The 55,133-nt window shown below is 63.9% G+C and carries 59 protein-coding genes and 3 tRNA genes (2 of these 62 only partly in view); 10 read left to right on the top strand and 52 right to left on the bottom strand.

Going from position 1 to position 55,133, the window contains the following annotated elements:
- The 30 genes from secY to ACOYJQ_RS04170 all read right to left on the bottom strand — a co-directional run.
- Nucleotides 1-1,086, bottom strand: partial view of a preprotein translocase subunit SecY gene (gene secY, locus ACOYJQ_RS04315; protein ID WP_433456691.1) — the 5' portion only. It extends 252 nt beyond the left edge of the window; only the first 1,086 of its 1,338 coding nucleotides appear in the window; it begins with the start codon at nucleotides 1,084-1,086; the stop codon falls past the left edge of the window.
- Between the two features lie 113 nt (nucleotides 1,087-1,199).
- Nucleotides 1,200-1,694 (bottom strand): 50S ribosomal protein L15, encoded by a 495-nt coding sequence (gene rplO / locus ACOYJQ_RS04310; protein ID WP_433456690.1) that lies wholly within the window; start codon nucleotides 1,692-1,694, stop codon nucleotides 1,200-1,202.
- A gap of 10 nt (nucleotides 1,695-1,704) precedes the next feature.
- A complete protein-coding gene (gene rpmD / locus ACOYJQ_RS04305) occupies nucleotides 1,705-1,938 on the bottom strand; it encodes a 50S ribosomal protein L30 (RefSeq protein ID WP_433456689.1) in 234 nt (77 codons plus the stop codon).
- A gap of 11 nt (nucleotides 1,939-1,949) precedes the next feature.
- The gene (rpsE, locus tag ACOYJQ_RS04300; protein ID WP_433456688.1) at nucleotides 1,950-2,519 is read right to left on the bottom strand and encodes a 30S ribosomal protein S5; all 570 of its coding nucleotides are present in this window, start codon (nucleotides 2,517-2,519) and stop codon (nucleotides 1,950-1,952) included.
- A gap of 86 nt (nucleotides 2,520-2,605) precedes the next feature.
- Entirely contained in the window at nucleotides 2,606-2,968 is a 363-nt protein-coding gene (gene rplR / locus ACOYJQ_RS04295) for a 50S ribosomal protein L18 (RefSeq protein ID WP_433456687.1), read from the bottom strand.
- Nucleotides 2,969-2,980: 12 nt separating this feature from the next.
- Nucleotides 2,981-3,514 carry a 50S ribosomal protein L6 gene (rplF, locus tag ACOYJQ_RS04290; RefSeq protein ID WP_433456686.1) on the bottom strand — a complete coding sequence of 178 codons (534 nt, stop codon included), beginning with the start codon at nucleotides 3,512-3,514 and terminating at the stop codon, nucleotides 2,981-2,983.
- A 60-nt stretch (nucleotides 3,515-3,574) separates the two neighbouring features.
- Nucleotides 3,575-3,973, bottom strand: coding sequence for a 30S ribosomal protein S8 (rpsH, locus tag ACOYJQ_RS04285; RefSeq protein ID WP_433456685.1), 399 nt, complete (start codon nucleotides 3,971-3,973; stop codon nucleotides 3,575-3,577).
- Nucleotides 3,974-3,986: 13 nt separating this feature from the next.
- A complete protein-coding gene (gene rpsN / locus ACOYJQ_RS04280) occupies nucleotides 3,987-4,292 on the bottom strand; it encodes a 30S ribosomal protein S14 (RefSeq protein ID WP_433456684.1) in 306 nt (101 codons plus the stop codon).
- 42 nt (nucleotides 4,293-4,334) lie between these two features.
- On the bottom strand, nucleotides 4,335-4,913 hold the full coding sequence (gene rplE, locus ACOYJQ_RS04275) for a 50S ribosomal protein L5 (RefSeq protein WP_433456683.1): 579 nt from the start codon (nucleotides 4,911-4,913) through the stop codon (nucleotides 4,335-4,337).
- Nucleotides 4,906-5,223, bottom strand: coding sequence for a 50S ribosomal protein L24 (gene rplX, locus ACOYJQ_RS04270; protein ID WP_433456682.1), 318 nt, complete (start codon nucleotides 5,221-5,223; stop codon nucleotides 4,906-4,908). The genes rplE and rplX overlap by 8 nt, the downstream gene beginning before the upstream one ends.
- Entirely contained in the window at nucleotides 5,223-5,591 is a 369-nt protein-coding gene (rplN, locus tag ACOYJQ_RS04265) for a 50S ribosomal protein L14 (RefSeq protein WP_166949854.1), read from the bottom strand. The genes rplX and rplN overlap by 1 nt, the downstream gene beginning before the upstream one ends.
- Before the next feature lie 104 nt (nucleotides 5,592-5,695).
- Nucleotides 5,696-5,947: a 30S ribosomal protein S17 gene (rpsQ, locus tag ACOYJQ_RS04260; RefSeq protein WP_433456681.1), complete on the bottom strand. Its 252-nt coding sequence runs from the start codon at nucleotides 5,945-5,947 to the stop codon at nucleotides 5,696-5,698.
- 9 nt (nucleotides 5,948-5,956) lie between these two features.
- Nucleotides 5,957-6,172 carry a 50S ribosomal protein L29 gene (gene rpmC, locus ACOYJQ_RS04255; protein ID WP_433456680.1) on the bottom strand — a complete coding sequence of 72 codons (216 nt, stop codon included), beginning with the start codon at nucleotides 6,170-6,172 and terminating at the stop codon, nucleotides 5,957-5,959.
- An 11-nt stretch (nucleotides 6,173-6,183) separates the two neighbouring features.
- Nucleotides 6,184-6,597 carry a 50S ribosomal protein L16 gene (gene rplP / locus ACOYJQ_RS04250; RefSeq protein WP_433456679.1) on the bottom strand — a complete coding sequence of 138 codons (414 nt, stop codon included), beginning with the start codon at nucleotides 6,595-6,597 and terminating at the stop codon, nucleotides 6,184-6,186.
- A 19-nt stretch (nucleotides 6,598-6,616) separates the two neighbouring features.
- Nucleotides 6,617-7,327 carry a 30S ribosomal protein S3 gene (rpsC, locus tag ACOYJQ_RS04245; protein ID WP_433456678.1) on the bottom strand — a complete coding sequence of 237 codons (711 nt, stop codon included), beginning with the start codon at nucleotides 7,325-7,327 and terminating at the stop codon, nucleotides 6,617-6,619.
- Between the two features lie 10 nt (nucleotides 7,328-7,337).
- Nucleotides 7,338-7,718, bottom strand: coding sequence for a 50S ribosomal protein L22 (gene rplV, locus ACOYJQ_RS04240; RefSeq protein WP_433456677.1), 381 nt, complete (start codon nucleotides 7,716-7,718; stop codon nucleotides 7,338-7,340).
- Between the two features lie 4 nt (nucleotides 7,719-7,722).
- On the bottom strand, nucleotides 7,723-8,001 hold the full coding sequence (gene rpsS / locus ACOYJQ_RS04235) for a 30S ribosomal protein S19 (protein WP_166949841.1): 279 nt from the start codon (nucleotides 7,999-8,001) through the stop codon (nucleotides 7,723-7,725).
- 10 nt (nucleotides 8,002-8,011) lie between these two features.
- A complete protein-coding gene (gene rplB, locus ACOYJQ_RS04230) occupies nucleotides 8,012-8,851 on the bottom strand; it encodes a 50S ribosomal protein L2 (protein WP_433456676.1) in 840 nt (279 codons plus the stop codon).
- Between the two features lie 21 nt (nucleotides 8,852-8,872).
- Nucleotides 8,873-9,169 (bottom strand): 50S ribosomal protein L23, encoded by a 297-nt coding sequence (locus ACOYJQ_RS04225; protein ID WP_433456675.1) that lies wholly within the window; start codon nucleotides 9,167-9,169, stop codon nucleotides 8,873-8,875.
- Complete coding sequence (gene rplD, locus ACOYJQ_RS04220; protein WP_433456674.1) at nucleotides 9,166-9,786, bottom strand: 50S ribosomal protein L4; 621 nt, start codon at nucleotides 9,784-9,786, stop codon at nucleotides 9,166-9,168. Before rplD ends, ACOYJQ_RS04225 begins: the two co-directional genes overlap by 4 nt.
- Nucleotides 9,783-10,502: a 50S ribosomal protein L3 gene (rplC, locus tag ACOYJQ_RS04215; RefSeq protein ID WP_433456673.1), complete on the bottom strand. Its 720-nt coding sequence runs from the start codon at nucleotides 10,500-10,502 to the stop codon at nucleotides 9,783-9,785. The genes rplD and rplC overlap by 4 nt, the downstream gene beginning before the upstream one ends.
- Before the next feature lie 49 nt (nucleotides 10,503-10,551).
- Entirely contained in the window at nucleotides 10,552-10,860 is a 309-nt protein-coding gene (gene rpsJ, locus ACOYJQ_RS04210; protein ID WP_166949830.1) for a 30S ribosomal protein S10, read from the bottom strand.
- 151 nt (nucleotides 10,861-11,011) lie between these two features.
- On the bottom strand, nucleotides 11,012-12,202 hold the full coding sequence (gene tuf / locus ACOYJQ_RS04205; RefSeq protein WP_433456669.1) for an elongation factor Tu: 1,191 nt from the start codon (nucleotides 12,200-12,202) through the stop codon (nucleotides 11,012-11,014).
- 73 nt (nucleotides 12,203-12,275) lie between these two features.
- Entirely contained in the window at nucleotides 12,276-14,345 is a 2,070-nt protein-coding gene (gene fusA / locus ACOYJQ_RS04200) for an elongation factor G (RefSeq protein WP_433456672.1), read from the bottom strand.
- 27 nt (nucleotides 14,346-14,372) lie between these two features.
- The gene (gene rpsG, locus ACOYJQ_RS04195) at nucleotides 14,373-14,843 is read right to left on the bottom strand and encodes a 30S ribosomal protein S7 (RefSeq protein WP_433456671.1); all 471 of its coding nucleotides are present in this window, start codon (nucleotides 14,841-14,843) and stop codon (nucleotides 14,373-14,375) included.
- A gap of 96 nt (nucleotides 14,844-14,939) precedes the next feature.
- Nucleotides 14,940-15,311, bottom strand: a complete 372-nt coding sequence (gene rpsL / locus ACOYJQ_RS04190) for a 30S ribosomal protein S12 (protein WP_433456670.1) — start codon at nucleotides 15,309-15,311, stop codon at nucleotides 14,940-14,942.
- Between the two features lie 502 nt (nucleotides 15,312-15,813).
- Nucleotides 15,814-15,889: transfer RNA gene (locus ACOYJQ_RS04185), tRNA-Trp, on the bottom strand.
- 114 nt (nucleotides 15,890-16,003) lie between these two features.
- Nucleotides 16,004-17,194: an elongation factor Tu gene (gene tuf, locus ACOYJQ_RS04180; RefSeq protein WP_433456669.1), complete on the bottom strand. Its 1,191-nt coding sequence runs from the start codon at nucleotides 17,192-17,194 to the stop codon at nucleotides 16,004-16,006.
- A 176-nt stretch (nucleotides 17,195-17,370) separates the two neighbouring features.
- Nucleotides 17,371-17,444: transfer RNA gene (locus ACOYJQ_RS04175), tRNA-Gly, on the bottom strand.
- Nucleotides 17,445-17,465: 21 nt separating this feature from the next.
- Nucleotides 17,466-17,550, bottom strand: a tRNA-Tyr gene (locus ACOYJQ_RS04170).
- A gap of 185 nt (nucleotides 17,551-17,735) precedes the next feature.
- Between ACOYJQ_RS04170 and rlmB the strand changes: the two genes are divergently transcribed.
- The gene (rlmB, locus tag ACOYJQ_RS04165) at nucleotides 17,736-18,563 is read left to right on the top strand and encodes a 23S rRNA (guanosine(2251)-2'-O)-methyltransferase RlmB (RefSeq protein WP_433456668.1); all 828 of its coding nucleotides are present in this window, start codon (nucleotides 17,736-17,738) and stop codon (nucleotides 18,561-18,563) included.
- A gap of 329 nt (nucleotides 18,564-18,892) precedes the next feature.
- Nucleotides 18,893-20,575: an MFS transporter gene (locus ACOYJQ_RS04160; RefSeq protein ID WP_433456667.1), complete on the top strand. Its 1,683-nt coding sequence runs from the start codon at nucleotides 18,893-18,895 to the stop codon at nucleotides 20,573-20,575.
- A 190-nt stretch (nucleotides 20,576-20,765) separates the two neighbouring features.
- Here ACOYJQ_RS04160 and ACOYJQ_RS04155 read toward each other — a convergent pair whose 3' ends face one another.
- Nucleotides 20,766-21,866, bottom strand: a complete 1,101-nt coding sequence (locus tag ACOYJQ_RS04155; protein ID WP_433456666.1) for an anhydro-N-acetylmuramic acid kinase — start codon at nucleotides 21,864-21,866, stop codon at nucleotides 20,766-20,768.
- On the opposite strand from ACOYJQ_RS04155, the gene ACOYJQ_RS04150 reads away from it, so the two are divergent.
- From ACOYJQ_RS04150 to ACOYJQ_RS04140, 3 genes are all read left to right on the top strand, one after another.
- Complete coding sequence (locus ACOYJQ_RS04150; RefSeq protein ID WP_433456665.1) at nucleotides 21,856-22,194, top strand: hypothetical protein; 339 nt, start codon at nucleotides 21,856-21,858, stop codon at nucleotides 22,192-22,194. The two genes, ACOYJQ_RS04155 and ACOYJQ_RS04150, sit on opposite strands and share 11 nt — an antisense overlap.
- Nucleotides 22,191-23,450, top strand: a complete 1,260-nt coding sequence (gene tyrS, locus ACOYJQ_RS04145) for a tyrosine--tRNA ligase (RefSeq protein ID WP_433456664.1) — start codon at nucleotides 22,191-22,193, stop codon at nucleotides 23,448-23,450. The genes ACOYJQ_RS04150 and tyrS overlap by 4 nt, the downstream gene beginning before the upstream one ends.
- A gap of 65 nt (nucleotides 23,451-23,515) precedes the next feature.
- Entirely contained in the window at nucleotides 23,516-23,881 is a 366-nt protein-coding gene (locus ACOYJQ_RS04140) for a PRC-barrel domain-containing protein (RefSeq protein ID WP_433456663.1), read from the top strand.
- A gap of 41 nt (nucleotides 23,882-23,922) precedes the next feature.
- On the opposite strand, the gene ACOYJQ_RS04135 is transcribed toward ACOYJQ_RS04140, so the two are convergent.
- On the bottom strand, nucleotides 23,923-24,375 hold the full coding sequence (locus tag ACOYJQ_RS04135) for a DNA polymerase III subunit chi (protein ID WP_433456662.1): 453 nt from the start codon (nucleotides 24,373-24,375) through the stop codon (nucleotides 23,923-23,925).
- Nucleotides 24,375-25,877, bottom strand: a complete 1,503-nt coding sequence (locus ACOYJQ_RS04130) for a leucyl aminopeptidase (protein ID WP_433456661.1) — start codon at nucleotides 25,875-25,877, stop codon at nucleotides 24,375-24,377. The genes ACOYJQ_RS04135 and ACOYJQ_RS04130 overlap by 1 nt, the downstream gene beginning before the upstream one ends.
- A 234-nt stretch (nucleotides 25,878-26,111) precedes the next feature.
- Between ACOYJQ_RS04130 and lptF the strand changes: the two genes are divergently transcribed.
- The 4 genes from lptF (at nucleotide 26,112) to rsmA (ending at nucleotide 31,914) form a co-directional block, all read left to right on the top strand.
- The gene (gene lptF / locus ACOYJQ_RS04125; RefSeq protein ID WP_433456660.1) at nucleotides 26,112-27,260 is read left to right on the top strand and encodes an LPS export ABC transporter permease LptF; all 1,149 of its coding nucleotides are present in this window, start codon (nucleotides 26,112-26,114) and stop codon (nucleotides 27,258-27,260) included.
- Nucleotides 27,260-28,345, top strand: coding sequence for an LPS export ABC transporter permease LptG (gene lptG / locus ACOYJQ_RS04120; RefSeq protein ID WP_433456659.1), 1,086 nt, complete (start codon nucleotides 27,260-27,262; stop codon nucleotides 28,343-28,345). Before lptF ends, lptG begins: the two co-directional genes overlap by 1 nt.
- 178 nt (nucleotides 28,346-28,523) lie before the next feature.
- A complete protein-coding gene (locus ACOYJQ_RS04115) occupies nucleotides 28,524-31,025 on the top strand; it encodes an LPS-assembly protein LptD (RefSeq protein ID WP_433456658.1) in 2,502 nt (833 codons plus the stop codon).
- 19 nt (nucleotides 31,026-31,044) lie between these two features.
- Nucleotides 31,045-31,914, top strand: a complete 870-nt coding sequence (gene rsmA, locus ACOYJQ_RS04110) for a 16S rRNA (adenine(1518)-N(6)/adenine(1519)-N(6))-dimethyltransferase RsmA (RefSeq protein ID WP_433456657.1) — start codon at nucleotides 31,045-31,047, stop codon at nucleotides 31,912-31,914.
- Between the two features lie 4 nt (nucleotides 31,915-31,918).
- Here the strand turns inward: rsmA and gmk are convergent, their stop codons facing one another.
- From gmk to ACOYJQ_RS04015, 19 genes are all read right to left on the bottom strand, one after another.
- Complete coding sequence (gmk, locus tag ACOYJQ_RS04105; RefSeq protein ID WP_433456656.1) at nucleotides 31,919-32,524, bottom strand: guanylate kinase; 606 nt, start codon at nucleotides 32,522-32,524, stop codon at nucleotides 31,919-31,921.
- Nucleotides 32,525-32,714: 190 nt separating this feature from the next.
- On the bottom strand, nucleotides 32,715-34,076 hold the full coding sequence (mltG, locus tag ACOYJQ_RS04100; RefSeq protein WP_433456655.1) for an endolytic transglycosylase MltG: 1,362 nt from the start codon (nucleotides 34,074-34,076) through the stop codon (nucleotides 32,715-32,717).
- A gap of 124 nt (nucleotides 34,077-34,200) precedes the next feature.
- Nucleotides 34,201-35,466, bottom strand: a complete 1,266-nt coding sequence (gene fabF / locus ACOYJQ_RS04095) for a beta-ketoacyl-ACP synthase II (RefSeq protein ID WP_433456654.1) — start codon at nucleotides 35,464-35,466, stop codon at nucleotides 34,201-34,203.
- 82 nt (nucleotides 35,467-35,548) lie between these two features.
- Nucleotides 35,549-35,788 (bottom strand): acyl carrier protein, encoded by a 240-nt coding sequence (locus tag ACOYJQ_RS04090; RefSeq protein WP_433456653.1) that lies wholly within the window; start codon nucleotides 35,786-35,788, stop codon nucleotides 35,549-35,551.
- A gap of 489 nt (nucleotides 35,789-36,277) precedes the next feature.
- Nucleotides 36,278-37,015 (bottom strand): 3-oxoacyl-[acyl-carrier-protein] reductase, encoded by a 738-nt coding sequence (fabG, locus tag ACOYJQ_RS04085; RefSeq protein WP_433456652.1) that lies wholly within the window; start codon nucleotides 37,013-37,015, stop codon nucleotides 36,278-36,280.
- Nucleotides 37,016-37,027: 12 nt separating this feature from the next.
- Nucleotides 37,028-37,981 (bottom strand): ACP S-malonyltransferase, encoded by a 954-nt coding sequence (gene fabD, locus ACOYJQ_RS04080; RefSeq protein ID WP_433456651.1) that lies wholly within the window; start codon nucleotides 37,979-37,981, stop codon nucleotides 37,028-37,030.
- A gap of 207 nt (nucleotides 37,982-38,188) precedes the next feature.
- On the bottom strand, nucleotides 38,189-40,843 hold the full coding sequence (alaS, locus tag ACOYJQ_RS04075) for an alanine--tRNA ligase (protein ID WP_433456650.1): 2,655 nt from the start codon (nucleotides 40,841-40,843) through the stop codon (nucleotides 38,189-38,191).
- Between the two features lie 279 nt (nucleotides 40,844-41,122).
- A complete protein-coding gene (recA, locus tag ACOYJQ_RS04070) occupies nucleotides 41,123-42,208 on the bottom strand; it encodes a recombinase RecA (protein WP_433456648.1) in 1,086 nt (361 codons plus the stop codon).
- 206 nt (nucleotides 42,209-42,414) lie between these two features.
- On the bottom strand, nucleotides 42,415-44,328 hold the full coding sequence (gene cysN / locus ACOYJQ_RS04065) for a sulfate adenylyltransferase subunit CysN (RefSeq protein WP_433457178.1): 1,914 nt from the start codon (nucleotides 44,326-44,328) through the stop codon (nucleotides 42,415-42,417).
- Between the two features lie 26 nt (nucleotides 44,329-44,354).
- Nucleotides 44,355-45,311, bottom strand: a complete 957-nt coding sequence (gene cysD / locus ACOYJQ_RS04060) for a sulfate adenylyltransferase subunit CysD (protein ID WP_433456646.1) — start codon at nucleotides 45,309-45,311, stop codon at nucleotides 44,355-44,357.
- A gap of 93 nt (nucleotides 45,312-45,404) precedes the next feature.
- On the bottom strand, nucleotides 45,405-45,926 hold the full coding sequence (locus ACOYJQ_RS04055) for a DUF934 domain-containing protein (RefSeq protein WP_433456644.1): 522 nt from the start codon (nucleotides 45,924-45,926) through the stop codon (nucleotides 45,405-45,407).
- Complete coding sequence (locus ACOYJQ_RS04050) at nucleotides 45,926-46,678, bottom strand: phosphoadenylyl-sulfate reductase (protein ID WP_433456642.1); 753 nt, start codon at nucleotides 46,676-46,678, stop codon at nucleotides 45,926-45,928. The genes ACOYJQ_RS04055 and ACOYJQ_RS04050 overlap by 1 nt, the downstream gene beginning before the upstream one ends.
- Nucleotides 46,653-48,326, bottom strand: a complete 1,674-nt coding sequence (locus tag ACOYJQ_RS04045) for a nitrite/sulfite reductase (RefSeq protein WP_433456640.1) — start codon at nucleotides 48,324-48,326, stop codon at nucleotides 46,653-46,655. Before ACOYJQ_RS04045 ends, ACOYJQ_RS04050 begins: the two co-directional genes overlap by 26 nt.
- Nucleotides 48,327-48,342: 16 nt before the next feature.
- Complete coding sequence (locus ACOYJQ_RS04040; protein WP_433456638.1) at nucleotides 48,343-48,672, bottom strand: DUF2849 domain-containing protein; 330 nt, start codon at nucleotides 48,670-48,672, stop codon at nucleotides 48,343-48,345.
- A 5-nt stretch (nucleotides 48,673-48,677) separates the two neighbouring features.
- Nucleotides 48,678-50,111, bottom strand: a complete 1,434-nt coding sequence (gene cysG / locus ACOYJQ_RS04035) for a siroheme synthase CysG (RefSeq protein WP_433456636.1) — start codon at nucleotides 50,109-50,111, stop codon at nucleotides 48,678-48,680.
- A 340-nt stretch (nucleotides 50,112-50,451) separates the two neighbouring features.
- Nucleotides 50,452-51,483, bottom strand: a complete 1,032-nt coding sequence (locus tag ACOYJQ_RS04030) for a sulfate/molybdate ABC transporter ATP-binding protein (protein WP_433457177.1) — start codon at nucleotides 51,481-51,483, stop codon at nucleotides 50,452-50,454.
- 31 nt (nucleotides 51,484-51,514) lie between these two features.
- Nucleotides 51,515-52,393, bottom strand: a complete 879-nt coding sequence (gene cysW / locus ACOYJQ_RS04025) for a sulfate ABC transporter permease subunit CysW (protein ID WP_433456634.1) — start codon at nucleotides 52,391-52,393, stop codon at nucleotides 51,515-51,517.
- A complete protein-coding gene (gene cysT / locus ACOYJQ_RS04020) occupies nucleotides 52,386-53,252 on the bottom strand; it encodes a sulfate ABC transporter permease subunit CysT (RefSeq protein WP_433456632.1) in 867 nt (288 codons plus the stop codon). The genes cysW and cysT overlap by 8 nt, the downstream gene beginning before the upstream one ends.
- 145 nt (nucleotides 53,253-53,397) lie before the next feature.
- Nucleotides 53,398-54,444 (bottom strand): sulfate ABC transporter substrate-binding protein, encoded by a 1,047-nt coding sequence (locus ACOYJQ_RS04015; protein ID WP_433456630.1) that lies wholly within the window; start codon nucleotides 54,442-54,444, stop codon nucleotides 53,398-53,400.
- Between the two features lie 651 nt (nucleotides 54,445-55,095).
- Here ACOYJQ_RS04015 and ACOYJQ_RS04010 point away from each other — a divergent pair.
- Nucleotides 55,096-55,133, top strand: partial view of a hypothetical protein gene (locus tag ACOYJQ_RS04010; RefSeq protein ID WP_433456628.1) — the 5' end (the start) only. Its footprint extends 202 nt past the window's final position; 38 of the gene's 240 nt are visible here — the first part of the coding sequence; its start codon is at nucleotides 55,096-55,098; the stop codon falls past the right edge of the window.

The raw sequence follows: 55,133 nt of genomic DNA, 5'->3' as shown, positions 1-55,133 counted from the left end.
GCGCTCGCCGGGACGGATGCCGGGAATGAAGCCGCCGTGCTTCTTGAGATTATCGGCGGTTTCGGCCGGATTGAAAACGATCGCCGTATAGAAAAACGCGAAAAACACGATGAGGGCGACGTAGAGCACCATATAGGCGGGCCGGCCGTGGGCCAGATAGGACGCCAGCGTGCCCAGCACGCCCGTGTCGCCGCCCGCCTGCGAGAAGCTCGCGATGGTCGTCGGCAGCAGCAGCAGCGAGGATGCGAAGATCGGCGGAATCACGCCTGCCGTGTTGAGCTTGAGCGGCAGGAACGATGTCTGCCCCTCGTAAAGCCGGTTGCCGACCTGGCGCTTGGGGTAGTTGATCAGCAGGCGCCGCTGGGCGCGTTCCATGAACACGATGAACGCGATGACGGCGATCGCCATCACGATCACGCCGAGAATGATGCCCGTCGACAAGGCCCCTTGCCGCCCGAGTTCGAGCGTGCCGCCGATGGCGCTCGGCAGCTCCGCCACGATGCCGGCGAAAATGATCAGGGACGTGCCGTTGCCGATGCCCCGCGAGGTAATCTGTTCGCCGAGCCACATCAGGAACATCGTGCCGCCGACGAGGGTGATCACCGTCGAGATACGGAAGAAGAGCCCCGGATCGAGCACGAGGCCGCCGGAACTCTCAAGACCGAAAGCGATGCCCCATGCCTGAAACAGGGCGAGCACGACCGTCAGATAGCGCGTGTACTGATTGATGATCTTGCGGCCGGCCTCGCCTTCCTTCTTCAGTGCCTCCAGCGAGGGAAGCACGCTGGTCAGCAACTGGATGATGATCGAGGCCGAGATATACGGCATGATATTGAGCGCGAAGATCGCCATACGGCCGACCGCGCCGCCCGAAAACATGTTGAACAGGCCGAGCACGCCGCCCTGCGTCTGCTGGAAGATGTCGGTCAGCGCCTGCGGATTGATTCCCGGCAAGGGAATGTACGTGCCGAGACGATAGACGATGAGCGCCCCGAGCGTGAACCAGATGCGCTTCTTGAGTTCCTCGGCCTTCGTGAAGGCACCGAAATTGAGATTTGCCGCAAGCTGTTCAGCTGCCGATGCCATGGCTGTCAAATCCTCGGGTACAATATCCGCACAGGCCCATCACACGACAATGGCGACAGCCGAAGATCGCTCTCCGTGTCGCCACCGCCACGCTCTCACATATAGGCGCGATTCTACGCGTCCGCCACCTCGGAAGGCGCGCTGTCGGCGGCTAAAATCGTGACCGAGCCGCCAGCCTTCTCGATCGCGGCGAGCGCCGGCTTCGATGCCCCGGCAACCGCGAACGATACCTTGGCCTTCAACTCGCCCTGCCCCAGGATCCGCACGCCGTCGCGCAGCTTGCTGACGATCCCGGCCTCGAGCAGCACCTCGTTGGTGATGACCTGCGCCGCATCCAGCTTGCCGGCCTCGATGGCGTCCTGAATCCGGCCGACATTCACTTCGTTGAAGTGCAGCGCGAAGATGTTGTTGAAGCCGCGCTTCGGCAGACGCCGATGGATGGGCATCTGCCCACCTTCGAAGCCCTTGATCGCAACGCCGGAACGGGACTTCTGGCCCTTGACGCCGCGTCCGCCGGTCTTGCCCTTGCCGGAGCCGATGCCCCGACCGACACGCGTGCGTTCCTTCGCCGCGCCGGGATTGTCGGAAATTTCGTTAAGCTTGACCATTGCGCCCTCCTCACTTCCCGCCCTGGGAAGGGTTGCCGTTTTCGGAAGCGTCCGAAACGACGCGCACGAGGTGCTTGACCTTGGCGATCATACCGCGCACTGCCGGAGTGTCTTCCAGCTCGGAACGACGGCGGATCTTGTTCAGCCCGAGGCCGATCAGCGTCTGGCGCTGGTCGGCGGGGCGGCGGATCGGGCTGCCCGTCTGCTCGACGATCAGCGTCTTGCCGGATTTCTCATTCGTCATGATCCACCCCCTTACGCGTCGGCGTTGAGCACTTCGCCCTCGACCGCGTCACGACGACGCGACTGAAGGGTCGAGACCTTGAGACCGCGGCGAGCGGCGACGGCGCGTGGGCTGTCCTCGCGCTTGAGGGCGTCGAAGGTCGCGCGGACGAGGTTATAGGGATTGGATGAGCCGATGGACTTGGCCACCACGTCGGCGACACCCAGCGTCTCGAACACGGCGCGCATCGGGCCGCCGGCGATGATGCCGGTGCCGGGCGGTGCGGCCCGCAGGATCACGCGGCCCGCGCCCCAGCGGCCGGCGACATCGTGATGCAGCGTGCGGCCTTCCTTGAGCGGCACACGGACCAAAGCGCGCTTCGCGGATTCGGTCGCCTTGCGGATCGCTTCCGGCACTTCGCGGGCCTTGCCGTGACCGAAGCCGACGCGTCCCTTCTGATCGCCGATGACGACGAGCGCGGCGAAGCCGAAGCGGCGACCGCCTTTCACCACCTTGGCGACACGATTGATGTGGACGAGCTTGTCCGTGAATTCGCTGTCGCGCTCTTCACGGTCCCGCTGCTGTTGACGTTCTCTTGCCATAACAGTCTCACTGACGCGGGGCGGCGGTCCCCGCTCGCATGTTCAAAACAATCCGCCGACGACTTCCATACGACCCGAGGGGCCGATCAGAAGTCGAGACCGCCTTCACGCGCCGCATCCGCGAGCGCCTTGATGCGACCGTGATAGATGAACGCGCCGCGATCGAACACCACCTGGGTGACGCCCGCCGCAATCGCGCGCTCGGCAATGAGCTTGCCGACGACCTTCGCCGCTTCGATATCGGCGCCGGTCTTGAGCTTCTCGCGCAGATCCTTTTCGAGCGTCGACGCGTGGGCCAGCGTGCGGCCATGCGCGTCGTCGATGATCTGCGCGTAGATCTGCTTGGAGGTACGGTGAACCGACAGGCGCGTCCTACCGTTCGCCGCCGCACGGAGCGCGCGACGGACTCGCGCCTTGCGGCGATCCGTGGAACTGATATATCCAGCCATCGCTGCGCTTCCTTACTTCTTCTTGCCTTCCTTGCGGAAGATGAACTCGTTGGCGTATTTCACACCCTTGCCCTTGTAGGGCTCGGGGCGGCGATACTCGCGGATCTCCGCCGCCGTCTGGCCGACAACCTGAGCGTCGATGCCGCTGATGACGATTTCAGTCGGCTTGGGCGTCACGATCGCGATACCGGCCGGGATCGGGAAATCGACGTCATGGCTGAACCCGAGCGACAGCTTCAGGATCTTGCCCTGCACGGCCGCCTTGTAGCCGACGCCGTTGATCTCGAGCTTCTTCTCGAAGCCCTGCGTCACGCCCTGCACCAGATTCGCGACCTGCGACCGCGACATCCCCCACAGCGAACGCGCCTTCTTCGAATCGTCGCGCGGGTCGACCTTGATCGCCCCGTCCTTCAGTTCGACGTGAACCTCATCGGGAACGACGAAGGACAGCTCGCCCTTCGCGCCCTTCACCTTGACAGCCTGACCGCTCACGGTTGCCGTCACACCCGCCGGAACAGTCACCGGCTTCTTACCAATACGAGACATAATGGCCTCCCGTGGCTCCCACTGACAATGCCTGACAAATAATCCGAAACCCGAAGGGCATCAGAACACCTGGCAGAGCACCTCGCCTCCCACGTTGGCCTCACGTGCCGCATGGTCAGCCATGACCCCCTTCGGCGTCGAGAGAATAACGATGCCGAGACCATCGGCGACGCGGGGAAGCTTGTCGACCGACGCATAGACGCGGCGGCCGGGCTTCGAGACGCGCTGGATGGAGCGGATGACGGGCTCGCCGTCGAAATACTTCAGTTCCACCTCGAACTCGGTACGGCCGTTGCCGTACTCCGTCGACGTGAAGCCGCGAATGTAACCTTCGGCCTGGAGGACCTCAAGCACGCGCGCCCGGAGCTTGGAGCCGGGCGTGCTCACCTTGCCGCGCCGACGCAGCTGTGCATTGCGGATGCGGGTGAGCAGATCGCCAACCGGATCGTTGATCGCCATTCCAACCGCCTCCTTACCAGCTCGACTTCACAAGGCCGGGAACGAGGCCCTGCGACCCCAGTTCGCGAAGCGCCACGCGCGACATGCGCAGCTTGCGGTAATACGCCCGCGGACGCCCCGTCACCTCGCAGCGGTTGCGCACCCGCGTGGGATTGGCGTTGCGCGGCAGCTCGGCCAGCTTGAGGCGCGCCTCGAAACGCTCCTCGATCGGCAGCGCCTCGTCATTGGCGATGGCGAGCAGCGCCTCGCGCTTGGCGGCATAGCGCTTCACCAGCGCGATGCGGCGCTTGTTCTTCTCGATTGAACTCTTCTTTGCCATATGTCTTGATCTCCGGTGTCCGCGTATGAGAGCAGACCGCTCTCACTGCCGGAACGGGAAGTTGAAGTGCTTGAGCAACGCGCGGGCTTCGTCGTCCGTGCGCGCGGTCGTCACCACGATGATGTCCATGCCCCACGGCTGATCGACCTTGTCGTAATCGATCTCGGGGAACACGAGATGTTCCTTCAGGCCCATCGCGTAATTGCCGCGGCCGTCGAACGACTTGGCGTTCAGGCCGCGGAAGTCGCGCACGCGCGGCAGCGCCACCGTGACGAGGCGATCGAGGAACTCGTACATGCGCGCCTTGCGCAGCGTCACCTTGGCGCCGATCGGCATGTTCTCGCGCAGCTTGAACGTCGCGATGGCCTTGCGGGCGCGGGTGATGACCGGCCGCTGGCCGGAGATCAGCCCGAGATCCGTCGCGGCGACAGAAGCCTTCTTGGAATCGTTGACCGATTCGCCGACGCCCATGTTGATGACGACCTTCTCGATGACCGGCACCTGCATCGGGTTCTTGTAGCCGAATTCCTCGATCAGCTTCGCGCGCACCACTTCGTCGTAATGCTTGCGCAGGCGCGGAACATAGGTCGCGCCCAGATCATCCTTCGCTGCCTCAGACATCGATCACATCCCCCGAACGCTTGGCAAAGCGAACCTTGCGCCCGTCTTCCAGAATCCTGAACCCGACCCGCGTCGGCTGACCGTCCTTCGGATCGGCGACCGCGAGGTTAGACAGATGAAGCGGCGCCTCCTTGGAGATGATGCCGCCTTCGCTGCTCGCCGACTGGCGCGTGTGGCGCTTGACGATGTTCACGCCGCGCACGAGCGCCCGCCCCTCGTCGGGGATGACGCGCAGCACTTCGCCCGAGCGGCCCTTGTCGCGGCCGGCGAGCACGACGACCTTGTCGCCCTTCCTGATCTTCGCGGCCATCACAACACCTCGGGAGCGAGCGAAATGATCTTCATGTGGTTCTTGGCGCGCAGCTCGCGCGGAACCGGCCCAAAGATACGCGTGCCGACCGGCTCTTTCTGATTGTTGATCAGCACGGCCGCATTGTTGTCGAAGCGGATGACCGATCCGTCGGCGCGGCGGATATCTTTCGCCGTGCGCACGACGACCGCCTTCATCACGTCGCCCTTCTTCACGCGTCCGCGCGGAATCGCTTCCTTCACGGAGACGACGATGATGTCGCCGACGCCCGCATACTTGCGCTTCGCGCCACCCAGTACCTTGATGCACATGACGCGACGCGCGCCGGAATTATCCGCGACGTCGAGGTTGGTCTGCATCTGGATCATGGCACAGATCCTTTCTGTGTCTCAGACGGTTTCCCCAAAAGACCGGACGTCCACGGGACTACGCCTGACGGGGATCTTGCGGTCCCCTCGCCTTGTTGATGAAATTACGCTTCCGAAGCGCTCTGCTCATCGCGCAGAACGATCCAGGACTTCAGCCGCGACAAGGGGCGGGTCTCTTCGATCCACACCGTATCGCCGACCTTGAACGCATTCGCCTCGTCATGGGCGTGATAGTTCTTCGTGCGGCGGACGGTCTTCTTCAGCAGCGGATGCGTGAAACGACGCTCCACCTTGACGACAACCGTCTTGTCCTGCTTGTCGCTGACGACAACGCCCTGCAAAATACGTTTCGGCATAATGCCTCCTCAAGCCTTGCCCGCACCGGCGAGCTTCGCCTGCTGGAACGTCTTCACACGCGCGATGTCGCGCCGCACTTCCTTCACGCGCCCCGTGTTCTCGAGCTGCCCCGTGGCACGCTGAAAACGCAGGTTGAACTGCTCCTTCTTGAGCTTCACAAGCTCGTCCTGGAGCTGGTCCACCGACATCGCCTTGATGTCCGAGAGCCTCTGCTTCGTCGTCATACCGCCCTCCCTCACTCGGCGATGCGCTGAATGAACCGCGTCTTGATCGGGAGCTTGGCGGCGCCGAGACGGAGCGCCTCGCGGGCGATCTCCTCATTGACACCGGCCAGCTCGAACATGATGCGGCCCGGCTTCACACGGCACGCCCAATAATCGGGCGAGCCCTTACCTTTACCCATGCGCACTTCCGCCGGCTTGTCCGAAACCGGAACGTCCGGGAAAATGCGAATCCACACACGCCCCTGACGCTTCATCTGGCGCGTGATGGCACGGCGGGCGGCCTCGATCTGGCGGGCCGTAATGCGTTCCGGCTCGACGGCCTTGAGACCGAACTCACCGAAGTTCAGTTCCGTGCCGCCCTTGGCCTCGCCATGGATGCGACCCTTGAACTGCTTGCGAAACTTCGTCCTCTTGGGCTGAAGCATTTATCCTAACTCCCGCTCCTCAAGCCGCGGAATCGCGACGTCCGTGAGAGCGCTGTCCGCTACCCTCTTCCGCCAGCCGCTTGTCCTGAGCCGAGGGATCGTGTTCCAGGATCTCGCCCTTGAAGATCCAGACCTTGATTCCGCACGTACCGTATGTCGTGAAGGCGGTGGCTGTACCATAATCGATATCGGCGCGCAAGGTGTGCAGCGGTACGCGGCCTTCGCGGTACCACTCCAGACGCGCGATCTCGGCACCGCCCAGACGCCCCGAGCAGTTGATACGAATGCCTTCCGCGCCCAGACGGATGGCCGACTGCACCGCGCGCTTCATGGCGCGACGAAATGCCACACGGCGTTCGAGCTGCTGCGCGATCGAGTCGGCGACGAGCGTCGCATCGGTCTCGGGCTTGCGCACCTCGACGATGTTGATGCTCACTTCCGCGCTCGTCAGGCCGGCGACGGTCTTGCGCAGCTTCTCGATATCCGCGCCCTTCTTGCCGATGACGACACCCGGCCGCGCCGAATAGATCGTCACCCGCGCCTTGCGGTGCGGCCGCTCGATCACGATGCGCGACACGGCCGCCTGCTTGAGCTGCTTCATCAGCGCCTTGCGGATCGCGAGATCCTCATGCAGCAGCTTGCCATACTCGCCCTTGCCGGCGAACCAGCGGGAGTCCCACGTCCGGTTGATACCGAGACGCAGGCCAACCGGATTGACCTTCTGACCCATCGTCTCCTCCTCAAGCCTCAGCGGCGACTTCGCGCACCACGATCGTGAGGTGCGAGAACGGCTTTTCGATGCGGGCGCCGCGACCGCGGGCACGCGCGTGGAACCGCTTCATGACGAGCCCCTTGCCCACGAAGGCCTCCGCGACGATGAGATCGTCGACGTCGAGCTCGTGGTTGTTCTCGGCATTGGCGATGGCGCTCTCGAGCGCCTTGCGGACGTCGACAGCGATACGCTTGCGGCTGAACTCAAGATCGGCCAACGCCCTCTCCACCCGCTTGCCACGGATGAGCTGCGCGACCAGGTTGAGCTTCTGGGGCGAGACGCGCAGGTTGCGCGCCACGGCCTTCGCCTCGTTGTCCTTCAGCGCGCGGGGAGCAGATGCCTTACCCATCGGCTTATCTCCTCTTCGCTTTCTTGTCGGCCGCGTGCCCGTGGAAGGTGCGCGTCGGCGAGAACTCGCCGAACTTGTGACCGACCATTTCCTCGCTCACCGCAACCGGGATGTGCTTCTGACCGTTGTAGACGCCGAACGTCAGCCCAACGAAGTGCGGCAGGATCGTGGAGCGACGGCTCCAGATCTTGATCACTTCCGAACGGCCTGAAGCACGCGCGGCCTCGGCCTTCTTGAGGACGTAGCCGTCAACGAACGGACCTTTCCAAGTAGAACGTGCCATCGCGCGCCCCTTACCTCTTCTTCTTCGTGTGACGGCTGGACACAATGAAGGTATCCGTCCGCTTGTTGGAACGGGTCTTCTTGCCCTTCGTCGGCTTGCCCCAGGGCGTCACCGGATGCCGGCCGCCCGAGGTGCGTCCCTCGCCGCCGCCGTGCGGATGGTCGATCGGGTTCATCGTCACGCCGCGGTTGTGCGGACGACGGCCCAGCCAACGCGAACGCCCGGCCTTGCCCTTGTTCGTGTTCGAATGGTCGGGATTCGAGACCGCACCGACGGTCGCGAAGCACTGGCCATGAACGAGGCGCTGTTCGCCGGAGTTGAGACGCAGGATCACGTAACCCTGGTCGCGACCGACGATCTGCGCATAGGCGCCTGCGGAACGCGCGATGGTGCCGCCCTTGCCGATCTTCAGCTCGACGTTGTGCACGATCGTGCCGACCGGAATGCTCGCCAGCGGCAATGCATTGCCCGGCTTGATATCGGCCTGCTCGCCCGACGTCACCGAATCACCGGCGTTCAGACGCTGCGGCGCCAGGATGTAGGACTTGCCGCCATCCGGGAAAGCCAACAGCGCGATGAAGGCGCTGCGATTCGGATCGTATTCGATGCGCTCGACCGTCGCGATCTCGCCAAGCCGCTCGCGGCGCTTGAAGTCGACGATGCGATACGAACGCTTGTGGCCGCCGCCACGGAAGCGCACCGTGATGCGCCCGTTGTTGTTGCGTCCGCCCTTGCGGGACAGACCTTCGGTCAACGCCTTTTCAGGGGCGCCGCGATGCAACCCCGTCCGGTCGACGATCACCAGCTGACGCTGGCTCGGCGTAACCGGTTTGAAGTGCTTCAAAGCCATCGGTTCACTCCTTCACCAGCTTCACAGGCCCGTCGTCACATCGATGTTATGACCCTCTGCGAGAGTCACAACAGCCTTCTTGACGTCGGACCGCTGACCCAGCACGCCCTTGAAGCGCTTCGTCTTGCCCTTGGTCACGAGCGTGTTCACGCTCTCGACCTTGACATCGAACAGCTTCTCGACGGCCGTCTTGATCTGCGGCTTCGTCGCCGTTTTGGCGACCTTGAATACGACCTTGTTCTGCTCCGAAAGGTTGGTCGCCTTTTCGGTGATGACAGGGCCGACGATCACATCATAGTGGCGCGGGTCAATGGTCATTTGAATCGCGCCTCCAGCGCGTCCACGGCGGCCTTCGTCAGAACAAGCGTGTCCCGCCGCAGGATGTCATAGACGTTGATGCCTTGCACCGGCAGGACATCCACATTCGGAATATTGCGGGCGGCGAGACGGAAGTTCGTATCGATTTCCGTTCCGCCGATCACGAGAGCATTCGACAGGCCGAGCTTGCCGAACTGTTCCTTCAACGCCTTCGTCTTCGGGTCCGCCGTGCGGGCATCGTCAAGAACGACCAGCGTCTGCGCGCGGGCCTTGGCCGACAGCGCGTGCTTCAGCGCAAGCTGACGCACCTTCTTGGGCAGATCATGCGCGTGGCTGCGCACGACCGGACCAAAGGCCTTGCCGCCGCCGCGGTACTGGGGAGCGCGGGCAGAGCCATGACGCGCGCCGCCGGTGCCTTTCTGGCGGTAGACCTTCTTGCCCGTGCGAGCGATTTCCGAGCGACCGAGCGACTTGTGCGTGCCTGCCTGCCGTGCGGCAAGCTGCCAACGCACATAACGCTGGATAAGATCGGCGCGCGGTTCGAGGCCGAAAATCGCTTCATCGAGCTCGATCGCGCCGGCAATACCGCCGTCGAGCGTTGTCACATCGAGCTTCATTCCGCGGTCTCCTGCACTTCCGCAGCGGCTGCCTCGACCTTGCGCTCGCGGAAGCTGCCCGGCAGTGGCGCTTCCTTGGGAAGCGCGCGCTTGACAGAATCGCGAACCGTAATCCAGCCGCCGGCAACACCCGGCACCGAGCCTTCCACCAGGATGAGCCCGCGCTCCACGTCCGTCTGCACAACGCGCAGATTCTGCGTGGTCACGCGCTCGACACCGAGGTGGCCCGGCATCTTCTTGTTCTTGAACGTCTTGCCGGGGTCCTGACGGCCGCCTGTCGAACCGATCGAACGGTGCGAGATCGAGACGCCGTGCGTCGCCCGCAAACCGCCGAAGTTCCAGCGCTTCATGCCGCCCGCGAATCCCTTACCGGTGCTCACACCCGTCACGTCCACGAACTGGCCGGGAACGAAGTGGTCGACCGTGATTTCCGCGCCGACCGGGATCTCCTGACCCGGATCGATGCGGAATTCCGCAAGCTTCTTTTTCGGCTCGACCTGGGCGATGGCGTAATGGCCGCGCTCAGCCTTCGAGACGTTCTTGACCTTGGCGAGACCGACGCCGACCTGCAGCGCGGTGTAGCCGTTCTTTTCGACGGTCCTGTGCGCGACAACCTGACAGTTGTCCACCTTCAGAACAGTCACCGGGATATGCTCGCCCGCATCAGTAAAAATGCGAGTCATCCCGACCTTTTGTGCGATGACGCCGGAGCGCATGAGCATATCCTCCAGGGCGTTCCTGAGCCTGACCTTCCCAAAGGGAAAGTCAGAGCCTGATTTCCACGTCAACACCGGCAGCAAGGTCGAGCTTCATCAAAGCATCGACCGTCTGCGGTGTGGGTTCAACAATGTCGAGAACGCGCAGATGAGTGCGCATCTCGAACTGCTCGCGCGACTTCTTGTCGATGTGCGGCGAGCGGTTAACGGTAAACTTCTTGATACGCGTCGGCAGCGGGATCGGACCCCGCACCTTCGCACCCGTCCGCTTCGCGGTCGAAACGATCTCGAGCGTGGACGCATCCAGCACACGATGATCGAACGCCTTCAGGCGGATGCGGATATTCTGACCAGTCATGACAGAAACCCCAGGCCGATCCCGGCGATAGCATCAAACCGGAAAGTGTACTCACTTTCAGGAAATTCGATGCATTAACAAAAGGATAGAGCCGCGAACGGCTCTACTGACGGATGCTGATCCCTGAGGATCGGCATCCGCAACTGACAACTCACTCGATGATTTCGGCGACGACGCCTGCGCCGACGGTACGGCCGCCTTCGCGGATAGCGAAGCGCAGCTTTTCCTCCATCGCGATCGGGACGATCAGGTGAACTTCCATGGAGATGTTATCTCCCGGCATCACCATTTCCGTTCCTTCCGGCAGGTGGACGATACCCGTCACGTCCGTCGTGCGGAAATAAAACTGCGGCCGGTAGTTCCCGAAAAACGGCGTATGACGGCCGCCCTCTTCCTTCGTCAGGATGTAGGCCTCGGCCTTGAACTTCGTGTGCGGCTTAACGGAACCCGGCTTCGCCAGAACCTGACCGCGCTCGACGTCCTCGCGCTTCGTGCCGCGAAGCAGCGCGCCGATGTTGTCGCCTGCCTGACCCTGATCGAGAAGCTTGCGGAACATTTCAACGCCCGTCACGGTCGTCTTCACCGTCGGACGGATGCCCACGATCTCCACTTCCTCGCCGACCTTCACGATCCCGCGCTCCACGCGGCCCGTCACCACCGTGCCGCGGCCCGAGATCGAGAAAACGTCCTCGACAGGCATCAGGAACGGCTGGTCAACCGGACGCTCGGGCTGCGGGATGTAGGCGTCGACGGCCTCCATCAGCTTCAGCACAGCGTCGTGTCCGATCTCGCGGTTCGAGTCCTCGAGCGCGGCGAGAGCAGAGCCCTTCACGACAGGGATGTCGTCGCCGGGGAACTCGTACTTCGACAGAAGCTCGCGGATCTCGAGCTCCACCAGTTCGAGAAGCTCGGGGTCGTCCACCTGGTCGACCTTGTTCATGAACACCACCAGCGCCGGCACGCCGACCTGGCGCGCAAGCAGGATGTGCTCGCGCGTCTGCGGCATCGGGCCGTCCGCCGACGACACCACCAGAATCGCGCCGTCCATCTGCGCGGCGCCCGTGATCATGTTCTTCACGTAGTCCGCGTGGCCGGGGCAATCGACGTGCGCGTAGTGCCGGTTCGCCGTCTCGTACTCGACGTGCGACGTCGAGATCGTGATACCGCGCGCCTTCTCTTCAGGCGCCTTGTCGATCTGGTCGTACGCCGTGAACGAAGCGCCGCCAGCCTCCGCAAGAACCTTCGTGATCGCTGCAGTCAGCGACGTCTTGCCGTGGTCAACGTGGCCGATCGTACCGATGTTACAATGCGGCTTCGTCCGCTCAAACTTTTCCTTCGCCATCTCGCGGCTCCCTCACAACTATTCGACCTGACGTCGAACGAATTCCTGAATAATGAAGCTATGGACCAAACGCTTACGCGTATTTGGCCTGAACCTCCTGAGCAACCGCCGACGGGACCTGCTCATAATGGTCGAACTGCATCGTATAGGTCGCGCGCCCCTGGCTCATGGACCGCAGCGTGTTCACGTAGCCGAACATGTTGGCGAGCGGCACCATCGCGTCGACCACCACCGCGTTGCCGCGCATGTCCTGACCCTGGATCTGGCCGCGGCGGGAGTTGAGATCGCCGATGACCGAACCCGTGTAGTCTTCGGGCGTCACCACTTCCACCTTCATGACCGGCTCGAGCAGCACGGAGCCGCCCTTCTGCAGGGCCTCGCGCAGTCCGGCGCGCGCCGCGATCTCGAAGGCCAGCGCCGACGAGTCGACTTCGTGGAACGCGCCGTCGATGAGTTCGATCTTCAGATCGACGACGGGGAAGCCGGCGAGGATACCCGCGCCCAGAACGCTTTCCAGCCCCTTTTCAACGCCGGGGATATATTCCTTCGGCACCGCACCGCCGACGATCTTCGACTCGAACGAGTAACCCGCGCCCGGCTCGGCCGGCTCCACCACAAGCTTGACGCGCGCGAACTGACCCGTGCCGCCCGTCTGCTTCTTGTGCGTGTAGTCCACCTCGACCTTCTTCGAGATGCGCTCGCGATAAGCCACCTGCGGCGCGCCGACATTCGCGTCGACCTTGTAGGTGCGGCGCAGGATGTCGACCTTGATGTCGAGGTGCAGTTCGCCCATTCCCTTGAGAATGGTCTGACCCGACTCGCTGTCCGTCGACACGCGGAAGGAAGGATCTTCGGCCGCGAGCTTGGAAAGCGCGATGCCGAGCCTCTCCTGATCCGCCTTGGACTTCGGCTCGATGGCGATCTCGATGACCGGCTCCGGGAACTCCATGCGCTCCAGGATCACGGGCTTCAGCGTGTCGCACAGCGTGTCACCGGTACGAACCTCCTTGAGGCCGGCCAGCGCCACGATGTCGCCCGCATACGCTTCCTTGATGTCTTCGCGATTGTTCGCGTGCATCAGCAGCATGCGGCCGATGCGCTCCTTCTTGTCGCGCGTCGAGTTGAGCACGGAATCGCCCGCCTTCAGCACGCCCGAATAGATGCGCGAGAAGGTGATCGTGCCGACGAACGGGTCGTCCATGATCTTGAACGCCAGCACCGACAGCGGTTCCTCGTCCGACGGCTTGCGCTCGGTCGGCTCTTCGGTCTTGAAGTCGATGCCCTTGATCGCGCCACGGTCGATCGGCGACGGCAGGTAGCTCACCACGGCGTCGAGCAGCGGATGGACGCCACGGTTCTTGAACGCCGAGCCGCACAGCACGGGATGGAAGGCGCGCGCCTGCACGGCCTTGCGCACGAGGGTGCGCAGGGTCTCGTCGTCGGGCTCGTTGCCCTCCAGATAGGCCGCCATGGCGTCATCGTCGAGATCGACCGCCGCCTCGACCAGCTTGGTGCGGTACTCGGCCGCCAGTTCCTTGAGGTCGGCAGGAATTTCCTGCTCCTCGAAGTTACCCTGCGCATCCGGGTAGATGATCGCCTTCTGGGTGATCAGATCAACCACGCCGACGAAATCGTTCTCGGCGCCGATCGGAATCTGCAACAGCACGGGCTTGCCCGCCACGCGATCAATGATCGAATCGACGCACTTGAACAGATCGGAACCAACCTTGTCCATCTTGTTGACGAACACGATACGCGGCACGTCGTACTTGTCGGCCTGACGCCAGACGGTTTCCGTCTGCGGCTCCACGCCCTGGCTGCCGTCCAGCACGCACACCGCACCGTCGAGCACGCGCAGCGAACGCTCCACCTCGATGGTGAAGTCGACGTGGCCGGGCGTGTCGATGATGTTCAGCCGGTGCCCTTTCCAGAAGCAGGTCGTCGCGGCCGACGTGATCGTGATGCCGCGCTCCTGCTCCTGGTCCATCCAGTCCATCGTCGCCGCACCCTCGTGCGTCTCACCGATCTTGTGGTTCTTACCGGTGAAGAACAGGATGCGCTCGGTCGTCGTCGTCTTGCCGGCGTCGATATGCGCCATGATTCCGAAGTTGCGGTAATCGGCGATTGCGTGCGTGCGGGACATGGTGGTGGCTCCGTTAGACCCGTTTCGTTACCAGCGGTAGTGCGAGAAGGCGCGGTTGGCCTCCGCCATGCGATGCGTGTCTTCACGCTTCTTGACGGCGTTGCCACGGTTGCTCGAAGCATCGATCAGCTCGGCGGAGAGACGCTCCACCATCGTGCGGTCGTTGCGCGCGCGCGCCGCCTGGATCAGCCAGCGGATCGCCAGCGCCTGGCGCCGCTCCGTGCGAACCTCGACGGGCACCTGATAGGTAGCGCCGCCGACGCGACGCGAGCGAACCTCGATCGCCGGCGAAACATTCTCAAGCGCCTGCTTGAAAACGGCCAGCGGCTCGGTCTTCAGCTTCTGCTCGACGACATCGAACGCGCCATAGACGATCGTCTCGGCTGCGGACTTCTTGCCGTCACGCATGATGGAATTCATGAACTTGGTCAAGACGACATCGCCGAACTTCGCGTCCGGGATGATCTCTCTTTTTTCCGCGCTATGGCGACGGGACATCGGCTTTCGCTCCGCCTCACTTTAGATGAACAACCGGGCCGCGACGCGGCGGCACGGACTAACCTGGAACACTCCCGATCAAAGAGACACCGTCTCTTACTTCGGACGCTTCGCACCATACTTCGAACGGCGCTGCTTGCGGTTCTTGACGCCCTGCGTGTCGAGCACGCCGCGCAGAATATGGTAGCGCACACCGGGCAAGTCCTTCACACGGCCGCCGCGGATCATCACGACGGAGTGCTCCTGAAGGTTGTGGCCTTCGCCGGGAATATATCCGATCACCTCGAAGCCGTTGGTCAGGCGCACCTTGGCCACCTTGCGGAGAGCCGAGTTGGGCTTCTTCGGCGTCGTCGTGTAAACGCGCGTGCACACGCCCCGCTTCTGCGGGCAGGAATCGAGGGCGGGAACCTTGTTCCGGCTTTTCTGCGCCGTCCGCGGCTTGCGGATCAACTGGCTGATCGTCGGCATACTCTTCTTCTCTCGCTTTCAACCGCAGGACGGTCGGCAACCGCCCCTATCGTCGGCCGCTGGCCGCTTTTCCAGAACCCGGTGCATCAAGGAACCCTAAAGCCCCGAACAGCCGGAAATCGTTACATCGCCCAACCGCGGCGACAGACAGAAAACGCGCAATCGTGCCTGAAGCCATCTCGGCTTCAAGCACTTGCACAGGCAGAGGACCGAACTTGCGCCCGGTCATGCTCCAGATCTGACAATCAAGCCATACTTGCGGCCAGTCGGTGCTGAAAACGGCAACGTTTAGGTTTCGCTCATCAAGGCTTGGCGCCTCGAACCTGAACACCTACGGCTTACCGAAAGTTGGACTTCTTTACATTCAGATTCGCCGCCCGTCAAGGGCTGCGGCCGTTTCGGGGCGGAAATCTTACAGTTCCGTGAAAACGAAATCGCCCGGCCATGCCCTCGAAACGGGCGGCGCCGGGCACTGATATTCGGTATCGTCATTCCCGCCGCATGGCAGGAGTGGAGGGACTCGAACCCCCAACCCCCGGTTTTGGAGACCGGTGCTCTGCCAGTTGAGCTACACTCCTATGCGGCGCGCCGTGAGAATCGGCGCATCGAAAGCGGCGAAACCGCCGCTTTCTTCTATCGTATCCTGCCGGCAAGCGCATCAACCAAAATGCGCTCGCAGCCGGATTGATCCATTACTCGATGATTTCGGCGACGACGCCTGCGCCGACGGTACGGCCGCCTTCGCGGATAGCGAAGCGCAGCTTTTCCTCCATCGCGATCGGGACGATCAGGTGAACTTCCATGGAGATGTTATCTCCCGGCATCACCATTTCCGTTCCTTCCGGCAGGTGGACGATACCCGTCACGTCCGTCGTGCGGAAATAAAACTGCGGCCGGTAGTTCCCGAAAAACGGCGTATGACGGCCGCCCTCTTCCTTCGTCAGGATGTAGGCCTCGGCCTTGAACTTCGTGTGCGGCTTAACGGAACCCGGCTTCGCCAGAACCTGACCGCGCTCGACGTCCTCGCGCTTCGTGCCGCGAAGCAGCGCGCCGATGTTGTCGCCTGCCTGACCCTGATCGAGAAGCTTGCGGAACATTTCAACGCCCGTCACGGTCGTCTTCACCGTCGGACGGATGCCCACGATCTCCACTTCCTCGCCGACCTTCACGATCCCGCGCTCCACGCGGCCCGTCACCACCGTGCCGCGGCCCGAGATCGAGAAAACGTCCTCGACAGGCATCAGGAACGGCTGGTCAACCGGACGCTCGGGCTGCGGGATGTAGGCGTCGACGGCCTCCATCAGCTTCAGCACAGCGTCGTGTCCGATCTCGCGGTTCGAGTCCTCGAGCGCGGCGAGAGCAGAGCCCTTCACGACAGGGATGTCGTCGCCGGGGAACTCGTACTTCGACAGAAGCTCGCGGATCTCGAGCTCCACCAGTTCGAGAAGCTCGGGGTCGTCCACCTGGTCGACCTTGTTCATGAACACCACCAGCGCCGGCACGCCGACCTGGCGCGCAAGCAGGATGTGCTCGCGCGTCTGCGGCATCGGGCCGTCCGCCGACGACACCACCAGAATCGCGCCGTCCATCTGCGCGGCGCCCGTGATCATGTTCTTCACGTAGTCCGCGTGGCCGGGGCAATCGACGTGCGCGTAGTGCCGGTTCGCCGTCTCGTACTCGACGTGCGACGTCGAGATCGTGATACCGCGCGCCTTCTCTTCAGGCGCCTTGTCGATCTGGTCGTACGCCGTGAACGAAGCGCCGCCAGCCTCCGCAAGAACCTTCGTGATCGCTGCAGTCAGCGACGTCTTGCCGTGGTCAACGTGGCCGATCGTACCGATGTTACAATGCGGCTTCGTCCGCTCAAACTTTTCCTTCGCCATCGACGTCGCTCTCTCGTCACATCCTGAAACGACTTCCGCCTCTCGCCGAAACGGACAGTCCGGGACGCTGCGCCTAGCCCTGCCTCATCGCCGGTGCAGCGCCGTTTCCCTGTTACCTTTACCCAAACCGACAGCCCGCGTCACCTCTATCGGTGAAACGGCCCATATACGCTGTATGGAGCGGGTGAAGGGAATCGAACCCTCGTCATCAGCTTGGAAGGCTGTTGCTCTACCATTGAGCTACACCCGCACGATACAGTCCCGGAACGGATGGTGGAGGAGGTTGGATTCGAACCAACGTAGGCGTAGCCAACGGATTTACAGTCCGTCCCCTTTAACCACTCGGGCACTCCTCCAGCCCATTCCGGCAGACCGCCATTCCCGAGCGCCGCCCGGAAACACCGCCGGGGCGGCCCCCACGTCGGCGGAAGCAGCGGGGCGGTTCTTAGGGCGATGCGCTCCCCCCTGTCAACACCTAATGCGATCTGGCAAAGCGATGTTACACATGCAACGTATGCTTTTCCACCAGGAGGCCGCGCGCATGAACGAAAAAAGCTCCCAGAAACAACGCCGAAACCCTTCTCGCGACGCGCGCGCCGACGGCCGGCCGCCGCGGCCGGCAAACCCGCGCAAACCCTTCCGCACGCTTGAAAACGAAGCGGAGGACGGCGCCCTGCTCTATGGCTGGCATGCGGTTTCGGAGGCGCTCGCCAATCCCGCGCGCCGTTTTCGCTCCCTGCTCGTCACCGAAAACGCCGCCCGGCGCCTTTCCGAGGTTTTCCACAGCCTTCCCGTGACGCCGACCGTCGTCAGGCCGTCGGAAATCGACCGGCGCGTCGGCGCGGACGCGGTGCATCAGGGCTTGCTGCTTCACGCCGAATCGCTGCCGACGCTCACCGTCGAGGATCTCGCCCCGGATTCGCTCATCGTGGTGCTGGACCAGATCACCGATCCCCACAATGTCGGCGCCATCGTGCGCACGGCGAGCGCCTTCGGCGTCGACGCCGTTCTCACCACGGCCCGACACAGCCCGGTCGCGACCGGCGTGCTGGCGAAATCGGCCTCGGGCGGGCTCGAACACGTGCCGTTCGTGGTGGCGCGCAATCTGGCCGGCGCCCTCCAGACGCTTTCCGAACGCGGCTACCTGTGCGTCGGCCTCGATTCGGAAGGCGCGGAACCGCTCGCCGACGTTCCCTTGCGCCGCCCGCTGGCGCTGGTGCTCGGCGCGGAGGGCAAGGGCCTGCGCCAGCTCACCCGCGAGCGCTGCAACGTGCTCGCGCGCCTCGACATGCCGGGCAAGATCAGGAGCCTCAACGTGTCCAACGCCGCCGCCATCGCCCTTTACGCCGCGACGTCCCGGCTTGAATAATTTTTCCGCATGGAAAAACGATGACGTGAACGAAAGCCGAAGCAAGGCCCGCGAATCTTCAGCGGCATCGGCACGCCATGGCGCAACGCATGCCGCACCGCATCTACGACTTTCGTCCAACGACTAATTATCTAGCAGCATCGGTTTCTTTTGCAACTATCATGGGGTGCGTTAATTGCGCGCAGTCCCGGCGGATCTTCGATGCACCGGCGTGGGCGATTGACGGAGGTCTCCGGTCGAGCCGCGCAAGACGGCCGCCGGCGGTCGGGCCGGGGGTGTGGGAGCGCCTTCCGGTTTTCACTCGGGAAACGCAAAGAAGGACCACTTCCATGAGCTTCGCCAGCACGACGGGCGGAGCAGCGCCGAAGGCTGCTCCGATGACACGGGAAGAGCGCAAGGTGATCATCGCCTCCTCGCTCGGCACCGTTTTCGAATGGTATGATTTCTATCTCTACGGGTCATTGTCCGCGATCATCGCGGCGCAATTCTTTTCCGGCGTCAATCCGACCGCCGGCTTCATCTTCGCCCTGCTCGCCTTCGCGGCGGGCTTTGCCGTGCGCCCCTTCGGCTCGCTGTTCTTCGGCCGCCTCGGCGATCTCGTCGGCCGCAAGTACACGTTCCTCATCACCATCATCATCATGGGCCTGTCGACCTTCATCGTCGGCCTGCTGCCCAGTTACACCTCGATCGGCATCGCGGCCCCGGTCATTCTGATCGTCCTGCGTCTGCTGCAAGGGCTCGCGCTCGGCGGCGAATACGGCGGCGCGGCGACCTACGTGGCCGAACATGCGCCGCGGGGCCGGCGCGGCTTCTACACGAGCTTCATCCAGACCACGGCGACGATGGGCCTCTTCCTCTCGCTTCTCGTGATTCTCGGCGTGCGCACCTGGCTCGGCGAGGAAGCTTTCGCGGCCTGGGGCTGGCGCATTCCCTTCCTGATCTCCATCGTGCTCCTGGCGATTTCGGTATGGATTCGCACCCAGCTCGAGGAATCGCCTTCCTTCAAGAAGATGAAGAGCGAGGGCACGGGCTCCAAGGCGCCGCTGTCGGAAGCCTTCGGCACCTGGCGAAACGCGAAGATCGGCCTCTATGCGCTGTTCGGCAGCACCGCCGGGCAGGCCGTGGTGTGGTATACGGGCCAGTTCTATGCGTTGTTCTTCCTGACGCAGACGCTGAAGGTCGATTCGGCCACCGCCAATATCCAGATCGCGATCGCGCTGCTGTTCGCGACGCCGTTCTTCGTGGTGTTCGGCTGGCTTTCCGACAAGGTGGGCCGCAAGCCGATCATCCTTGGCGGCTGCCTGCTCGCCGCGGTGCTCTACTTCCCGCTGTTCAACGCGCTCACCCGCGCCGCGAATCCCGATCTCGCCGCCGCGCAGGCCACCTCCCCGGTGACGGTGCTGGCCGATCCGCGCGAATGCTCGTTCCAGTTCAATCCGGTCGGCACGGCGCAGTTCACCTCCTCCTGCGACATCGCCAAGAGCTTCCTCGCGCGCAACTCGGTGAACTACGAGAATGTCGCCGCGCCCACGGGCACCATCGCTTCCATCCGCGTCGGCGAGCGCACGTTCGCTTCCTTCGACACCCGCGCGCTGTCGGCGGAGGAGCGCACGGCGCGCACGGCGCAGTTCCAGGCCGAACTCACCGCCGCCATCCGCGAGGCGGGATATCCGGCGAAGGCCGACCCCAACCGGATGAACTACCCCCTCACCGTCGCCATCCTGTTCGTGCTCGTGTTGCTGGTGACGATGGTCTACGGCCCCATCGCCGCGCAGCTCGTGGAGCTGTTCCCGACGCGCATCCGCTATTCGGGCATGTCGCTGCCCTATCACATCGGCAACGGCTGGTTCGGCGGCTTCCTGCCGCCCACCATCTTCGCCATGGTGGCGGCGACGGGCAACATCTACTACGGCCTCTGGTATCCGATCGCCATTGCGCTGATGACGCTGGTCATCGGCCTGCTTTTCGTGCCGGAGACCTACAAGCGCGATATCGATACGTTCGATACCTAGAGCAGCTTGCGTTCAAATCGATCCATCGAATTGAACACCAGTTGCGATAAAAATATGGAATTGAGAGCGGAACGGCGATTCAACCTGATCGCATCCCGCTCTCAATGGTTCCGTTCAATCGGAACGCGCTCCGGCCGGATAGCACGACGCCCGAATCTTCCGCCTTCGGTTGAAAGGCGGAAGATTCCATCTATCGCTTCAATCGCGCCATCGCGCCCGTGTCGGGCGGCGTCGCCAGCACGCCGCCCGACACGGGCGCCGTGACGCCGGTCGTCGTCGGCAGGGTCAGCGGCAGCTTGCGCAGGCTGCGCGCCGCGAGGAAGGCGAAAGCCTGCGCTTCCATCGAATCCGCCGACCAGCCGAGATCGTCCGCGATCGCCACTTCCGCGCCCGTGGCCTCCCGGATGCGGCGCACCAGTTCCGCGTTGTGCGTGCCGCCGCCGCAGAGCACCCACAGGCGCGGGGGCTGCGGCAGCAGCGGAATGATGCTGGCGGTGGCGCGGGCCGAGAAGGCGGTGAGCGTCGCGGCCCCGTCTTCCACCGACAGCGCGGAAAGATCCGGCAGGACGAAGGCGTTCCTGTCGAGCGATTTCGGCGGCGGCCGGGTGAAAAAGGCGTTGTCCAGCAAGCTGTCGACGACGGCCTCGTTGACCGTGCCGCAGGCCGCGTGCGCGCCGTCCCGGTCGATGGGAAAGCCGGTGCGCTTCAGCATGAAATCGTCGATCAGGGCGTTGGCCGGGCCGGTGTCGCAGGCGATCAGCGCCTCGTCGTCTCCTGCCTCGATGTACGTGACATTGGCGATGCCGCCGAGGTTAAGCACCGCGATCGGCCCCGTGAGCCCCGCATTGCGCGCCATCGCACGGTGAAAAAGCGGCACCAGCGGCGCGCCCTGCCCGCCCAGGGCGACATCGGCGGCGCGAAAATCGTAGACCACCGGTATTCCGACATGCGCCGCGAGCTTGCGTCCGTCGCCGATCTGCATCGTCAGCCCCTCCTCGGGGCGGTGGAGAACCGTCTGGCCGTGAAAGCCGATCAGGTCGACGCCGCCGGGGCCTAGCTGGCAGGAAGCGAGAAAACTGTCGACCGCCCTGATGTGGCGATGCGTCACCATCGCCTCCGCCTCGGCCAGAGCCTCCGGCCGGGCGTCGCGGTCCGTCAGATGCGCGGCGGCGGCCAGCGCCTTGCGCAGAAGCTGGCGATCCGCCTGATCATACGGATGGAAGCCCGCCGGCCCCAGACCGTGAATGACAACGCCGTCCGTTTCCACGAGCGCCAGATCGATGCCGTCCATCGACGTGCCGCTCATCAGGCCCAAGACACACATTACGTCGCCACACATTACCTCGCCACGCATTACCTCGCCGCGCAGTACGTTGTCGCGTGATATCCTGTCCGACATGATGACCTCTCCCGATCCCGCTTCATTAGAGCGCTTTCCGGCCGAATGGAATCATTTGATCGGAAAGAACCTGTTCAGACAAAGAATCGTGGAGCATTTTCCCTCCCGCGAACCGGTTTTCGGCGGCGGGCGCGCGATTTCCAAACGGCGTCCGAGCTGCTATAGACCCGCGCGGGCGCCACAGCGCGCCGCAACACAGCACAAACCGAAAGATCGATGACAGCCTTCCGTTCCGACTTCCTCCGTGCGCTCGACGAGCGCGGCCTCATTCACCAGATTTCCGACGCCGAGGGGCTCGACGCCCTGGCGATCGCGGGGAAGATCACGGCCTACGTGGGCTATGACCTCACGGCACCCAGCCTGCATGTCGGGCACATGACGAACATCATGATGCTGCGCCGCCTCCAGCAGGCCGGCCACAAGCCCATCGTGCTGATGGGCGGCGGCACCACGCGCATCGGCGACCCGTCCTTCCGCGACGACGCGCGGCCCCTGCTCGACGATGCGCAGATCGAGGCCAACAAGGCCAGCATCAAAAAAGTGTTCTCGCGCTTCCTCACCTTCGGCGAAGGCGAGAGCGACGCCGTCATGGTCGACAATGCGGAATGGCTGGACGAGCTGAAATACATTCCCTTTCTGCGCGACATCGGCCGGCACTTTTCCGTCAACCGCATGTTGAGCTTCGATTCGGTGAAGACGCGGCTCGACCGCGACCAGTCCCTGTCGTTCCTCGAATTCAACTACATGATCCTGCAAGCCTACGACTTCCTGGAGCTGTCGCGGCGCTACGGCTGCCGGTTGCAGATGGGCGGCTCGGATCAGTGGGGCAACATCATCAACGGCATGGAACTCGGCCGGCGCGTCGACAACACGCAGCTCTACGCCCTCACCTCGCCGCTGCTCACCACGGCGTCGGGCGCCAAGATGGGCAAGTCGGCGGGCGGCGCCGTCTGGCTCAACGAGGACATGCTGTCGCCCTATGAGCTGTGGCAATACTGGCGCAACACGGAAGACGCCGACGTCGGCCGCTTCCTGCGGATCTTCACCGATCTGCCGCTTGACGAGATCGCGCGCCTCGACGCGCTGGAAGGCGCAGAACGCAACGACGCCAAGAAGATCCTCGCCACCGAGGTCACGGCCCTGCTGCACGGGCGCGACGCCGCCGGCGCCGCCGCCGAAACCGCGCGGAAAACCTTCGAGGAAGGCGCGCTGGCGCAGGACCTGCCCAGCCACGCGGTTCCCCGCGCGCTGCTGGAGGAGGGACTCGGCGTCCTTTCCGCGTTCGGCCCCGATCATGCCGGGCTCGTCGCCTCCACCAGCGAGGCGCGGCGTCAGATCAAGGGCGGCGGTCTCAAGGTGAACGACGAGACGATCACCGATGAAAAGGCGAAGCTGACGCTATCCGACCTCACATCCGATGGCGCCATCAAGCTTTCTCTTGGCAAGAAGAAGCATATTCTGCTGAAGATCGCGTAAAATTATTCGGAACCGGAGTCATTCCTCGCCCGTTGTAGAGACATCAACAACGAAAGGAGGATACGGTGGCTCACGTTGACGAAACCGGCACGCTGATCGGCGCGGACAAGGTGGCGGGTACATCCGTCTATAACGCCGAGGGCGAGACCCTCGGCTCCATCCACGACATCATGATCGACAAGCATAGCGGCCGCGTCGCCTATGCGGTGATGTCGTTCGGCGGGTTTCTGGGCCTCGGCTCGGATTACCACCCGCTGCCGTGGTCGGCGCTCACCTACGACCCGGAGAGGGGCGGCTATGTGGTGCATCTGACGCGGGAGCAGCTCGAAGGCGGCCCCCGTTACGGCAAGGAAGAAGAGCCGCACTGGGGCGACCGCGACTACGAGAAGCGTGTCCACGACTACTACGGCATCGGGCCTTACTGGATGTAAGCGTCTACATGCCGGAAGCGACGCGACGGGAAGGGAGAAATCTATCCCTTCCTGATCCACCGCCCCGTGTCGTCCTGCTGCCAGTAGGTCGCGGCGAGCCCCAGCGCGCGCACCTTGCGCCACTCGTCCCGCGCCCGCGCCAGCGCGGCATCGTCGTTGCCGTCGAACATCAGCACGATGCGGGCGTAGGATTGCGCGTCATCGGGAAGACCCGCGCCGTCGACGAGAAAACGCACGTCCGCCCCGTTCACGTTGTCGCGCGTGCAGACGAGCAGCACCGGCTCGCCCGCGCAATCCGGCGAGCGGTCGGTGCCGTGAGGCAGGAAGCTGTCGTCGCGATAGAGCCATAGGTGATCGTCGAGCGCGGCGAGCCGTTCGGCGTCCGGCACCTCGATGGCCACCCGCCAGCCGCGCGCGAGGCTCTTTTCGACGAGCGCCGGCAACACCGCCTCCAGCGGCTGGCGTTGCAGATGATAGAACAGGACGTCCGTCATCAGCCTTCGTAGTGGTCGCGCACCAGCCTGTCGAGCAGCCGCACGCCCCATCCCGAGCCCCAGGAGCGGTTGGTGTCGGTCTGCTTGGCGGCCATGCCCGTGCCGGCGATGTCGAGATGCGCCCAGGGCGTATCGTTGACGAACCGTTGCAGGAACTGCGCGGCGGTGATCGAGCTGGCGAAACGCCCGCCGGTGTTCTTCACATCCGCGACCTTCGAATCGATCAGCTTGTCGTACTCGGGTTGCAGCGGCAGCCGCCACACGGTCTCGCCGGAGATCTTGCCGGCTTCCGTCAGGCGCTGCGCCAGTTCGTCGTTGTTGGAGAACAGGCCGGCGTTCTCCTGGCCCAGCGCGACGATGACCGCGCCGGTCAGCGTGGCGAGGTTGACCATGAAGCGCGGCCGGAAGCGGCCCTGCGTGTACCAGAGCAGATCGGCCAGCACCAGTCGCCCTTCGGCGTCCGTGTTGATGACCTCGATGGTCTGGCCGGAGAGCGACGTCACGATGTCGCCCGGCCGCTGCGCCTTGCCGTCGGGCATGTTTTCCACGAGGCCGATGACGCCGACGGCGTTCACCTTCGCCTTGCGGGCGGCAAGCGTGTGGATGAGACCGACGACCGCGGCCGCCCCGGCCATGTCGCCCTTCATGTCTTCCATGCCGGCGGCCGGCTTGATGGAGATGCCGCCGGTGTCGAAGGTCACGCCCTTGCCGACGAAGGCGACAGGCTGCACGTCCTCGCCCGCGCCGTTCCAGCGCAGCACCGCGACCTGGCTGTCGGAGCGCGAGCCCTGCCCCACGCCCACCAGCGCGCCGAAGCCCAGCTCCCGCAACTGCTTTTCGCCGATGACCTCGACCGCCACGTCGAGCTTCGCCAGTTCTCCCGCGCGCCGCGCAAATTCTTCGGGATCGAGCACGTTGGCCGGCTCGTTCACGAGATCGCGCGCCAGCGTCACCCCTTCCGCAACCGCCTTCGCGGCCTTGCGGGCGGCCTTGGCGGCGGCGGGATCGGCGATTTGCAGCGCGATTTCCGACGGCACGTCGTCGCGCTCCTCGTCATCCTGCTTCTTCTTCGTCTTGTAGCGGTCGAAACGGTAGGCGCGCAGCCGCAGGCCGAGCGAGAAATCTCCCGCCGCCTCGGGCGACGGCGCGAATCCGCCGGGAAAGTCGAACAGGATGTGCGCCTGCGCACCCGCGATCTTGCCGAGCGTCGCGCCGCCGAGGCGCGTCCAGTCGGTGGTGCCGAGATCCTTCGCCGGACCGACGCCCACGACGACGAGACGCTCGGCGGCGATGCCGGCGGGGGCCGCGAGCACGAGCGCCGTCCGGGCCGCGCCCTTGAACTTCTCCACAGCCGCGGCGCGGCGCACCTGTTCCAGCCCCGCCTCGCCGAGCCAGGCGGCCGCGGTCGCGGACACGGAAAGGGTGTCGTCGGCGAACACGACGACCTCGCCCCCTTCGGGGCGGGCTACGGAAACGAATTCAACCTTGATACGGCCGGTCATAAAATCCTCGCAGAAGCGTCACTATTCGATTGTACGGCGATCAGAGCATTTTCAGAAGCGGCCGTCACCATCCGCGCCGGGGAATGCCGAGGAATACCCGGCGCGACGTTCAGGTCTACTGCCGGCCATCCCGGCCTGCAACCTTGCCGAACGGGCGTGAACACATTAGTTCGATTACAGGTTCGGGCCACGGCGGGGGCGGCCGGCGGCGGGCAACAGTTCGACGGTAACAGGATGACATTGATCGAACGCTACATTCTGCGCAACGTGACGGTGGCGTTCATCGCCTGCTTTCTGGCGCTGACGCTCATCATCTGGATCACGCAGATCCTGCGTCAGCTCGATCTCGTCACCGGCCAGGGGCAGACGCTGGGGATATTCATGCTGGCGACTTTGCTGTCGCTGCCGGCGCTGGTGGTGATCATCGCGCCGGTGGCGCTGTTCATCGCCACCCTCTACGCGCTGAACAAGCTCAACGGCGATTCGGAGCTGATCGTGATGAGCGCTGCCGGCATCGCGCCGGGCCGCCTGCTGCGCCCCTTCGCCGCGCTGGGCTGCGCCGCCTTCGCCCTCGTCGCGGTGATGACGCTCTACCTCATGCCGCAGAGCTTCAACACGCTGCGCGATCTCGTCACCCAGATCCGGGCGGATTTCGTCGCGAACATCGTCAAGGAAGGCCAGTTCACGACGCTCGATTCCGGCATCACCTTCCATTACCGCGAAAGAGCGGGCGACGCGCTGCTCGGCATATTCATGCAGGACGAGCGCAACCCGGACAAGGTTTCCGTCTACATCGCGGAGCGCGGCCAGACAGTGCGCATCGGCGACGACAGCTTCATGGTGCTGGAGAATGGCTCCGTGCAGCAGCAGGAGAAGAACAGCCGCGACGCGGCCATCGTCACCTTCCAGCGTTACGCTCTCAACCTGTCGGTGTTCGCCGCGAGCGAGGCGGAGACGATCTACCGTCCGCGCGAGCGCTCCACCGCCGACCTGCTGTCGCCAGACCCGGAGGATCCCGTCTACAAATACCAGTCGGGGCGCTTCCGGGCGGAGCTGCACGACCGCTTTTCCGCGCCGCTCTACTGCCTTTCCTTCATGCTGATCGCCTTCGCGGCGCTGGGCGAGGCGCGCACCACCAGGCAGGGCCGCAGCGTCGCGATCGTGACGGCGGTCGCGGCCGTCGGGCTGGTGCGCATCCTCGGTTTCTTCGCTTCCAGCGCGGTGGTGCGCGAGCCGCTGGCGGCCGTGGGCATCTACGGCGCGCCGCTGTTCTCCGGGCTCATCGCATTGTTCATCATCTTCGAAGGCCCGCGCGTGCGCGCCGCGATCGGCGCCCTCGGGCGGCCGCGAGCAGCGCCGCGGGCGGCGGCGGGAGGCGCGTGATGCTGATCGGTCCCACGCTCGGGCGCTATTTCGGCCGGCGCTTCCTGCTCACCATCGGCGCGGTGTTCGGCACCGTGTTCGTGCTGGTCTACACGCTCGATTTCGTCGAGCTGATGCGCCGCGCCGGCGATGCGCCGGGTGCGTCGGCGCACATCATGGCATGGCTGTCGTTTCTGCGCACGCCCTCCGTCACGGAGGAGGTGCTGCCCTTCGCGGTGCTTTTCGGCAGCATGGCGACGCTGCTGACCCTCAGCCGGCGGCTGGAGCTGGTGATCGCCCGCTCGGTCGGGATCTCGGCCTGGGGATTTCTGCAACCGCCGGTCATCGTCGCGCTGCTGCTCGGCGTCGTGTCCGTGACGCTGTTCAATCCGCTGTCGGCGAATCTGCGCCAGCGCGCGGCGACGCTGGAGGCGACGCTCTTCTCGCAAGGGGCGGTTCCGGGACGCGAGAACATCTGGATTCGCCAGAAAAGCATCGACGGGCAGGCAATTCTGCGGGCAAGCTCGGCCATCGACGAAACGGCCACGCTGGTCAACGTCACCGTCTTCCTGTTCGACGACAACGGCGGCTTTCTCGAACGGGTGGAGGCCGAGCGCGCCAGGCTCTATGACGGCCACTGGGAGCTTGAGAAGGCCCGCGTGACCATGCTGAACGAGGAGCCGCAGACGTATGACACCTACCTGCTCGCCACGACGCTGGCGCCCGCGCAGGTGCGGCAATCGTTCACGGCCGCGAGTTCGGTCTCGTTCTGGCAGTTGCCGGACCTGATCGACCGCACCGAGCAGGCCGGCCTGGACGCCAGCCCCTACCGCCTGCAATACGAGGTGCTGATGGCGCGGCCGCTGCTGCTGGTGGCCATGGTGCTCATCGCCGCTTCCGTTTCCTTAAGGTTCTTTCGATTTGGCGGCGTGGCGAAGCTCGTTCTGGGTGGCGTTGTGGCCGGCTTCGTGCTTTATGTGGCGACGGAGATCATGCAGGATCTTGGCGGGGCGGGCATCCTTTCCCCCACGCTCGCTGCATGGTTTCCCGGCGTTGTCGGCAGCTTGCTCGGCATCCTCGCCTTGCTGTATCAGGAGGATGGCTGAGATCGGCGGCCGAAAAACATCTTCCGGCGACGCCCGGATACGGATAGCGTCATCGGGATGTGGCAGAATGCGGTAAGTGTTTTTACACTCTCGGCCCTTACAGCTCCGTCAGGCGCTGAAAGGTCGCGGGACCGGGCGCGGTAGTGCCAAGGTGTGTAGCAGTTGCAGGAGTTCGCGTTTGAGCCTCGGTAAAATCGCCCGTATCGCGATCGCTTCCGCCCTCGGCGCAACCGTGCTGCCTGTGGCGGGCGCGCATGCGCAGCAAACGTTGAACGAACGTTTCGCCGCAGCCGGCGCGCGCTCGGACAGCGACCGCCTCGTCGTCGACGCCAGCGAGATCGTCTACGACAACGACCGCAACACCGTCTCCGCCGTCGGCAACGTCAGCCTGTATTATCAGGGCCGCAGCCTTCAGGCCGATCGCGTCACCTACGACCGCAACACCAACCGGGTGCTGGCGGAGGGTAACGCGCAGCTTCGCGAGACGGACGGCACGGTGGCGAGCGGCGACCGATTCGAGCTGACCGACGATTTCCGCGACGGCTTCATCGATTCGCTGCATGTGGAAACCTCGGAGAACACGCGCTTTTCCGCCCCGCGCGCCGAGCGCAGCGAGGGCGAGACGACCACCTTCACCAAGGGCACCTACACCGCCTGCGAGGCGTGCAAGAAGGATCCGTCGCGCCCGCCCCTGTGGCAGGTGAAGGCCGCCCGCATCATTCACAACAACAGCGAGCAGATGATCTATTACGAGGACGCCACCCTCGAATTCTTCGGCGTCCCGCTCGCCTACGTGCCCTATTTCTCGACGCCCGATCCCACGGTGCGCCGCAAGACCGGCTTGCTCACGCCGCGCTATTCCTATTCCTCGGCCACGGGCTTCGGCCTCTCGACGCCCTTCTTCTGGGCGCTCGCCCCTGATTACGATCTCACCCTCACCCCGACCTTCCTGACGAAGCAGGGGGTGCTGGGGCAAGCGGAGTGGCGTCAACGTTTCCTGTCGGGTTCCTACAACATCCGCGCGGCGGGCATCTTCCAGCAGGATGAGACCGTCTTCCTCGAATCGCCCCATGGCCCGCGCGACCGCGATTTCCGCGGCTCCATCGAGACGAGCGGGCGATTCGACATCAACCGCTACTGGCATTGGGGCTGGGATATCGCGCTGGTGACGGACAAGTGGTTCCTCGACAACTACAACGTCCGCAGCGAAAGCCTCACCAACACGTTCTTCAAGGAATCGACCTCGACCGCCTTCCTGCAAGGGCGCAGCGACGAGGCGTTCTTCGACCTGCGCGGCTATTACTTCAAGACGCTCTCCGATGACGACTGGCAGAAGCAGCAGCCGATCGTCGCGCCGACGCTCGACTACAACCGCCGTTTCAAGGGGCCGGGGCGGATCGGCGGCGAGTTCGAACTCGATTTCAACCTGACGAACCTCTCCCGTGAGGCGGCGCAGTATTATCCCGTTCCGGGCGAGGTGGGCAGCACCTTCCCGCAGGGCATGCCCTATCAGACCTGCGCGGTGTTCGATCAGGACCATTGCCTCGTGCGCGGCATCGGCGGCCGTTACACGCGCATCTCGACGAGCCTCAACTGGCGGCGCGATTTCATCGATCCGCTGGGGCAGGTGTGGCAACCCTTCGCCGGCGTTCGCGTCGACGGATTTGCCCGCAGCCTGAACGCGACGCGGTTTCAGAACGGCGAGATCGGCAATTTCCTCAACACGGGCGGCAACGACACCATCACCTCGCGGGTGACGCCGACCGTCGGGCTGGAATACCGTTTCCCCTTCGTGGCGACGAACGGCTGGGGCACGCATACGCTGGAGCCCATCGCCCAGATCATCGCCCGCCCGAACGAGACGCGCATCGGCGAACTGCCGAACGAGGATTCGCAGAGCGTGATGTTCGACGACACCAACCTGTTCTCCTGGAACAAGTTCGGTGGCTACGACCGCGCCGAGGGCGGCGTGCGCGCCAATGTCGGCCTGAAATATTCCGTGCAGACGGATGCCGGCGGCTACGGGCAGGCGCTTTTCGGCCAGTCGTTCCATCTGGGCGGGCGCAATTCCTACCGCCAATACGATATCGCCCATGCGGGACGCGATTCGGGTCTTGATGATTCGCGCTCCGATTATGTGGCGGGGCTCTATATCGCGCCGCGTCCGGGGCTGTCCTTCCTCGGTCATGCACGCTTCGACGAGGACGATTTTTCCATCAACAGGCTCGACGCGCAGGCCAACGCCACGTTCGGAAGGCTGAATGCCGGTCTCGTTTTCGCCCGTTACGAGGCGCAGCCCGATCTCGGCTATGCCTACCGGCGCACCGGCCTCGGCCCCAACGCCTCGATGAAGCTTACCGACAATTGGGCGGTGAAGGGGTCCGTACTGTTCGACCTCGATCGCGACAAGCAGAATCAATACAAATATTATGCCGGATTGACGGATACGCTCGACACGTCGAAGAAGTGGACGGCCGCCAATATGTCGCTCGGCGTGACCTATCAGGACGAATGCGTGGTGCTCGACGTCACCTATACATCCAGCCTGAAGGACCGTTCCTCCGGCACGAAACGTTCCGATTCGGCCATCATGGTGCGGCTTGAGTTGCGCACACTCGGTGAAATCAGCTTCTCGCAGGACGTCGGCAGTTCGTCCACTTCGGACGGCATCGCCCAGTAACCGCCCAAGCAAGCGCCCGATGGCCCAGATCGACGATCTTCCTCCGCTGCGCGACATCGTGCGCGCGCATGAGCTTCTGGCCAGAAAATCGCTCGGTCAGAATTTCCTGTTCGACCTCAACCTCACCAGCCGCATCGCGCGCGCTTCCGGGCCGCTTGACGGCGTGACGGTGGTGGAGGTCGGCCCCGGCCCCGGCGGTCTGACGCGCGCGCTTCTCGCCGGCGGCGCACGGCGCGTGATCGCCATCGAGCGGGACGCGCGTTGTCTGCCGATTCTCGCGCAGATTGCGCATCATTACCCCGGCCGGTTGACGGTGATCGAGGGAGACGCGCTCGAAACCGACATCGCGCCCCTGCTCGACGAAGGGCCGGCGCGGATCGTCGCCAACCTGCCCTACAATGTGGCAACGCCGTTGCTCGTCGGCTGGATGACGGCTGACCGCTGGCCGCCGTGGTGGCAATCGCTGACATTGATGTTCCAGCGCGAGGTCGCGGAGCGTATCGTCGCGACCCCCGACACGCCGGCCGACTACGGCCGTCTCGGCGTGCTTTGCGGCTGGCGGGCGCAAGCCCACATTCTCTTCGACGTACCGCCGTCCGCGTTCGTCCCGCCGCCGAAGATCACTTCATCCGTCGTCCACCTGCTTCCCCGCCCCGCGCCCGAGCCGGCGCGCGTGGAAAGCCTCGAAGCGGTCACGAGAGCCGCATTCGGACAGCGCCGGAAAATGCTGCGCCAGAGCCTGAAAAGCCTCGTCTTCACCGAGGGGCAGGATGTCACCCGGCTGCTGGAGCAAGCCGGGATCGTCGCAACCGCACGCGCGGAGGAGTTGCCGGTAGCGGCCTTCGTCCGCCTTGCCAATGCCTATGACGACATGCGCGGGCGGGCCTGAGATATCACCCCTCGTCGGCGAGAAGGCTTTCGACAAAACCCGAAAGCCCGGTGCGGCGCAGACGCTTCAGCCGCTCCGCCGCCAGGATCGACATCAAGGCGCGAAAGGCGTGATCGAGATCGTCATTGACGATCACATAATCATAGGCATTCCAGTGGCTGATTTCATCGCGCGCATTGACCAGCCGCCGATCGATCACCTCCGGTGAATCTTCCGCCCGCCGTTCGAGGCGCTGACGCAATTCCGCAAGAGACGGCGGCAGGATGAAGACCGTGACCGCATCGTCGCGCATCCGCTCCAGGATCTGCAACGTTCCCTGCCAGTCGACATCGAACACCATGTCCCGGCCGCCGGCCAAAGTCTCTTCCACGAGCTTGCGCGGCGTTCCGTAAAGGTTGCCGTGGACTTCCGCCCATTCGAGCAGATCGCCCCGATCGCGCTGGAAGATGAATTCGTCCCTCTCGATAAAATGGTAGTGCACGCCCTCGATTTCCGACGCACGGCGCGGACGGGTCGTGACGGAGATCGACAGGGAGAGACCGCCGAGCTGCAACAGGTCGCGCGTAAGGGTGGTCTTGCCGGCCCCGGAGGGAGACGACAGAATCAGCATCAGGCCGCGGCGTCGAATTGAATCATCCAAAGGCATTATGTAACGCACATTCCATTATGAGTCGGACACCACGCATTTCCGTCTCTCACTGACGCGCGGAAATGCGGCAACTTCCTGGTTCAACGCGTTTTCCTCACGCAAAGCCACGCATGCTTCGCTTGAAAACGCACACCCCAGCCCCTCGCGAACATCAACGAATGGCCGGCAATTGCGGCACCGTCTTCGGCGATGTCAGATCGTAGGTCTTGTTCTTCAGGGGATCCAGCCTCGTCCCTTCAGAGGCATCGAACGCCCTGATGATCCCGTCGGCACCGGCGCCGGACGCCGCCGCGTCGGCCAACTCGTTCACCGGCGGGGGCGTCACGCTGGTCTGCGTTTCTTCCTCATCCGGCGCAGCGCGGTCGACGCCCGCCGCAGGCTGCGCGCCTTGTCCCGCCTCGATCTTGCGCCATGCGGCAACATTGCGCTTGTGCTCCTCATATGTCTTCGCGAATACGTGCCCGCCGGTACCGTCTGCAACGAAGTAGAGATCGTCGGTATTTGCGGGATTGGCCGCCGCCATGAGAGAGGCGCGGCCCGGGTTGGCGATCGGCCCGGCCGGCAATCCGTCGACGACATAGGTGTTATAGGGCGTCGCCTCGGCGATCTCGCTCTTGCGGATACCGCGCCCGAGCGTGCCCTTGCCGCCGACGATGCCGTAGACGATGGTCGGGTCCGACTGAAGTTTCATTCCCTTGCGCAGCCGGTTGACAAAGACGGCCGCCACGCGCGCGCGCTCTGCCTCGACCGCCGTTTCCTTCTCGATGATCGAGGCGAGAATGACGAGTTCATCGGGAGATTTCAAAGGCAGGTCGCTGGCCCGGCTCTCCCATGCCAGCGCCACGGCCTTGCGGTGATCCACCACCATGCGGTCGATGATCGACTGCCGCGAAGTGCCGCGCGGCGCCATATAGGTCTCGGGCAGCAGCGTGCCTTCCACCGGGGCCGGCTTCACATCCCCCGCCAAAAGATCGTTGGCAAGCAGCCGCGCGACGATCTGGTCGCTCGTCAGCCCCTCCGGGATGGTAACGGGATACTGAACGCTGCGGCCGGCGACGAGCGTATCCATCACATCCTTCATGCTGGCGCCGGCCTTGAAGGCATATTCGCCGGCCTTGATGGCGTCGTTGGCACCGAGGACATGCAGCCCGACAACGAAAATCAGAGGGTGATTGATGACGCCTTCGCGCTGCAATGCTTCGGCGACGATCTGGTTGCCACCCTTGACGGTGACGATGCGTGTCTCGCGAAGCGGCCCCTGCGCGTAAAACTCCCCCCGGCCGAAATAGATGGCAGATCCTGCGGCAACGGCGAGGATCAGAACGAGGGTCAGGAATGCACTGATGGCCGACAAAAAGCCGCCCCCACGCTGTGGCCGCCGGCGAACTCTCGGCGGTGGCGGGGGCGCAAAAGTCGGCTTGATCGCCTCACCCGGCGAACGAGGCGTCACCCGACCGTAATGTACATCACCCCGTGCAGCTTGCGGAGGCTTCTGATGCCAGTCATCGACCATAAGGATACAGCCTCTCTCGAGCGGCGGTTAAAGGGCGCACACCGGTATCCCGAAACCCGCCCCCCGACGGCGAAAGCTAAACTAAAGCCATGATTATGGCAAAAGCAGGCTACGCCAGCCGATATCACAGATCGGGATGGCGAAAGATGAGCGACGCGTTCGTGCCGCCGAATCCGAACGAATTGGACAGCACCGCGCCGATCGCGGCCTCGCGCGGTTTATGCGGCACAAGATCAATCGCCGTCTCGACCGACGGATGATCCAGATTGAGAGTTGCAGGCGCCACCTGATCGCGAATGGCAAGTATGCCGAATATCGCCTCCACCGCTCCCGCCGCGCCAAGAAGATGCCCGATCGACGATTTCGTCGAGGACATCAGTATCCGGTCTGCGCTGTCGCCGAACAGGCGCTCCACGGCGCGCAGCTCGATCTCATCGCCAAGCGGGGTAGAGGTGCCATGCGCATTGACGTAATCGATGTCACGGGGCTCAAGCCCAGCTCGCTTCAACGCCGCCCGCATGCAACGGAACGCGCCATCCCCGTCCTCGGCCGGCGACGTGATATGATACGCATCGCCGGACAGGCCGTAACCGACAAGTTCAGCGTAAATTCGTGCCCCACGCGCAAGCGCATGTTCACGCTCCTCAAGCACGACGACGCCGGCCCCTTCGCCCATGACGAAACCGTCACGATCCTTGTCGTAAGGACGAGACGCGCGCTCCGGTGCATCGTTGAAAGAGGTCGACAGCGCACGGCAAGCGGAAAACCCCGCAAGCGCCAGACGATTGACGGGCGACTCCGCCCCACCGGCGACCATCACGTCCGCGTCACCGAACGCGATGAGACGCCCGGCATCGCCGATGGCATGCGCTCCCGTCGAACAGGCGGTGACGACCGAATGGTTCGGCCCCTTGAGCCCGTTGACGATCGACACGTATCCCGATGCAAGATTGATCAAACGGCCGGGAATGAAAAACGGCGAAACACGCCTCGGACCACGCTCATGCAGCGTGATGGAGGCGTCATAAATACCACCGACGCCACCGATACCGGAACCGATCAACACCCCGCTGGCGTTGCGATCGTCATCGCTTGCCGGATGCCACCCGGCATCGTCAAGCGCCTGCCGCGCGGCCGCCATCGCATAAACGATGAACGGATCGACCTTGCGTTGCTCTTTCGGATCCACCCAGTCGTCAGGATTGAACGTCCCATCCTCGCCGTTTCCGAGTGGAATGGAACAAGCGATACGGCACGGAAGATCCGAAGTCTCGAAGGTCTCGATGGCCCTGGCGCCGCTCAATCCAGCGAGAATTCGCCGCCAGGTAAAATCGACGCCGCATCCCAACGGGGAAACGACACCCAGTCCGGTAACAACGACGCGCCTCATATCCCTTCACCACCCGCGCAAACGCGAGGACCGGAAACGGCCGCGCCGCGCGTCCCGTTTGCATGCGCCAGGACCGGATCCATCAGGCAGAGACGTTCTTCTCAAGGAACTTGATGGCATCGCCAACCGTGACGATCGTTTCGGCGGCATCGTCCGGGATCTCGACGCCGAACCCTTCCTCGAAAGCCATGACGAGCTCAACGGTATCAAGGCTGTCAGCGCCCAGATCGTCGATGAAATTCGCAGATTCCGTCACCTTGTCGGCCTCGACGCCGAGGTGCTCCACGACAATCTTCTTCACGCGATCAGCGATATCACTCATATTTCTTTCCTCGTTATATCAACCAACGATACGCCGTGCGTCGCATCGGCCGGCAAGCCGCACAAAGCGCTTATCGCAAGGCAACTCTCGCTACACGAGCACGGCGACACAAACAACCCACCAACCCGGAATCCCGTGCAAAACAGCGCCGTCCCGCATGATTCCAACGCTCGACGCAGATTGAGACGCTCATCTGCGCGAAACAATACGGAATACGGCCATGCAGCAGCTTATGAACAGGACACTGAAGACTACCCGACCGGAGTACCGCTTTCCATAGAACGGTCGAACCGGTGTATTTGACCATCAAAGCACGACTTCCTCCCGAAAGTCGTACCCGCCTTCCCGCTCAGGCCCCGAAGAGCCTTGAAGAATCTATCGCATATGATCGATCATACAAACGCAATATTGCGTTGTTACCATACTCACCCGCGGTTGGCGAGAGAAGAAACAGGTATAAGGAACAACCGAATCCTCTCTATAACCGTCTCATGTCATTACCATTCCGCCGTTGACATGAAGCGTTTGCCCCGTCACGTAACTGGCCTCTTCGGATGCGAGATATACCACGGCTGATGCGATATCGCCCCCAACACCGAGCCGTCCCAACGGCACCCGTGACAAGATCGCTTCCTTTTGCTTGTCGTTGAGCACGTCCGTCATCGGCGATTCGATAAAACCGGGTGCTACTGCATTGACGGTGATGTTGCGGCTGGCAACCTCCGCGGCAAGCGATTTGGTCATCCCGACGAGTCCGGCCTTGGACGCAGCATAATTCCCCTGTCCCGGATTGCCCGTCGTTCCAACGACAGAACCGATACCGATGATTCTGCCGTACCGCCGCCGCATCATGCCCTTGAGCGCCGCGCGCGAGAGCCGGAATGGAGCCGTGAGATTGACGGCGATGACGGTATCCCACTCCTCGTCCTTCATGCGCAGGAAAAGATTGTCTTTCGTAATTCCCGCATTGTTGACGAGAATATCGAGTCCGCCGAGCGCTTCCTCGGCTCCCGGGACCAGCATCTCCACCTCGGCAATATCCGCAAGATTGGCCGGAATGACCGCGACGCGATCGCCAAGCTGTGAAGCGAGCGCCTCCAGCGCCTCGCGACGGGTACCGGAAAGCGCCACCGACGCTCCCCTTGCATGAAGCGCCTGCGCGATCGCGCCGCCAAGCCCGCCGGTCGCCCCCGTAACGAGAGCTTTCTTGCCACTCAGGTCGAACACTGTCTTTCCCCTTCAACGCACCGTCGCAAGCACCGTCTGAAAACCGGCGATATCGTCCGGCCCGCCAACGGACAATCCGCGCGCCGTCGGCGCAATCCGCTTCGCCAGACCCGTCAGCACCTTGCCGGCGCCGAGCTCGAAAAATACGTCGACGCCCGCCGCCGCCATCGCGGCAACGCTTTCTCGCCAGCGAACCGTGCCCGTCACCTGCGCCACCAGCGCCTCGCGAATATCGGCAGGACCGGAGATCGGCGCAGCGTGTACGTTGGCGAAAACCGGGACAAGCGGCGCGCGGACCTCTACGGACGCGAGCGCCTCATGCATGCGCTCAGCGGCCGGCTCCATCAAAGCACAATGAAACGGCGCGGATACCGGAAGCAGAATGGCCCGCTTGGCGCCCCTGGATTGCGCAATTGCGATAGCGCGTTCGACGGCCGCCACATGCCCGGAAACAACCACCTGCCCCGGCCCATTATCGTTGGCGGCGGCGCACACATCATGCTGCGCCGCCTCCTCCACAATCGATACGACTTCGGCAAAATCCAGCCCGAGCAAGGCTGCCATGGCCCCCTCCCCGACAGGAACCGCCTGCTGCATCGCCTCGCCCCGAATACGCAGCAGACGCGCCGTATCCGCCAGCGACAAGGCACCGGCGGCAGCCAGCGCAGAATACTCTCCCAGGGAATGCCCGGCAACGAAATCGACATCAGCGGCGATGTCCAGACCCGTTTCGCTCTCCAGCACGCGCACAACGGCGAAACTGACAGCCATGAGCGCCGGCTGCGTATTGACCGTCAGGGATAATTCCTCCGCCGCCCCCTGCCACATCAACTGGCTGAGGTGCTGGCCAAGCGCATCGTCCACTTCCTCGAACACGACACGAGCAACCGCGAAATTATCCGCCAGAGTTTTGCCCATGCCCGGCACCTGACTCCCCTGCCCCGGAAAAGTCAACGCAATCGCCATATCCGTCTCCGCTCCAGCCGTCCGAAAACCGGCTGTCTCGCCGCACCGTTCACACTGCCGCCCCGAGGTCAGAGCCCTTCCGCTTTTCGCTGAAACGCTCTTTATCTCCAGTCAGGCCATGTTATCTCCAGTCAGGCCATGGCCTTTCTCCAAAAAGCGACATCCGCTGCATGGATCCTGCTTCAGCAACCTCGGGCCAAAACCCGATCAACCCCCAACGATGGCCGCGATTGCATCAAGAGCAGCCTGGGCCGCATCGCCATCAGGCCCGCCGGCCTGCGCGAGATCGCGGCGGCCGCCTCCGCCTTTGCCACCGAGTTTTTCGGCTCCGATCCTGACCAGCGCAACAGCATCAAAACGTTCGCTGACATCGGGCGTGACACCCACGACGATGCCGGCCTTGCCATCATCCGCCACACCGACAATCGCCACGATACCCGAGCCGATCTGTTTCTTGGCGTCGTCGGCAAGGCTCTTGAGATCCTTCATGTCGATGCCTGATACGACGCGCGCCAGCAACCGCGTACCACTGACATCCCGTACAGCTTCTGCGGCCGTTCCCGTGCCCCCCAGAGCCAGCTTCTTGCGCGCGTCCGCCAATTCGCGTTCCAGCCGACGCCGCTCCTCGACGATCGCCTCGAGGCGCGTCCCGGCCTCGCCGACAGGCGTACGGAGCAAATCAGCCAATCCGTGCAAAAGCTCGCTCTCGGCGACCAGATGACGGCGGGCTCCCTCGGCGGTCATCGCCTCGATCCGGCGAACTCCCGACGCGACGGCGCTCTCGGAAACGACACGCACCACACCGATATCGCCCGTGCGCGCAACGTGCGTGCCGCCGCAAAGCTCTATCGAAAATATCTTGCCTCCCGCCTCGGGACGGGTGCCCATGGAGACGACGCGCACCTCGTCACCGTACTTCTCACCAAACAGGGCTCTCGCCCCGCTGTCGATCGCCTCATCGACCGCCATCAGCCTGGTTTCGACCTGTTCATTGCGCAGCACCTGCGTATTGACCAGATCCTCGATCTGGCGCAACTCATCCGTGCTGAGCGGACCAGGATGGCTGAAATCGAAACGAAGCCTGTCGGGGGCGACGAGCGAGCCCTTCTGCGCGACATGATCGCCCAATGTCTCGCGCAAGGCCTCATGCAGCAGATGGGTAGCCGAGTGATTGGCCCGGATCGCGCGCCGACGCGCTCCATCGACGGCAAGCTCCACCGCCGCCCCGACAGACAGAGTGCCGGAGACGACCCGTAGCTTGTGGACAAAGATATCGCCAAGCTTTTTCGTCGTCGCCAGAATATCCGCACGCACACCACCAGCCCCGGACAAGGTGCCGGTGTCGCCTACCTGCCCGCCGGACTCGCCGTAAAAAGGCGTCTGATTGACAACGAGCAGCCCCTCTTCGCCGGCCGCAAGCGAGGCGATCTCCTCGCCATCCCTGACCAGCGCCGTCACAATTCCTTCCGCAGCCTCCACCTCATAGCCGAGAAACTCGGTGGCACCGGCGCGATCTCTGAGCGAGAACCACAGTGTTTCCGTGGCAGCCTCGCCTGACCCCGCCCAAGCCGCACGCGCCAACTGACGCTGGCGCGACATCGCGGCCTCAAAGCCCTCGACATCGACGGAAACGCCCCGCGGGCGCAGCGCATCCTGCGTGAGGTCGAGCGGAAAACCATAGGTGTCGTATAAGGTGAATGCCAGTTCGCCCGGCAACCTGTCTCCCGCCGCGAGTCCCTCGGTCGCCGAATCAAGCATCGCAAGGCCGCGTTCCAGCGTCTTGCGAAAACGCTTCTCTTCAAGATGCAAGGTCTCGACGATCAGCGCTTCGGCGCGAACGAGCTCGGGATAGGCCTGCCCCATCTGCCTCACCAGCGCGGGAACGAGCCGCCACATGAGCGGCTCGCGGGCGCCAAGCAGTTCCGCGTGACGCATTGCACGACGCATGATGCGGCGTACGACATAGCCGCGCCCTTCATTCGACGGCAGCACGCCATCTGCCACAAGAAATGCGGAGGCGCGCAAATGATCCGCGATCACACGATGGCTGACCGCTTGCGGACCATCGGGATCTACGCCGGTGGCATTGGCCACGGCCTCGATCAGCGCCCGCATCAGGTCGGTGGCATAATTGTCATGAGTGCCTTGCAAGACGGCCGAGATCCGCTCAAGCCCCATCCCGGTGTCGATCGAGGGTCTCGGCAGAAGCAGGCGCTGCCCCGGCGACACCTGATCGTACTGCATGAACACCAGGTTCCAGATCTCTATGAATCTGTCGCCGTCCTGATCGGGACTGCCTGGAGGGCCTCCGGGAATGTGCTCGCCATGATCATAGAAAATTTCGGAGCACGGACCGCAAGGCCCCGTATCACCCATCGACCAGAAATTATCCGATGTCGCAATACGGATGATTCTGTCGTCTGGAAGATTCGCGATCTTCTTCCAGAGATTTGCCGCATCATCGTCCTCCGCGAAAACGGTGACGAGCAACTTGCCGGCAGGCAGGCCGAATTCCCGCGTGACGAGATTCCAGGCCAACTCGATGGCATTCTCCTTGAAATAATCACCGAAGGAGAAATTCCCGAGCATCTCGAAGAAAGTATGATGACGCGCGGTATAACCTACATTGTCAAGGTCGTTGTGTTTACCGCCCGCGCGCACGCATTTCTGAGCGCTGACCGCACGCGAATAAGGGCGCTTCTCCGCCCCTGTGAAAACATTCTTGAACGGCACCATGCCGGCATTGGTAAACAGCAACGTGGGATCGTTGCGCGGAACGAGCGGACTCGACGGCACCGTCGTATGGCCGTGAGCCGAGAAGTAATCAAGAAAAGTGGACCGGATCTCGTTTACACCGCTCATCGACGCCCTGCCTGCTCCATACTGCCCGCGCACCGGACGGATGCGCCGCACACGCCATTCCGCCGTCAACCCGAACCATCGACGTTCCCCTCGCCCGCCGCAAAACCGACATAAACGCTGACAACGACGCCTGCAACCCCGCCCTTTGAACAGAACGATGCTGCGCGAGCGCTTCCATTACCGAAATTCAATGCGTTTGGAAATCGGAAACCCGTGTTTCGGCACTTTAAAGCAACGAGTCGGAGGCATTCACGCAGACGGGAGAGCGGACAGCCCCATTCAATCGGCAGCGTCGTCGGCTTCCTCGGCCAGCGGATTGATATTCTCCAGAATACGATCCGCGAGCACCGTCGAGTTCTGGCGGATGGCGGTCTCAATTCTGTCCGCTATCTCGGGATTGCTCTTGAGGAACTGCTTGGCATTCTCGCGCCCCTGCCCGAGCCGCTGGCTGTCATAGGAGAACCAGGCACCCGACTTGTCGACGATGCCCCCCTTCACCCCCAGATCAAGCAACTCGCCCAGCTTCGAAACGCCTTCTCCATACATGATATCGAATTCGACCTGCTTGAACGGCGGCGCGACTTTATTCTTGACGACCTTCACGCGCGTCGTGTTGCCGATGATCTCCTCGCGGTCCTTGATCGAACCGATACGCCGAATATCGAGCCGCACCGATGCATAGAACTTCAGCGCGTTACCGCCGGTCGTCGTCTCCGGCGAACCGTACATGACGCCGATCTTCATGCGAATCTGATTGATGAAGATGACCATCGTATTGGAGCGGGATATCGACGCCGTGAGCTTGCGCAGCGCCTGGCTCATCAGCCGGGCCTGAAGACCTGGCTGCATATCGCCCATCTCTCCCTCGATTTCGGCTCGCGGCGTCAGCGCAGCGACCGAATCGACGACGAGCACCTCGACCGCGCCAGAGCGCACGAGAGTGTCGCATATCTCCAGCGCCTGCTCCCCCGTGTCCGGCTGGGAAATCAGCAGATCGTCGAGATTGACGCCGAGCTTGCGGGCATAGATCGGATCGAGCGCATGCTCCGCGTCGATGAAGGCGCAAGTGCCGCCGCGCTTCTGGGCTTCGGCGACGGTGTGGAGCGCCAGCGTCGTCTTGCCAGACGATTCCGGCCCGAAAATTTCGATGACCCGCCCGCGCGGCAGGCCGCCCACTCCGAGCGCGATGTCGAGGCCGAGGGAGCCCGTGGAAACGGTATCGATCTCAACCTTGTCCTGCGCCTTGCCGAGCCGCATGATCGAGCCCTTGCCGAACGCCCTTTCGATCTGGGCCAATGCCGCATCGAGAGCCTTTGTCTTGTCCATCGAGCTACCTTCCACGAGTCGCAAACCGGCCTTTGACATCACGATATCCCTTATGGCACGCCGCCCAGAACATCAACGCGCCAGCACAAAAGTGCATATTTTGTTCTTGTGCGCAAGTTCTTTTTATGTTCCATTCCGTCCGAAACACGAACGGAAAGGCCGGCGATGTCAGAAGGATCATCACCTCGGGCACAAGGGATGTCGGCGGTTCGCCCGCCGAGCAGACATGCTGCGGCCGGCGCCTCCTACAAGCCGGCAGACGTCTCCGCCGACAGCGCGGCGCCCTTTATCAGGGCTTCCACCTTTTCCGCCACCTGGCTCGCAAGCGCCTCCGGGTCGGGTTGCGAGGCGTCGAGATGAATATCGGGTTTCAGCGGTGGCTCATATTCCTGGCCAATTCCGGTAAAGGCCGGTATCTTGCCTTCCTTGGCCTGTGCATAAAGTCCCTTCGGATCGCGCTCCGCGCAGATTTCCGGCGGTGCATCGACAAAGATTTCAATGAACTCGCCGGGCGCGAAACGCTCGCGCAAGCCGTCGCGATCGGCGCGGAACGGGGAAACGAAGGCGCACAACACGACGAGACCGGCTTCCGTCATCAGCCGCGCGACCTCTCCCGCCCGGCGGATGTTTTCCGCACGCGACGGGACATCGAAGCCGAGATCGGCATTCAGTCCCTGCCGCAAGCTGTCGCCGTCGAGCATCATGGTATGATGCCCCAGCGCATGCAGCTTCGCCTCCACGATATTGGCGATGGTCGACTTGCCGGAGCCGGGCAAGCCCGTGAACCACAGCACCAGCGGACGCTGATGCTTGATCGCCGCGCGCGCGGCGCGATCCACGTCGAATCCGTGACGATGAACGTTCGTCGCGCCAAGGGCCTGCGCCACCATCCCAGCAGCGACTGTCGCATTGCTGAAACGGTCGATCAGGATGAAGGCGCCCATCTCGTGGCTTTCATCGTAGGGATCGAAGGCAAGCGGCACCAGCGTCTCAATCTCCACGACACCGATGGCGTTGAGGCCGAGCGACACGACCGGCACCTCCGCCAGCGTCTCGACATCGAGGAAATGGCGTATGGCGCGCACTGTGGCCGGCACCACCCGCGTGCCGAGCTTGAGGTTGTAGGAGCGCCCCGGCACCAGCATCTCGTCCGCCATCCAGACAAGACGCGCCGCAAAGCGCGTCGCGACCAGCGGGCGCCGTCTGGGCGCCGCGAGCACCTCGCCGCGCGGCGCATCGATCTCGTCGGCGAGCACGAGGGTAACGGCTTCCCCCGCCCTCGCTTCCGTCAAATCGCCGCTCTGGGTGACGATGCGCGCAATCGTGCTCGCTTTACCCGAGACGGCGGCGACGACCTCGTCGCCCAGGCCGATGCACCCGCCGGCCACGGTGCCGGAGAAGCCCCGAAAATCCAGATCGGGCCGGTTCACCCATTGCACGGGAAACCGGAACGGATCGTCTCCCCTGTCCCGGGCGGCGTCGACGGTTTCGAGATGGCCGAGCAGCGTCGGCCCCTCGTACCAGGGCGTCGCATCGCTGCGCACGGAGATGTTGTCGCCGAAGCGCGCGGACAGCGGTATGGCCTCGATACCGACGAACCCGAGCTTTTCGGCGAAGGCATGATAGTCGGCCACGATCGCGTTGAAACGTGCCTCGTCATAGCCCACGAGATCGATCTTGTTGATCGCCAACACGACGTGGCGAATGCCGAGCAACGAGACAATGACGCTGTGACGGCGCGTCTGGGTCAGCAACCCCTTGCGGGCATCGATCAGCAGGATGGCCAGATCGGCATTCGACGCACCCGTCGCCATGTTGCGCGTATATTGCTCGTGGCCGGGCGTGTCGGCAACGATGAACGACCGGCGCGGCGTGGAGAAATAGCGATAGGCGACATCGATGGTGATGCCCTGCTCCCGCTCGGCCTCAAGACCATCCACGAGCAAGGCGAAATCGATGTCGCCTCCCGTGGTGCCGACCCGCCGCGAATCGTCCGTCAGCGCCGTGAACTGGTCATCATAGACCGCGCGCGTTTCATAGAGCATCCGGCCGATCAGGGTGGACTTTCCGTCATCGACGGAGCCGCACGTGAGAAAGCGCAGCAGCCCGCGCGCGCCGACAGCCGGGATATCCGGCACGACGGCCGCGGGATTTTCCATCTGCGGACTGGCGGATATGGCGGCCATCAGAAGTACCCCTCACGTTTCTTGCGTTCCATCGACGCACCCCCGTCATGATCGATCACCCGGCCCTGCCGTTCAGAGACCGAGGAGGCGTCGAGCTCGGCGATGACATCCTCCAGTGTGGCGGCCTGCGAGGGGACCGCGCCGGTCAGCGGGTAGCATCCCAGAGTGCGGAAGCGAACCGTGCGCAGGACAGGACGTTCGTCCGGCGCGAGGGGGAAGCGTTCGTCGTCCACCATGATGAGCGCGCCGTCACGCTCGACCACCGGCCGCTCGGCGGCGAAGTAAAGCGGCACGACGGGAATGTTTTCGGCGGCGATGTAGTGCCAGACGTCCCGCTCCGTCCAGTTGGACAGGGGAAAGACGCGCATCGATTCGCCCTTGGCGATCTGCGTGTTATAGAGATGCCACAGTTCGGGGCGCTGGTTGCGCGGGTCCCATGCATGGCTCGCGGTGCGGTGCGAGAACACGCGTTCCTTGGCGCGGCTTTTCTCTTCGTCGCGACGCGCTCCGCCGAACGCGGCATCGAATCCGCCCGCGTCGAGCGCCTGCTTCAGCGCCTCGGTCTTCATCACCTGCGTGTGAATGGCCGAGCCCGAGGCGAAGGGATTGACGCCCCGGCGCAGCCCCTCCTCATTGACATGCACGAGAAGCTCCCAAGCGTATCGCTTCGCCATCTCGTCGCGGAAGGCGATCATCTCGCGAAACTTCCATGTCGTATCGACATGCAGCAGCGGAAACGGCGGCTTCGACGGGAAAAACGCCTTCCGCGCCAGATGCAGCATCACCGCCGAATCCTTGCCGATGGAGTAAAGCATCACCGGCTTGCGAAACTCCGCCGCCACCTCACGGATGATGTGGATCGATTGCGCCTCGAGCCAGGCGAGATGTGGCGACAGATGACCCGTGCCCGCCTGCGCAGGATGGATCTCCCCCTTCCGGGGTTCGGTGGATGACATTGGAAATTCCGTTACTTGATCCGTTACTCGCACTGTCGACTGACCGACGCGGTTTGCATGGGCGCCAAGTCGGGGGCTGCCGCGCAAATCGCTTCAGGCCTCGCCGCGGGATACGCGCAGGCGACGGCGCAAACCGCCCGGCGCTTCCTCTCCGGCCTCGGCGGAAGCAGGCTGGTAGTGTTCGCTTACGAACACCACCGCCCCCGTGCGCAACGCCTCGGCCGTGCCCGCATGCGTCACGTCGAGGGCGTCGAAACCGCATCGATGAAGCGCATGCACCTGATCGCGCAGCACCTCGCCCCTGGCGCGCAGTTCGCCCCGGTAGCCGAGACGGTCACGCAGGATGCGGGCCACGGAATAGGCGCGGCCATCGTTGTATTTGGGAATATCGAGCGCGATCAGCGCGAAGCGGCGCACGTCCTGCTCCAGCCCCTCGAGCGTCTCCCCCGATTGCAGGACGAGCCCGATCGGATCCACCCGCCCCACGAGCGCATCGCGCTCGGCAAGATAGCGCGCCTTGCCCAGCACGACCGCGCCGGCAGCGGGAAGCGGCGCGTCGCTGTCGATGAACCGCCATTCGTCTTCGACGAAAGCGCCGTTCCTGAAAAGGGCCATCAGGCACGCCTCCTTGTTACGCCCACGTCCGTGGCGTGGATGCCGCATTCGGTTTTTTCGCGCCCGCGCCAGCGGCCGGCGCGCGCGTCCTCGCCCTCGGCCACCGGCGAGGTGCACGGCGCACAGCCGATGGACGGATAGCCTTTCGCCACCAGCGGATGACGCGGCAGATCATGCTCCCGCAGGTAGGCGGCGAGCTCTCCCGCTCCCCAGCTCGCAAGGGGCGAGATCTTGATATGCGTCGCATCGGCCTCGAACACGGGCAATTCTGCGCGTGTGGACGCCTGAAAACGCTTGCGCCCGGTGATCCATGCATCGAACGGCGACAGCGCGTCGGCGAGCGGCTCGACCTTGCGCAGATGGCAGCAGCGATCGGGATCGATGCTGAACAGCGCGCCGAACGGGTCGGCCGCCTCCATCGCCTGCGGATCGGGGCCGACGCTGCGCACATCCGTCAGCCCGAGCCGCGAAATCAATGTATCGCGATACTGCAATGTCTCCGGGAACAGGCGGCCCGTATCGATGAACACTACAGGGACGGCGCGATCGACGCTTGCCGCCAGATGCAGCAGCACCGCCGATTCCGCCCCGAAGCTCGACACGAGCGCGACTCGCCCCGGAAAGAGCGTGGTCAGGGAAAGCCGCAGGATATCGACGGCCGGCAGCGCGCCCCACCCTTCGTTCAGCGCAACGGCGCGGGCCGCGAGATCGCCGCCGGGCGCCGCATCAGGCTGCGGCAGAAGCTGTGCCATAGAGCGCCTCCTTGAACGGCGATTCGCCCACGCGGCGGAAGAATGCGAGAAACGGTTCTTCCGGTCCGCTGCGCTGCGCGATGTAGGTGTTGACAACGGTTTCGACGGCATCGACGATATCGTCCGTCGAGAACCCGCGCCCGACGATCGATCCGATGGAGGCCACTTCGTCTCCCGAGCCGCCGAGCGTGATCTGGTAGAACTCCTCGCCCTTCCTGTCGACGCCCAGAATGCCGATGTGCGCGACGTGGTGATGGCCGCAGGCGTTGATGCAGCCCGAAATCTTGATCTTGAGATCGCCGATGTCGTGCTGGCGCGCGATATTCTCGAAACGCTCGCCGATGCGCTGCGCAAGCGGAATGGAGCGGGCATTGGCGAGCGAGCAGTAATCGAGGCCGGGGCAGCAGATGATGTCGGTGATCAGCCCGGCGTTGCCAGCCGCCACGCCGGCCTTCTGCAACGCCGCGAACACTTCAGGCACATCGTCGAGCTTCACGTGCGGCAGCACGAGATTCTGCTCGTGGCTCACCCGCAACTCGTCGAAAGAATAACGTTCAGCGATATCGGCGATCGCGTCCATCTGGTCGGCGGTCGCGTCACCCGGCACGGCGCCCGTGGCCTTCAGCGAAACCGTGACGATGCCGTAGCCCGGCGTCCTGTGCTCCGCCACGTTGCGCTCGACGAACGCCGCGAGCGCCGCGTCGATGACCTTGGCGCGTTCCAGCTTCTCGGAGCGCGCCGGCAGGATCTCGAACGCGGGCGGCGCGAAATAGTCGGCGATGGCCGCGATCTCGTCAGCCGGCAGGGTCAGCTTGCCCCTGTTGCGAATATCCTCGTATTCTTCCTCGATCTGCCGGCGCACCTCGTCCAGCCCCGCCTCATGCAGCAGGATCTTGACGCGCGCCTTGTACTTGTTGTCGCGCCGCCCGAACTGATTGTAGACGCGCAGAATCGCCTCGCTGTAGCTCAGCAGCTCACCTTCCGGCAGGAAGTCGCGCACCTTCTTGCCGATCATCGGCGTGCGCCCCAGGCCGCCGCCGACATAGACCGTGAACCCGCGTTCGCCGCTCTCGCCCGTGACGATCTGGAGGCCGATATCGTGCACCTGGATCGCGGCCCGGTCGTGAGCGGCGCCGTTCACCGCGATCTTGAACTTGCGCGGCAGATAGGTGAACTCGGGATGCAGCGACGACCATTGCCGCAGGATCTCGGCATAGACGCGCGGATCGGCGATCTCGTCGCGCGCCGCGCCGGCGAAGTGATCGGCGGAAACGTTGCGAATGCAATTGCCCGAGGTCTGGATGGCGTGCAGTTCCACTTCCGCCAGATCGGCGAGAATGTCCGGCACGTCCTCCAGCGCGATCCAGTTGAACTGGATGTTCTGCCGCGTGGTGAAATGGCCGTAGCCCTTGTCGTAGCGGCGAGCCACGTGGGCCAGCCCGCGCAGCTTGGCGCTGTTCAGCGTTCCGTAGGGAATCGCCACCCGCAGCATGTAGGCGTGAAGCTGGAGATAGACGCCGTTCATCAGCCGCAGCGGACGAAACTCCTCCTCGGTCAGCTCCCCGGCCAGCCTGCGGCGCACCTGATCACGAAACTCCGCCACGCGGGCCGTCACGAAACGGCGGTCGAATTCATCATACCGATACATAACGCTCTCCCACCGGTCACACGGTCGCGGGCGCCGGGCGCGCCAGAATGATGGAAGTGCCGGCGGTCGGCCCGCCGGCGGCGCGAATCGCCTCGCGCAGAACGGTCGGCACGACGGTTTCTCCCACCTTCACATTGACGAGATAGGGACCGACGACGCGGTTGCGCCGCTCGTCCTCCGCTCCGGCCTCGGTGAGCGCGGCGGCATCGCCCGCGTCGTCCACGACCTGGGCCTTGTTGATATCCGTCGACCAGTCGCCGCCTGCGGTGCGGAACACCACCAGCCCCGAATGCAGGTCGTTCGCGGTCAGCACCTGCGGAATCGCCGCCTTCGCATCGCGTTTCATGCCGTCTACTCCGCCGCCAGAAGAGATGCGGGTGTATCCGCCCGCGGTGCAATCGGCTCGGCCGCCGCGAAATCGCCTGCCGCGATCGCCTCGCCGACGAGAATCAGGACCGGGCCGGCGATGTCGTCGCGCACGGCAAGCGCCGGCAGGTCGGCGACACGGCCCACGAGCGCCCGGCTGTCCGCGCGTCCCGCGTTCTCGATGGCGGCCACCGGCGTCGACGGCGACACGCCATTGCCGACAAGGCGCGCATGGGTTTCCGCCGCAGCCGTGCGGCCCATGTAGACGGCGATCGTGCCGCCGGCTCGCGCCACCTCCGGCCAGCCCTTCGGCTCGCTGCCGTCCGCGCCGTGGCCGGATGCGAACACGAGCGACGAGGACACGCCCCGCAGGGTCAGCGGCACGGCGTAATCCGCCGCCGCCGCAAGCGCCGCGGTCACGCCGGGCACGACGACATGGCGGATGCCCGCCTGCCGCAGCGCCGCGATCTCCTCGCCCGCACGGCCGAACACCAGCGGGTCGCCCGCCTTGAGCCGCGCCACGTGCCGGCCCTCGCGGGCCAGCCGCACCAGCAGGTCGTTGATCGCGCCCTGCGTCACGGAATGCCGCCCCTTGGCCTTGCCGACACTGATCCGCTCGGCGTCGCGCCGCCCCATGTCGATCACCGCTTCCGGCACGAGCTGGTCGTGAACGATGACATCGGCGCGCTGAAGCAGGCGCTGGGCGCGCAAGGTCAGCAGATCCTCCGCGCCGGGACCGGCGCCGATCAGCCAGACGACGCCCTCGTTATCGGCCTCCTGCGCGGAAGCCAGCCCGGACAGGGCAGCGCGACGCGCGCCGTCCAGATCGCCGGCGAGCGCCAGTTCCGCCGCGCGGCCGTCGAACAACGAAGACCAGAAACGCCGCCGCGGCGCATTGCCCGAGAACGCCTCGCCGACGCTGCCGCGCACGCTGCGCGCCAGTTCGCCTAGCCGCCCGAAATCCGGCGCGAGCAAAGCTTCCACCGCCGCGCGCACCCGCTGCGCCAGCACCGGCGCAAACCCGTCCGTCGCGATGGCGACCGAAACCGGCGCGCGGTCGACGATGGCAGGCACGGCGAAATCGCACAGATCGAGCCGGTCCACGACATTGACCGGCACGCCCGTCGCGCGGCCAAGCAGCGCCAGCGCGCCGTCGCGCGCCTCGTCCCCCGTGGCGACGAACAGCAGTGCAGCGCCGGCGACATCCGCCACCGAAGGATCGCGCGGATGGATCGTCACCCCATGCCGCTGCGCCAGCGACACGAGTTCGGCGCAAGCCTGCGCGGCGAACACGACGGGCCGGCCCTCCGTGCGCAGCAGCAACCGCAGCTTGGCGAGAGCTTCCTCGCCGCCGCCGGCGAGAATCAGCACACGGCCGGCCACATCATAGGAAACCGGAAAGAAACGCAGACGGGCCACGGATTGACGACATCCTCTCTCGACACTCGGGCAAAACGCATTCGGAACGAACGGAATCCTGCTCCGGCTATCTGTTTTCGCATCACGTTCGTCCAAAAAGCGCGCATACTTTCCGGCTTGATGCGGTCGCCCCGGCGCGGCATCGGAAACATCCGAACGCTCCACGGCCAGGTGCGACGACAACCGAGTCCAGGACGCGGCAACGCATCGCAAAAGTCCCGCCATGGACAGTAAATTACGATATCATATGCATATAGATTTTAAAATACAAATTTTATATGTATTTTAAAGGGCCCGGAATAAGTATATAAAATCAGTAGCTTTATTTTCCGGCCGCCGCTCATGCGGCCGGGAAGAACCGTGCCTTGAGCACATGCACGCCAACACGGTCGCTCACCGACCACGCCTGATCCGGCGGCACCTCGACCTCGACCGGCGTATCGGATGCGGCGATCCTCACCTCGGCGCGACGTCCGTTCACCGTGCGCCGCAGGCCGGCGATGACGCCCGGAATGCCGGTTCCGTGCGGCGTCAGCGCCGTCTCGTTGGGGCGCAGATAGAGGGTTGCCGCGCCCTCCGCAGCCCCTTCCGGGTCGACATCGAGCGGCTCGCCGGCGAGCAGCACCCGGCCCTGGCGTATTTCCACCGGCAGCGCCGCCGTGTCGCCGAGAAACGACAGCACGAAGGGCGACGCGGGACTCTCGTAGATCTCGTCGGGCGTGCCGACCTGCTCGATGCGGCCGTTGGCGAGGATCGCGACGCGATCGGCCAGTTCCAGCGCCTCGTCCTGATCGTGGGTGACGAAGACCGTGGTGTGGCCGGTGCGGTCGTGGATGTCGCGCAGCCATCGGCGCAGATCCTTGCGAACCTTGGCGTCGAGCGCGCCGAAAGGCTCGTCGAGCAGCAGCACGCGCGGCTCCACGGCCAGCGCGCGCGCCAGCGCGACACGCTGGCGCTGGCCGCCCGAGAGCTGCGCCGGATAACGCCGGTCGAGACCGTTGAGCTGCACGAGCTCGATCAGCTCGCCGACCTTGCGCCGGATCGCCTCCGACGACGGACGCTCCCGGCGCGGGCGCACGTTGAGGCCATAGGCGATGTTGTCGGCGACCGTCATATGCCGGAACAGCGCGTAATGCTGGAAAACGAAGCCTACCCGCCGCTGCTGCACGGTGAGATGCGTCGCATCCTCCGCCCCGAAGAACACGCTGCCGGCGGTGGCGAAATCGAGCCCGGCGATGATGCGCAGCAAAGTGGTCTTGCCGGAGCCGGAAGGGCCGAGCAGCGCGATAAGCTCGCCCGGATGGATCGCGAGATCCACGCCGTCGAGCGCCCTTGCGCCGCGGAACTCCTTCAGGATGCCGCTGACGCGGATCCCGACCGTGCCGGTGGAGGCGGCGCGCACGCTAGTGGCCGCCGCGTCCGGCGAGGGAGTCCGCAAAACGCCATTCGAGGACGGACTTTGCGGCGAGCGTGACAAGGGCGAGGAAGGCAAGGAGCGAGGCGACGGCAAAGGCCGCTGTGATGTTGTATTCATTATAGAGAATCTCGATGTGGAGCGGCATGGTGTTGGTGACGCCGCGGATGTGGCCGGAAACGACGGCGACGGCGCCGAACTCGCCCATCGCGCGGGCGTTGCAGAGCAGGACGCCGTAAAGCAGTCCCCAGCGGATGTTCGGCAGGGTGACGGTGAGGAACGTGGTGAAACCCGACGCGCCGAGCGACAGCGCGGCTTCCTCGTCGGCATTGCCCTGCTCCTGCATCAGCGGGATGAGCTCGCGCGCCACGAAGGGAAAGGTGACGAACACCGTGGCGATGACGATGCCCGGCAGGGCGAAGATGATGCCGATGCCGTGCTCCTGAAGGAACGGCCCGAAATAGCCCTGCGCGCCGAACAGCAGCACGAAGACGAGACCCGACACCACCGGCGACACGGAGAACGGCAGGTCGATCAGCGTGATCAGGAAGCTCTTGCCCGGAAACCGGAACTTCGCGATGGCCCACGAGGCCGCAATGCCGAACACGAGATTGAGCGGCACCGCAATGGCGGCCACCGTGAGAGTCAGGCGGATCGCGGCCTGCGCGTCCGGCTCGGAGAAGGCCGCCAGATAGGTATCGAAACCGCGCTTGAACGCCTCCGTGAACACCGTGATCAGCGGCAGCAGCAGGAAAAGCGCCAGAAAGACGAGGGCGACGCCCACCGCGACGCCCTGCACGACGCGGCTTTCCGTCGTCACGGGGCGGGAGGACGGCTTGCGGGAAGAAGCGGGTGCATGCTCAGACATAGCCGAACCTCTTGCGGCTCCACGCCTGGATCAGGTTGATCACGAGCAGGATCGAGAACGAAAGCGCCAGCATCACGGTCGCGATGGCGGTGGCGCCCGTGTAGTCGAACTCTTCGAGCTTGATCACGATCAGCAGCGGCGCGATCTCGGAAACGTAGGGCAGGTTGCCGGCGATGAAGATGACCGATCCGTACTCGCCCACCGCGCGCGCGAACGCAAGCGCAAGACCGGTGAGGATGGCGGGAAGGAGCGGCGGCAGCAGCACGCGCCAGATGGTCTGGCCGCGCGTCGCGCCCAGCGTCGCCGACGCCTCCTCCAGCTCACGGTCTATTTCCGCGATCAGCGGCTGCACCGTCCGCACCGTGAACGGAATGCTCACGAACACCAGCGCGATGAAAATGCCGACCGGCGTATAGGCGATCCTGATGCCGTAGGGCGCGAAAAGGCTGCCGACGAGCCCGTTCTGGGCGTAGAGAGCGGAAAGCGCGATGCCGGCGACCGCCGTCGGCAGCGCGAAAGGCAGATCGACCGCCGCATCCACCAGACGCCGGCCGGGAAACGTATAGCGCGTCAGCACCCACGCGATCAGCACGCCGAACACGGCCGCCACCAGGGCGGCCAGCAGCGAGACGCCGAAGCTCAGCTTCAGCGCGCCCGCGACGCGGGTGTCGGTCGCCACCGCCCAAAGCCCCTCTATGCCGATGCCGGACGCACGCAGAATCAATCCGCCGAGCGGGATCAGGACGATGACGCCGAGGTAAACGAGCGTGTAGCCGAAGGCGATGCCGAACCCCGGTATCACGCTCCGGGGCCGGACGCGGGAAAGAAGGCCGCCGCCCGCCGTTGCTGCTGCCACCATGATTGCGAAGTGCTTTCCATTGCGATGAAACAGGCTCCGCCGCGCATGCGGCGGAGCGTCGATGATCATAGAAGCCCGGCCCCGCCTTACGCCGGCCGGCCGATCCCGGCTGGCGGAGGCTTGAGACGAAGGTCGGAGACGAAGATTACTTGCCGGCGATCTGCTTGCCGATCTCGTCGAAGATCGAATTGTCGCCGAAGAAGCGCTTCTGGATGGTGGCCCAGTCGCCGAACTTGTCCTCGGCGCGGAAGAGCTTCAGTTCCTCGAATGCGGGCGCCTCTCCCTTGGCAACCGTCTCGGGACGCGAGGGGCGATAATGATTCTTGGCGATCACCGTCTGCGCCTCGGGCGAATAGAGGAAGTCGAGATAGGCTTCCGCCGCCTTGCGCGTGCCCTTCTTGTCGACATTGGCTTCGACGAGCGCGACGGGGGGTTCGGCCGAGATGGAGAACGGCGGCACCACGATATCGAACTTGTCGGGACCGAACTCGTTCAGGATCAGATGCGCCTCGTTCTCCCACGCCGGCAGCACGTCGCCGAGATCGCGCTGCGCGAAGCTGATGGTCGAACCGCGCGCGCCGGGATCGAGCACGGGCACGTTCTTGTAGAACTGCGTCACGAATTCCTGTGCCTTGGCGTCGTCGCCGCCCTGATCGAGCACGAAGCCCCAGGCGGTCAGAAAGTTCCAGCGTCCGCCGGCGGAAGTTTTCGGGTTCGGGGTGATGATCTTCACCTCCGGGCGCACCAGGTCGTCCCAGTTGCGGATGTTCTTCGGGTTGCCCTTGCGCACCACAAAGACGACGGTGGAGGTATAAGGCAGGCCGTTGTTCGGCAGCCGGCTGCGCCAGTCCTTGGGAACGAGATTCGTCCGGGTGGCGATCAGGTCGATGTCGGACGCGATGCCGAGCGTCACGACATCCGCGTCGAGCCCCTCGATCACCTTGTTGGCCTGGCCGCCGGAGCCGCCGTGCGACGTGCGCACCACGATATCCTCACCCGTTTCCTTCTTCCACTTCGCCGCGAACAGCTCGTTGATCTGGCGATAAAGCTCGCGGGTGGGATCGTAGGATACGTTGAGCAGCGTCGTCTGCGCCTGCGCGGGAGCCGCGCCGACGAAACCCGCCAGCGTCACCGTCACCGCCGACACGACCGCGAGAACGCCGCGCCTCGAAAAAATTGTCGCTCTGGACATCATGAGCCCTCTTCATCTGACCGATAATCCCATTGTCGCTACCAGCCCGGATTATTTCAATAGTTTTTTTGTAGTTTTTATAAATCCACATTATTTTCGAGTGAAATCAGCGCCGTCTCGCGGTCGCGAAGGGCTGATTGGAATTGATCAAGATATTGCTGCACAAGCGAAATTCGCGACTTCCGAAAGCAGATAAAATAAATTCTATGGATTTTATATTTTATTGACAACCCGGAACAAATGGGCGATACAGGAATTGTTCACGGGCGTTCGGAACAGGACGTTTCGTGAACCGCGGTGATTTGAAAGCGCAGCTTGCGCCGCGAGAACAAACGCTAAAGCGCCACGAGAGAGTTCGTGGGGTCGTCGTGCGTGTCTTCTCTCTCCCCGGTCGACGGAGGGGGAGGAGTTACGCACGCAAAAACAGGAGAAGGCACCATGGCACTTCCTTCGACAATAACAACCTTCGGGAACGAAACCTCTGAAAAATCAAGGGCGTTCAGCGCCTTGCCCGCTCCGGGTCATGCAACCGTCATGATCGTATGTCTTGCGTCTGTCGCACAGTGTTCCGACTGTCTGCGTCAGGTGCGTCGCGTTTCATAATGGTCCCGAATTTGCATGGTGAAGCCGGTAAATCCGGTGGGAGCTGACATGTTTGACAATTACCTGATCGAAATTTCCGGCAAGCC

The organism is Pseudochelatococcus sp., assembly GCF_050946405.1.
In the GTDB taxonomy this organism is placed as follows: domain Bacteria; phylum Pseudomonadota; class Alphaproteobacteria; order Rhizobiales; family Beijerinckiaceae; genus Pseudochelatococcus.
Note: the sequence above shows the minus strand (reverse complement) of the source record. Positions and strands in the feature narration are given on the sequence as shown.

Excerpts from the sequence above, each read along its gene's own strand:
- rpsL (WP_433456670.1), bottom strand. The coding sequence starts at position 15,311 with ATGCCGACGATCAGCCAGTTGATCCGCAAGCCGCGGACGGCGCAGAAA.
- rpsE (WP_433456688.1), bottom strand. The coding sequence starts at position 2,519 with ATGGCAAGAGAACGTCAACAGCAGCGGGACCGTGAAGAGCGCGACAGC.
- tuf (WP_433456669.1), bottom strand. The coding sequence starts at position 17,194 with ATGGCGAAGGAAAAGTTTGAGCGGACGAAGCCGCATTGTAACATCGGT.
- rplE (WP_433456683.1), bottom strand. The coding sequence starts at position 4,913 with ATGTCTGAGGCAGCGAAGGATGATCTGGGCGCGACCTATGTTCCGCGC.
- lptF (WP_433456660.1), top strand. The coding sequence starts at position 26,112 with ATGACATTGATCGAACGCTACATTCTGCGCAACGTGACGGTGGCGTTC.
- rplR (WP_433456687.1), bottom strand. The coding sequence starts at position 2,968 with ATGGCTGGATATATCAGTTCCACGGATCGCCGCAAGGCGCGAGTCCGT.
- ACOYJQ_RS04130 (WP_433456661.1), bottom strand. The coding sequence starts at position 25,877 with ATGACCGGCCGTATCAAGGTTGAATTCGTTTCCGTAGCCCGCCCCGAA.
- cysT (WP_433456632.1), bottom strand. The coding sequence starts at position 53,252 with ATGGTGGCAGCAGCAACGGCGGGCGGCGGCCTTCTTTCCCGCGTCCGG.
- rpsC (WP_433456678.1), bottom strand. The coding sequence starts at position 7,327 with ATGGGTCAGAAGGTCAATCCGGTTGGCCTGCGTCTCGGTATCAACCGG.
- rplX (WP_433456682.1), bottom strand. The coding sequence starts at position 5,223 with ATGGCCGCGAAGATCAGGAAGGGCGACAAGGTCGTCGTGCTCGCCGGC.
- ACOYJQ_RS04040 (WP_433456638.1), bottom strand. The coding sequence starts at position 48,672 with ATGAAACGCGATGCGAAGGCGGCGATTCCGCAGGTGCTGACCGCGAAC.
- mltG (WP_433456655.1), bottom strand. The coding sequence starts at position 34,076 with ATGGTCGATGACTGGCATCAGAAGCCTCCGCAAGCTGCACGGGGTGAT.
- rpmC (WP_433456680.1), bottom strand. The coding sequence starts at position 6,172 with ATGACGACGAAGCAGAGGCTCTCGGACATCAAGGCGATGTCGGTGGAC.
- ACOYJQ_RS04015 (WP_433456630.1), bottom strand. The coding sequence starts at position 54,444 with ATGTCCAGAGCGACAATTTTTTCGAGGCGCGGCGTTCTCGCGGTCGTG.
- rplC (WP_433456673.1), bottom strand. The coding sequence starts at position 10,502 with ATGCGCTCCGGCGTCATCGCACAAAAGGTCGGGATGACTCGCATTTTT.
- rpsG (WP_433456671.1), bottom strand. The coding sequence starts at position 14,843 with ATGTCCCGTCGCCATAGCGCGGAAAAAAGAGAGATCATCCCGGACGCG.
- recA (WP_433456648.1), bottom strand. The coding sequence starts at position 42,208 with ATGTCAAAGGCCGGTTTGCGACTCGTGGAAGGTAGCTCGATGGACAAG.
- rplF (WP_433456686.1), bottom strand. The coding sequence starts at position 3,514 with ATGTCTCGTATTGGTAAGAAGCCGGTGACTGTTCCGGCGGGTGTGACG.
- rplP (WP_433456679.1), bottom strand. The coding sequence starts at position 6,597 with ATGCTTCAGCCCAAGAGGACGAAGTTTCGCAAGCAGTTCAAGGGTCGC.
- rplB (WP_433456676.1), bottom strand. The coding sequence starts at position 8,851 with ATGGCTTTGAAGCACTTCAAACCGGTTACGCCGAGCCAGCGTCAGCTG.
- rpsH (WP_433456685.1), bottom strand. The coding sequence starts at position 3,973 with ATGGCGATCAACGATCCGGTTGGCGATCTGCTCACCCGCATCCGCAAT.
- ACOYJQ_RS04135 (WP_433456662.1), bottom strand. The coding sequence starts at position 24,375 with ATGACGGACGTCCTGTTCTATCATCTGCAACGCCAGCCGCTGGAGGCG.
- ACOYJQ_RS04045 (WP_433456640.1), bottom strand. The coding sequence starts at position 48,326 with ATGTATCGGTATGATGAATTCGACCGCCGTTTCGTGACGGCCCGCGTG.
- rplN (WP_166949854.1), bottom strand. The coding sequence starts at position 5,591 with ATGATCCAGATGCAGACCAACCTCGACGTCGCGGATAATTCCGGCGCG.
- alaS (WP_433456650.1), bottom strand. The coding sequence starts at position 40,843 with ATGAGCGGTGTAAACGAGATCCGGTCCACTTTTCTTGATTACTTCTCG.
- rpsS (WP_166949841.1), bottom strand. The coding sequence starts at position 8,001 with ATGGCACGTTCTACTTGGAAAGGTCCGTTCGTTGACGGCTACGTCCTC.
- tuf (WP_433456669.1), bottom strand. The coding sequence starts at position 12,202 with ATGGCGAAGGAAAAGTTTGAGCGGACGAAGCCGCATTGTAACATCGGT.
- ACOYJQ_RS04155 (WP_433456666.1), bottom strand. The coding sequence starts at position 21,866 with ATGGACGGCATCGATCTGGCGCTCGTGGAAACGGACGGCGTTGTCATT.
- tyrS (WP_433456664.1), top strand. The coding sequence starts at position 22,191 with ATGACAGCCTTCCGTTCCGACTTCCTCCGTGCGCTCGACGAGCGCGGC.
- fabF (WP_433456654.1), bottom strand. The coding sequence starts at position 35,466 with ATGAGGCGCGTCGTTGTTACCGGACTGGGTGTCGTTTCCCCGTTGGGA.
- cysW (WP_433456634.1), bottom strand. The coding sequence starts at position 52,393 with ATGTCTGAGCATGCACCCGCTTCTTCCCGCAAGCCGTCCTCCCGCCCC.
- rpmD (WP_433456689.1), bottom strand. The coding sequence starts at position 1,938 with ATGACGAATGAGAAATCCGGCAAGACGCTGATCGTCGAGCAGACGGGC.
- ACOYJQ_RS04160 (WP_433456667.1), top strand. The coding sequence starts at position 18,893 with ATGAGCTTCGCCAGCACGACGGGCGGAGCAGCGCCGAAGGCTGCTCCG.
- rlmB (WP_433456668.1), top strand. The coding sequence starts at position 17,736 with ATGAACGAAAAAAGCTCCCAGAAACAACGCCGAAACCCTTCTCGCGAC.
- ACOYJQ_RS04055 (WP_433456644.1), bottom strand. The coding sequence starts at position 45,926 with ATGGCCCTTTTCAGGAACGGCGCTTTCGTCGAAGACGAATGGCGGTTC.
- rpsQ (WP_433456681.1), bottom strand. The coding sequence starts at position 5,947 with ATGCCGAAACGTATTTTGCAGGGCGTTGTCGTCAGCGACAAGCAGGAC.
- rpsN (WP_433456684.1), bottom strand. The coding sequence starts at position 4,292 with ATGGCAAAGAAGAGTTCAATCGAGAAGAACAAGCGCCGCATCGCGCTG.
- ACOYJQ_RS04225 (WP_433456675.1), bottom strand. The coding sequence starts at position 9,169 with ATGACCATTGACCCGCGCCACTATGATGTGATCGTCGGCCCTGTCATC.
- fusA (WP_433456672.1), bottom strand. The coding sequence starts at position 14,345 with ATGTCCCGCACGCACGCAATCGCCGATTACCGCAACTTCGGAATCATG.
- ACOYJQ_RS04150 (WP_433456665.1), top strand. The coding sequence starts at position 21,856 with ATGCCGTCCATCGACGTGCCGCTCATCAGGCCCAAGACACACATTACG.
- rsmA (WP_433456657.1), top strand. The coding sequence starts at position 31,045 with ATGGCCCAGATCGACGATCTTCCTCCGCTGCGCGACATCGTGCGCGCG.
- rplO (WP_433456690.1), bottom strand. The coding sequence starts at position 1,694 with ATGGTCAAGCTTAACGAAATTTCCGACAATCCCGGCGCGGCGAAGGAA.
- rpsJ (WP_166949830.1), bottom strand. The coding sequence starts at position 10,860 with ATGACTGGTCAGAATATCCGCATCCGCCTGAAGGCGTTCGATCATCGT.
- fabD (WP_433456651.1), bottom strand. The coding sequence starts at position 37,981 with ATGGCGATTGCGTTGACTTTTCCGGGGCAGGGGAGTCAGGTGCCGGGC.
- rplD (WP_433456674.1), bottom strand. The coding sequence starts at position 9,786 with ATGAAGCTCGATGTGACAACGCTCGACGGCGGTATTGCCGGCGCGATC.
- gmk (WP_433456656.1), bottom strand. The coding sequence starts at position 32,524 with ATGCTGATTCTGTCGTCTCCCTCCGGGGCCGGCAAGACCACCCTTACG.
- ACOYJQ_RS04050 (WP_433456642.1), bottom strand. The coding sequence starts at position 46,678 with ATGGCACAGCTTCTGCCGCAGCCTGATGCGGCGCCCGGCGGCGATCTC.
- lptG (WP_433456659.1), top strand. The coding sequence starts at position 27,260 with ATGCTGATCGGTCCCACGCTCGGGCGCTATTTCGGCCGGCGCTTCCTG.
- rplV (WP_433456677.1), bottom strand. The coding sequence starts at position 7,718 with ATGGGTAAGGCATCTGCTCCCCGCGCGCTGAAGGACAACGAGGCGAAG.
- ACOYJQ_RS04090 (WP_433456653.1), bottom strand. The coding sequence starts at position 35,788 with ATGAGTGATATCGCTGATCGCGTGAAGAAGATTGTCGTGGAGCACCTC.
- cysD (WP_433456646.1), bottom strand. The coding sequence starts at position 45,311 with ATGTCATCCACCGAACCCCGGAAGGGGGAGATCCATCCTGCGCAGGCG.
- cysN (WP_433457178.1), bottom strand. The coding sequence starts at position 44,328 with ATGGAAAATCCCGCGGCCGTCGTGCCGGATATCCCGGCTGTCGGCGCG.